Consider the following 57,671-nt stretch of genomic DNA (forward strand, 5'->3'; position numbering starts at 1 on the left):
CACGCCCGCCCGCTCGGCGCGGTCCACGGCGCCGACACCGACCGGCGGTCGTGGGCGGAGAAGCGGGAAGACGAAGAGGCCGAACTCGGTCGCGCCGCGCAGCCCTACGTGCTGGTGATCGGCGGCGGACAGGGCGGCATCGCCCTCGGCGCGCGACTGCGCCAGCTCGGCGTGCCGTCCATCGTCGTCGACCGCCACGACCGCCCAGGCGACCAGTGGCGCAAGCGCTACAAGTCGCTGTGCCTGCACGACCCGGTCTGGTACGACCACCTGCCTTACCTCCCGTTCCCGGAGAACTGGCCGGTGTTCGCACCGAAGGACAAGATCGGCGATTGGCTGGAGTTCTACACGCGCGTGATGGAGGTGCCGTACTGGTCCAAGACCACTTGCACCAGCGCCAGCTACGACGAACAGGCCCAGCGCTGGACCGTCGAGGTCGACCGGGACGGCGAGAAGCTCACCCTGCACCCGCGCCAGCTCGTGCTCGCGACCGGGATGTCGGGTAAGAAGAACGTCCCGACCTTCCCCGGGCAGAACATCTTCACCGGCGAGCAGCACCACTCCAGCGAGCACCCCGGCCCCGACGGCTATGCCGGCAAGAAGGTCGTCGTGATCGGCGCCAACAACTCCGCACACGACATCTGCAAGGCCCTGGTCGAGAACGGCGTCGACACCACGATGGTGCAGCGCTCGTCGACCCACATCGTGAAATCCGATTCCCTGATGGAGATCGGCCTGGGCGCGCTCTACAGCCAGGAAGCCGTCGATTCGGGGATGACGACGAAGAAGGCGGACCTGATCTTCGCCTCCATGCCGTACCGGATCATGCACCAGTGGCAGATCCCGATCTACGACGAGATCCGCGAACGCGACAAGGAGTTCTACCAGCGTTTGGCGGCCGTCGGCTTCGACCTCGATTTCGGCGACGACGACTCCGGCCTCTTCATGAAGTACCTGCGACGCGGCTCGGGCTACTACATCAACGTCGGTGCCAGCGAACTCGTCGCCGACGGCACCATCAAGCTCGCCAAGGGCGAGGTCGACCATCTCACCGAGAACTCGGTGGTGCTCGCCGACGGTACCGAGCTGCCGGCCGACGTCGTGGTCTACGCCACCGGGTACGGATCGATGAACGGCTGGGCCGCCGACCTCATGGGCCAAGAGGTCGCCGACAAGGTAGGCAAGGTGTGGGGACTCGGTTCGGACACCACCAAGGACCCCGGCCCATGGGAAGGCGAGCAGCGCAACATGTGGAAGCCCACCCAGCAGCCCGGACTGTGGTTCCACGGCGGCAACCTGCACCAGTCGCGGCACTACTCCTTGTACCTGGCCCTACAGCTCAAGGCTCGCTTCGAGGGGATGGACACTCCCGTCTACGGACTGCAGGAAGTGCATCATCTGAGCTGACTGTGACCCCGACGCCCGCGGACCAGCCTTGCCCTCACTCAGGCCGGATAAGCACGTCCAGAAACTCATCGTTGACGAACAAGAGTTCCCGCCCGGCCTTGATATCGCTCAGCAGTCCGGCTTTGACAAGTGCGTGCAGCCAGGACGACGCGGTCTGACGGGACACCTCGCAACGGTCGACAACAGTATTGATGCGACAGTAGGGCTGCTCGAAAAGGACGGCCAAGAACTGGACATCGCGACCCCCGGGCGTGGCTGCGCGGGCCCGCTCCGCGATCTCCTCTTGGCACGTTCTGATCGATCCGATTTTCCGCGTCGCCGACGTTGCCGACTCGCGAACCACGTCGAGCATGTAGAGAATCCACTCGATCCATGCGCCTTCCGCTGTCACCGCTCGCAACAGTCGGTAGTAGTCGTTCTTTCTGGCGATGATCGCGCGCGACAAGTACAGGACGGGGTCGCGCAGGAGGCCGGCTTCGATCAACATCAGGATGTTGATCACACGGCCCGTGCGGCCGTTACCGTCATGGAACGGGTGAATGGCCTCGAACTGATAGTGGGCAACTGCCATGCGCACCAACGGGTCGAGATCATCTTTCGCGTGGATGAACCGCTCCCAGTCCGCGAGCTTCTCGTGTATGACGTCGACACCTTCGGGCGGGGCGTAGACAACCTGCCGCGTGGCAGGATTCGCGATCCGCGTCCCCGGAGTAGCCCGCACCGTCATCTCCCGACCTTGCAGTTGGGAGCAGATATCGACGGCGGTCGACGCCGTCAGCGGCCGCTTCCTGATGGCTTCGACCCCCGCGAACAGCGCAGTGCGGTAGCGCAACGCCTCCTTGGTGGCATGGTCACCGCCGCCCGAGTCCGCGTGTTTGAACAATTCGTCCGCCGTGGTCACGATGTTCTCGATCTCGGAACTCGCCTGCGCTTCCAGGAGCGGCACAGCGTGGATCAAAATGTTGGGGTTGGGCAGCAGTTGACCGGCCTGGGCAAGGGTGGCCAGCGCGGTCCGTGCTTCGATCGTTGCTTTGAGCACCTGCTTGGGCTCCAGGTCGAGACCGGCCGGAGGCAACGGTGGCAGGTCGTCGAAAGGAACCTCGGCACTCCAGCTCACGTGTCAGCTCCTTCACCACATCCAGCTCATTATGTTAAAATCTATCGACAAATTTAACATATGCCGGTAGAAGGCTATCCGTATCTGAGCTAGCCACGGCCGCGCCGGTTGCCGTTGCGCTCCCGGAGCCGATAGTCGGCGCGTTGCTGCTTGGTGATCGCCTTCCACTCGTCGCGGCGCCGGCACTCCTCACGCGCGTCGCCCCGACTGGCCGCCCATCGGCTCTCCCGCAACAGTCGCTCGTAGCGGGCGAGCCGATCAGCGCCGAGTTCACCGTCGTCGATCGCGGCTCGCACCGCACAACCCGGCTCGGAGCGGTGACCGCAATCGGCGAAGCGGCACGAGGCGGCAAGCTCGTCGATGTCGGCGTAGACCTTCTCGATGCCGTCGTCGGCGTCCTGCAGCCCGATGCCTCGCAGCCCGGGCGTATCGATGAGGACACCGCCGCCGGGGATGGGGATCAGCTCGCGGGTGACGGTGGTGTGCCTGCCCTTGTCGTCGGCGGTCCGCACGTCGCCGGTGTCCATCCGCTCGTCGCCGACGAGGACGTTGACCAGCGTCGACTTCCCCACCCCGGAGGCCCCGAGCACAACGGTGGTCCCGCGCAACCGACTGCGGATCCCGTCGAGTCCGGCGCCGGTGAGCGAACTGATCACGATCACCTCGGCGCCGGGCATGGATCCGGCCAACTCGTCGGCGGCCGCCCGCGGATCGCCGTCGAACAGGTCCGATTTGGTGAGCACGACCAGGGGTGTCGCTCCGGCGTCCCACGCGAGGGCCATCAGCCTCTCGACCTTCGACGGCCGCAATCGGCCGGTCAACGCCGCTGCGACGACGACGGTATCGACGTTGGCGACGAGGGGCTGTCGACGGGAGGTCCGGTCGGCCGACGCCCGGTAGATCGCGCCGCGGCGCGGGAGCACGGACTCCACCTCGGCGGTGCCGTCGAGGCGCAGCGCAACCCAATCGCCCGTGACGACGGCGGTCTCGGCATCGGCTCGCGGCAGTGCGGTGGTCGCCGCGCGCAGCGGTCCGATCGGGGTGAGGACGGAACACCGCCCGCGGTCGACGCGTGAGACTCGGCCGGGTATCAGACCGCGCGCGGCGTCATCGGTGAACTCGGCTGCGCGCTGTGCGTCCCAGCCGATGGAAGGCAGATCGAAAGAATCCGGTGAGAGTGACAAGAGAAGTCCTTGGAAGTGGGGAGGGAACTGGTCGGAGTGCTGCGGACAGCACGAACATCGACGGCCATCGACCCACCTCCCTTCTCGGACTCACTCGTTCACGGATCTTCGACGATATTCGGCCAGCCCCCGGCCGGCCATCGATTTATTCGCGACCGTCGAGGTAGGTCGCGAGCAATGTGTCGAGAGCGGCATGCGCCTGACGCCGGGCGGCCGCGGTGTCCTCGTGCTGCGCGATCCACAGCGCGGCCTCGTTCATCGCGGCGGAGAGCTGCGCGGTGGTCGCGTCGAGGAGATCCTGCGCGACCCCTACCTCGCGCAGGGCGTCGCGCAGGTGCGGTGCGGAGTTCTCGGCGTCGAGCCGTCGCCACTCCTGCCAACCGATCACGGCGGGCGCGTCGATCAACAGGATCCGCACGGCCGGGCCGTCGGTGATCGCGTCGAGGAAGGCATGCGATCCCGCTCGGAGCTGCGCGCCCGGACGTTCGCCCGCTTCGGTCGCCGCGGCGACGACGGCATCCGCGACCCGCGCCTGCAGCCGGTCGGCCACCGCACTGAACAGGCCGGCCTTGTTTCGGTAGTGGTGGTAGACCGCCCCCCGGGTGACGGCCGCCGCCTGGGCGACGTCATCGAGCGAGACGTCGGCGAAGCCGCGGGACGCGAACAGGTCGGTCGCCGAATCGAGGACTCGCTGGGCGGTGAGCGCGGCGTCGGCCGCGGAGGCGCGGGGCATTTGCCACTTCCTTTACGTACACAGAGTATGTATTCTCATTCTTGTTGCATACGCAGTGTACGTAAAGGAGGGAACAATGTCCGTAACCAGCCTCTATCCGGTACTCATGTCGCAGAACGTCGAAGCGGCAACGGCCTTCTACCGGGACCACCTCGGTTTCTCGACGACCTACGAGTCCGATTGGTACGTGAGCCTGCGCCTGGACGCCTTCGAGCTGGCGATCCTGGCCCACGACCACCCCACGATTCCCGACGGCCACACCGCACTGCCGCGTGGCGTGATCGTGAACCTCGAGGTGGACGATGTCGATGCGGTCCACGATCGCCTGAGCGCAGTCGACGGCGTGGACACCGTGCTGCCCATTCGCGACGAGGACTTCGGGCAGCGCCACTTCATCGTGGTCGGACCCGACGGCGTCCTTCTCGACGTCATCCAGCCCATCCCGCCGACCGCGGAGTACGCGCAGGCCTACGTCGAGGCGTGAGCACCACCCGAAGCATCCGTCCGACGCCGGTAGGCTCGGCGCCATGTCATCACCCTCGGTCCGGCCCTACACCCCAGACGATCGCACCGAGTTGCTGACACTCGCCGAGCGTGCCGGCGAGGGCTCGCCGACCGAATCGCTGTGGGGCCATACCCCGTCGGAACTCGACATCTACCTCAATCCCTACCTCGACGACGAGCCCGAGTCGGTCTTCGTCGCCGAACTCGACGGGGCGCTCGTCGGCTACCTCGTCGGCAGCCTGGGGACCGGCCGGGTCGCGAGCGAAGACGAGCGGATGACCGCCGCCATCAAGCGGCATCGACTCTTCACCAAGTCCGGTCCGCGGCGGTTCTTCCTGCGAGCCTCGCTGGACGCGGCCGCCAACGCCGTGCGCCGCAAGCCATCCGCCGGTGACCTGGACGACTCGCGCTGGCCCGCGCACCTGCACATCAACGTCGAACGACGGGCACGCGGTACCGGCGCCGCAGGCGAACTGATCGAGGCCTTCGCACAGCATGCGCGTGAAGCGCGATGCCCGGGCATCTACCTGCAGACCCTCGTCGAGAACGAGCGCGCCGCCCGCTTCTTCGCCCGCCACGGATTCGAACCGTACGGCGAGACCCCGAAGGTTCCCGGATTGCGCTATCAGGGCAAGCCGGTTCACCAGCTCACGATGGTCCGGACACTCTGACGTCGGCTACTCGACGCCGGCCAACTCGTCGGCCTCATTCCAACAGCGCTGACGGGACCAGCGACACTTCGAACGGCTCGGTGAGTACCAGTTCCCCTTCGCCGGTCACCCGACCCGCGGTGTAGTACTCCCCGTCCCGCAACTCCCACGCGGTGAACGAAGGCTCGTCGGGATCGAGAACCCAGTAGTGCGCACATTCCGCACGACGAAGCCGATCCTTCTTCAGCAGCAGATCGACCCCTTTGGTCGAAGGCGACAGCACTTCGATCGCCACGAGAGGCGCCGATGGCAAATCCCTTTCGGTGAAGGCGTCCCGTGGAGCAACGAGAAGGTCCGGCTGCACCACTGTGTCCTCCGCCAGCACGACATCCAGCGGCGCGAAGAGCACGTCCAGTTCGGCCGGGCACGCCACATGGAGGAGACGATAGAGATTCGCGACAACGCGCTGGTGCTTGACGGCCGGTGCCGGACTCACGACCAGGATCCCGTCCAGCAGTTCGTACCGATGCCCGTCATCGGGCATCGAGTCCAGGTCCCCGCGAGTCAAGGATCGACCTCTCGGGAGTCCCAGTAGCTCGGTCGTCATAGCTGTCATCGTATGCCCCCTCATCCCCCATGGTCACGAATCTATGCTGCTGACCTGGCATGACCCTCGCAGAGCACTGCGGCCACAAGGAGACCTGTGGACGGCTCGGATCTGCGGATAACTCTCGTCAAGACCCCGGACACAACCGCGCGCTACACGTCGCGAGCGTCCACCTTCAGGCTGTGCGCTTCTTTGTCCTCGGTGAGACCGAAGCTGATCACGCGCTCCGGATGGATCCGGATGATGGCGCCCGATTCCCCGGTGCCGGGCACGGCCTCTCCGCGACCGCGGATCTCCACACAGCGGACCCGCCACGGTTTCACCGAGGCAAGATCGTCGACGACGAGTGCCACCCGACCGTTCTCGGCGACGTTGCGGTACTTGCGGCTGTCGCTCATGTTGTAGCCGACGATGTCGATCGTCCCGTCGGCGTTGACCTTGAAACCGACCGGACTGTTCTGCAACGTCCCGTTCGGCTTCTGGGTCGCCAGGCGACCGAGTCGTTGAGTCCCCAGGTAGGCGAGCTCGGCGTCGGTGAATGTCATGATGGGCCTCTTCTCCGTTGGACTACTTCCGGCAACACCACGGGCCGGGCGACTGTTCCGGCGGCGAGCGCAACCTCGACTCCGCGTCGCCGAGAGAGTAGAACAGCGCTGTGCTCCCCATCCTCGACTTGCGCGAAGCCGATACCGATCCGGTGCGGTTCCGGACCGCGCTGCGCGAAGCCGCCCACGCCGAGGGTTTCTTCTACCTGATCGGCCACGGCATCCCCGACGAGCAGATCTCCGGCGTCCTCGCGCTCGCCCGTGAATTCTTCACCCTCCCGACCGTAGAGAAGAACGAGATCAGCCAGTTGGAGAGCCCGCAGTTCCGCGGCTATTCGCGCGTCGGCGGGGAACTGACCAACGGGCTCGTCGACTGGCGTGAACAGATCGATATCGGCCCGGAGCGACCGGTCGTCGACGGCGCCGAAGGCTACTGGCATCTGCAGGGCCCCAACCGTTGGCCTCGGCGGCCCGCCGGGTTCCGGGAGGCGTTCGAGGAGTGGGAGGCGACACTGTCGACGGTCGGGCTGCGTCTGCTGCGGCACTGGTCGGCGTCGCTCGGTGCGCCGACCGACTTCTTCGACGCGGCCTTCGCCGACGCACCGGCAACCCTCATCAAGGTGGTCCGCTACCCGGGCGACGACGATCGCACCCAGGGGGTCGGCGCGCACAAGGACTCCGGGGTGCTGACGCTGCTGCTCGTCGAGCCGGACTCGACCGGCCTCCAGGTGGAGGCCGCACCGGACGAGTGGGTCGACGCGCCGCCCGTCGATGGCGCGTTCATCGTCAACATCGGTGAACTGCTGGAGGTCGCGACCGGCGGCTATCTGCGCGCGACCCGCCATCGCGTGCGCGCCCCGCGGCCCGGGACGGACCGCGTCTCCATCCCGTTCTTCCTGAACCCGGCACTCGACGCGACGATCCCGCTCATCGAGCTGCCGCCGGATCTCGCCGCGAGATCACGCGGTGTGGAGGCCGATCCGGACAACCCGATCTTCCGCACCTACGGGGAGAACGCCTGGAAGTCGCGCACCCGCGCCCATCCCGATGTCGCGCTGCGCCACCACGGCATCACCCCAGCCGGACCCGCGTCGGCGTACTGACCGCCCCGACCGCCCGCCCTACCCGGGAAAGCGCGTTGCCAGCCACGAGCCGATCTCCACGGCCGCAAGGCTGGCGCCGGTCGGTTCGCCGGGCCGCAGCGGACCGCCGAAATGGGTGCCGGGAACGCGGCGATGCTCAACATGGTCGCTGCCGAGTGCGGTGACCATCGCTTCGGCGTCGCGCGGGAAGCAGGCCGCATCACCGGTGAGTTCGACGAACAGCGTCGGCGCACGAACACCCGGAGCACAGCGGAGGAAGTCGGCATTGGTCGTGTTCGCCGACCACGTCGACATCCACGCTTCCGGGGTGACCAACCGCGCGAATCCGACGAGGCCGTAGTCGGTGAGGTCCGGGCGTCGGCCGAACAACGACCCGTAGGGCCGATCGTTCGGGTCGATCGAGAGATCCATGAACCGCAGATCCGCATCGGTCCGGTAGACGGTCAGCACGCGCGGTGCCAACGACGCGCGCCGATCGGCCGGATCCCCCGACGTCTTGAACCGCCGACGCGCGTCGTCGGCCTCCGCGACCCGCGCCTTCGCCTCGACATCGATCCGTGCGATCCGGTCGCGCTGGGCGGCGCGGTAGCGTTCCACGAACGCGGGGTCGTAGGCCGACGGTTCGGGCGCGGGAACGAAACCATTGGCCTCGGCGAACGGATCCAGTTCGGGAACCACCGAGAGCGGGTCGTGCTCGTCGGCCACGGACGGGTCGATCAGCCGCTCCAGCAATGCGCCCTGGCCGGGATGCGGAGCCATGAACACCGCTCCGTCCGGGACGGGCATCTCGGCGCCGGGAAGATCGACCGGCCGTCCCGCCGGCGTGGCGGACAACCGCTCGCCGGCCGGCTTGCCCGCCTGCTCGTGATAGAACGCGAACAGCGTTCCCCCGCCGGAGTGACCGAGGGTGACCCGCGCGCCGAATCCCTTGTCCCGCAAGAACACCTGGCCGGCGGCGACATCCAGGAGCGCCTGCTCGTGGATCAGGTTCAGGTCGTTGTTGGTCGACCGCGTGCCCTGGGTCCACACGGCGAATCCGCGGGCGACCAATTCGGGTACCAGCACGTGGTGGGTGAGGTCCTGGCGCGGGTGCATCAGGCTCACGACCGTGTCGGCGCCGGGCAGCGTGCGCAGCACGCCGGAGACCTTGGCACCGTCGTGCGTGTCGAGTTCGTGCACGGTCGTGACCGTGCCCTCGGGGATCGCCGCGGCGTCGATGTAGCGGCCGGCGCCCAAGCGCGCCGCCGACGCCTCCGATGCCATCGCTACCGCTCCTCCAGCCGCATCGCGTTCTTGTCCCACTGGGTGATCTTCGCGGAGAGCAGACCGGCGACACTCGAATACCAGACGGCGTGCCGGCAGCCCGTGGAACGGCGATCGATCACGATCGGTCCGGGTGCGCTCACCTTGAAGTACGGGCCGACGCGCTCGACCGTCACGGTGTCCGCCTCGGCCGCGACGGCCACGATCGGCCGGTTCTCGGGCACGTCGAGCATCAACACGCTGGTCATGGGGCCGACACCTCCTCGTCGGCCTCCTGCCCCTCCTGCCACGCCGCGGCGCGTTCGACGATGAGTTCCGCCTTGCGAACCAGGAGCGCATCCATCGACGGCGCCGGTCCGTTGACCACGTCGACGAGCGCGTCGATCGTGATGTTCGCGTCGAGATCCTCCTGCGGCGTCACGGGCCGCAGCGCCCTGGTGATCTCGATCATGTAGCCGTTGGGGTCGTGGGTGTAGATCGACTCGATGGTCTCGTGCTGGATCTGCATTTCGACCGGCCATTCGCTCGCGTCGAGGCGGCGCCGGTATTCCAGCAGGTGCTCTTCGCTGTCGACGTGGAAGGCGACGTGGCGCGACCGGATGAACCAATCCGGCACGTGCTCGTCGAACCGTGAGTACGAGTCGCCCAGCGGTCCGCCGTCGTACGGCTTCAGGTCGAAGTAGTAGAAGAACGCGAGCCGATCCCCCTTGCCGATGTCGAAGAAGAAGTGGATGAAATCGGGGTGCTGATCCGGTCCCCATCCCGCCGCGCAGATGGAGTGGACCACCGGGAAGCCCAACGTGTCACGGTAGAAGCGCACGGTTCCCGCTGGGTCGAAAGTCGGGTAGGCGACGTGGTCGACGCCTTGCAGCAGGTGCGTTTTCTCGGACATGTTTGCTCCTTGTCTCCGAGGGTCAGGCCGGGGTGACGTTGACGTCGGCGCGCAGCAGGCTGCCGGCGTCGGGGATCGATGCTTGGAGACCAAGCGCGCGCAGAATGCTATAGGCGCCGGCGGTCGCCGCGGACAACACGGGGATGCCGAACTCGCGCTCGGCCGGCTCCACCAGATCGAGGGACGGCATCTGCACGCAGCAGCTGATCACCAGCGCATCGACATCGGTCAGGTCCAGTTCGCGTGCGGCCTTCATGACCTTGTCCCCGGGGATGCAGCCCACTTCGGCGTTGTCCGCGACCTCCAGCGCGCGCCAGTCGGCCACGATGAAGCCCTCGGACTCGAGGTACTCGACGACCTGCTCGGCCAGCGGCTTCATGTAGGGGGTGACGATGGCGATCCGCTTCGCGTCGAGTGCGCGCAAGCCCTCGACGAGGGCACCCGCGCTCGATCGGATCTTCGCCTCGGACCCTCCGGTGGCGAGTTGCTCGGCCACCGCCGACTCGACGCGCTGATGCTCCCCGGGCCCGCCCACCATGATCGCGACCAGGCAGGCGTAGAGGATGACGGCGGGATCGGCGTCGGCGATCTCCATGACGCAGCGCTCACGCTGGGCGTTCATGGCCACGAGCTGCTCGGGCGACACCGTCTTCATCCGCATCCGGGTCGAGTGAAAAGAGAAGCGGGACACCGGATGACGTCCGAGAATGGCCGGCATCTCGGTTTCCACGGTGACGTTGGTGCTGGGCACGACCAGCCCAATTCGGTGCGGGACGGTCATGGGTGGGCCTCTCGACGATTACTCTGCGGTTACGACGAGTATTCATCGTTTATGACGATTTTGTCAACGGTTGGGCACAACCACCGACGCCCAGGAACGGTCACGCATCTCTTAACAAGGCCCCATTTCCTGCTCTTCACCTGTGAACTATGCGCCCGATCGAATCCGATTTCCGGCAACGGCTTGACATATTTGCATTCACGTCGAATACTCGTCGTCAGTGTCGGCACGCTTGTGACCCGTGTCACCATGGAAGCCCGAAGAGAGTAGGAACAATGGCATACGTAATCGGCGCCGACGTCGGCGGCACGTTCACCGACGCGGTCCTCGACGACAGCAAGGGGACCGTCATCGCGGCCAAATCCCCGTCCACCCCGCCCGACTACTCCGTCGGCGTGATCAACGCGCTCGAACTGCTGGCCGAGCAACTCGGCGTCAGTCTCGACGAGATGCTCGCCGACACCCACCACATCGCCCACGGAACGACCTCGTCGCTCAACGCCCTGGTGATGGGCAATGTCCCCGATGTCGGGTTCCTCACCACCGCGGGCCACCGCGACTCGATCTACATCATGAACGTGGAGGGTCGCTACCTCGGGCGCTCCGCCGATCAGCTGCAGAACGTCCAGGGCCAGGAGAAGACGCACGCACTGCTGCCCAAGAGTCACGCTCTGGAAGTGATCGAGCGCATCGACCGCGACGGCAACGTGGTCGTCGCACTCGACGAAGACGCGGCCCGCGACTCGATCCGCCAGCTCGTCGACCAGGGCGTCGAAGCCATCGCCGTCTCCCTGCTGTGGTCCTTCCGCAATCCCGTCCACGAGCAGCGCATCCGCGAACTGGTCCACGAGATCGCGCCGAACATGTTCGTCGCCCTCTCCAGCGAGGTCAGCCCGCGCATCCGGGAGTTCGCCCGTAGCGCGACGACCATCATGAGCGCCCAGATCGGTCCCGGACTCCGGGATTACCTCGGCGAGCTCGAAGGCACCCTGCGCAAGCACAAGCTCGCCGGCCCGCTTCTGGTCATGCAGAGCAACGGCGGCGCGGTCGCGGCACCGGAGGCGCCCAAGACGGCGATCAGCACCGTCGGCTCGGTCCTCACCGGCGGTGTGATCGGCTCGCTGTCACTGAGCAAGCAGCTCGGTCACCGCAACGTCATCGCGACCGACGTCGGCGGCACGACCTTCCTCGCCGGGCTGATCGTCGACGGCGAGCCCGTACGGTCCACCACGACGATCATCAACCACCATCCGATCAACGTCCCCACGCTGGAGGTCCATGCGATCGGCTCGGGCGGCGGCGCGATCGCCTGGATCGACAACGGCGGCAACCTGCAGATCGGCCCGCACAGCGCGCAGGCCGTCCCCGGTCCCGCGTGCTACGGCCAGGGCGGATCGGAGCCGACCAACGCCGACTCGAACCTCGTGCTCGGCATCCTTCCCGAGAGCGGCCTGCTCGGCGGGAAGAAGAAGCTGAACAAAGAACTCGCGCGCGAAGCGATCCGGACCCGGATCGCCGAGCCACTCGGACTGTCGGTCGAAGAGGCCGCCGCGGCGATCTATGCGGTACAGAATTCCCAGACCGGCGATCTGCTCCGCAAGACCGTCGTGGAGGCCGGCCACGACCCGCGCGATTTCATCGTCTACGCCTTCGGCGGTTCCGGCCCGGCGCACTGCGCGCGCTACGCGGCCGAGGTCGGCGTCCACACCGTGGTGGTGCCGCTGGGCCAGGTCGCCTCGGCGTTCTCGGCCTACGGCCTCGCCTCGTCGGATGTCGTCCTGGCCACCGAACTCTCGGACCCGTCGGCCGTGCCGCTGGATCCCAAGCAGGCCGAGCGCAACTTCATGCAGCTCGAGGAACAGGCGCTGGAGGCCATCGGACGCCAGGGGCTGACCTTCGCCGAGGTGAAGATCGAGCGGGAGATCGATATGCGCTTCACCGCCCAGCTCGCCGAGATCGCCGTCCCGGTCCCCAATGGACACCTCGACGACAACATCCTCGCCGACGCGGCCGACTGGTTCGACCGCCGCTACGCCGAACTCTACGGCGAAGGGACCGGCTTCCGCGGTGCCGGCATCCAGGCGATCACCTACCGCGTCCGGGTCACCGGCGTGCTGCCGTTCTCCCCCGAACTGCCGCCGCTCGCCACCGCCGACGGGCCGGATGCCTCCGAGGCCAAGACCGGTACCCGCCCGGTGTGTCTCGACGGCCAGCGCGGGTACGTCGACACCGATATCTACGACTACCGAAAGCTCGCCGCCGGCCACGTGATCCCCGGTCCGGCGATCATCGAGGTTCCCACCACGACCGTCGTGGTTCCCCACGACACCACCGGCAGCATCGACCACCTCGGCAATCTCACGATCGTCCCGAACTAGGAGCACCGCAGAAATGGCTATGTACATCCCAGGATCGGAAGCCTTCGTCAGCCGCCCGATCGACCCCGAGACCTTCCCGTCCGAACTGCCCGAGTCGCTGGAGCTGCACACCGTCGACGATGCTCAGATCGACGGCCTCGATCCGCTCACCTACGAGGTGATCCGCCACCGGCTGTGGTCGGTCACCGACGAGATGGGCGAAACGCTCAAGCGCATGTCCGGCTCGCCCATCGTGACCGACGCGAACGACTTCGACTTCGCCATCGGCGACGAACTCGGCCAGGAAGTCCAGGTCGGCCTCTACAACACGATGCTCGCCGGCGCCGTCGACCTGGCCATCTACTGGACCCTCAAGAACCTCGAGGTCAAAGAGGGCGACATGTTCCTCTGCAACGACCCGTGGGTCGGCGGCGGTCTGCACCAGAACGACGTCATCGTCTTCCAGCCGATCTTCGTCGACGGAAAGCTGTTCGCCTGGACCAGTGCGGTCTGCCATGAGCCGGATCTCGGCGGCGTGGGCCTGGGGTCGTTCTCCCCGGCGGCCGAGGACATCTTCTCCGAGTCGGTGCCGACGCCGCCCATCCGCGTGGTGCGCGATTTCGAACTGCAGGAGGACGTCGCCAACGTGTGGGTCCGCCGCTCGCGTGTTCCGTTGCTGGTCGGCCTCGACCTGCGCGCCAAGGTCGGCGCGAACACGATCGGCCGCAACCGCATGCAGGCCGTCGTCGACCAGTACGGCGCCGACACCGTCAAGGCGGTGATGAAGCGCATGATGAACGACGCCGAGTCGCGCGTGCGCGACAAGCTCCGCAAGGCACCCGACGGGACGTGGAGCGCCACCGGCTATCAGGACCAGTCGCACGAAGGTGACCGCGGCGTCCACAAGATCACGCTCAAGATGACGAAGACCGACGGCCACCTGACCTTTGATTTCACCGGCACCGATCCTCAGGCCGGTGTCATCAACTGCACCTACGCGGGGATGCGCGGCGGCGCGATGCTCGCGATGCTGCCCATCCTGGCCAAGGACATCCCCTGGTCGGCGGGCGGCATCATGCGGTGCTTCGACATCATCTCCGAGGAGGGCACGCTCAACAACGCGACCTTCCCGGCGGCTGTCGGCCGCGGCCCGATCGGGCCCGCGTGGCTCACCGGCTCGCTGATCGGCGAGTGCCTCTCACAGATGCTCGACCGCACCGTCGAATTGGGCGATTCCGTGCAAGCCTCGTCGTGCGGCACGCACGACACCGCCGTCCTGGCCGGCCTCGACGAGCGCGGCGGCGCGCAGAACCCGTTCATCAACATCGTCATGGACGTGATGGCGGCGGGCTACGGCGCCCGGCCCAACAACGACGGCATGGATACCGGCGGCCTGAACTGCATCCCGATGGGCCGGATCCCCGACATCGAGATGACCGAGTACCTCTACCCGCTGATGACCCTGTGGCGACGCGAGGAACCCGACACCGGCGGCCCCGGTCGCCACCGCGGCGGCGTCAGTGGCTCCAGCGCCATGATCCCGTACGGCACCGCGACGCCGATGGGCCTCGTCATCGCCTCGTCGGGCAAGGGCGTCGCGCAGAACAACGGTCTGTCCGGCGGCTACCCCGGCAACACGGCGCTGAGCGTCGTCGCGCGCAACACGTCGGTCAACGCGGACTTCGCGGCCGGACGGATCCCCAGTCGCCTCGACGATCTCGGCGGCGATTCGGAGATCCGTGCCTGCTACGAGTCCTCGTACCTCGGCCCGAACGACGTCTTCTACATGAACTGGCAGGGCGGAGGCGGCTACGGCGACCCGTTGCTCCGGCCGCCGTCGGAGGTACTCGCCGACTTCCACGCGGGCAAGGTGACGGTCGAGGCCGCCGCCGGGCAGTACGGGGTCGTCATCGCGGGCGACACCGTCGACGAAGGGGCCACGTCGTCGACGAGGGAGAAGATCCGCAAGGCGCGCCACGCGGCCGCGGGCGACGTGCCCGAGACAGGTCCGACACTCGATCTGGCCAAGGCGTCCCGGCTCGACGACAACCTGGTGGAAGTCATCGGCGCCGACGGTGCCGCGGTGGGCTGCGCCCACTGTGGTCGGCGACTCGGCGATCGCAACGATGAGACCCTCGCCCTCGCCCGGATCGACCAGCCGGCGGCGGCCGCCGGACCGCAGGTCACCGCCGCGCCGGACAACTACCTCGACGAGGAAGTCGTGTTCCGTCAGATGTTCTGCCCCGGATGCTGGACGGCGGTGTACTCCGGCCTGGTCCCGGCCAGCCACCCCGACCACGCGCTGGACATCGGCCGCCTGCTGCCCGCCAGCGGCGCACACCGTTGATGCCCGACGAGACGCACGAAGGAAAACAGTTGTGACACAGGATGTCTGGGGCGACCGGCTCGTCCTACCGCCCGTGGAGTCGCGTGCCCGCTATCGCGACGCCGGCGAGTGGAGCGACGACCCGCTCCCCCGCCGGTTCCACGCGAGTGCCGATCGGTTCGCCGACCGGCTGGCGGTGATCACGACGCGGGCGGAGTACTCCTACGGGGAACTGGACCGGCGCACCGACCAGATCGCCGCCGGTCTGCACGACCTCGGACTCCGCCCGCACGACCCCGTCATCTTCCAGGTCACGAACAGAGCCGAGACCGTGCTGGCGTGGTACGGATGCCTGAAGGCCGGGCTGATTCCGGTGGCGACGCTCGCGGCACATCGCATGCACGAGATCGGGCACGTCGCCGAGGCCGTCGGCGCCCGTGCCCATCTTGTCGAGGCCGGCACGAAGTTCGACCTCGTCGCCTTCGCCGACGACGTGCGCACCGCCCGCCCGACGATGGAGTTCGTCCTCACGATCGGCGAGGACGACGTCGCGGCCGGCCGGCGGCGCATCGAAGACCTCGGCAACGACATCGCCCCGGCGCGGGCGCGGCGGCTGGTCGAGGAGATCGAGGAATCCCTCGACCCGCTCGACGTGGCCGTCTTCCAGCTGTCCGGTGGGACGACCGGCGTGCCGAAGGTGATTCCCCGGCTCCACGCGGAGTACTGGGACAACGGCCGGCTCTACGCGCAGTGTCTGGGCTGGACCGAGGAGACACGGGTCGCACACCTGATTCCGCTCACCCACAACGCGGGCGTCTCGTGTGCGCTGCACGCCGCGCACTCGGTGGGCGCCGCTCTGGTGCTCGCCGACCCCGATCCCGTCCCGGCCTTCGAACTCATGGCCCGCAGCCGGGCGACGGATGCGCTCTTCGGCCACGGCCACTTCCAGGCGCTGCTGCTCGACGAGTTCGCGCCGGCTCGTGAGACGCTGCGGCGTTCGGTGCTTTCCGGCAGCAAGGTGCCGCCGGAGATCTTCGACGCCGTCGACGACGACGTGCGTTGGGCCGGTCAGATGTTCGGCATGGGTGAAGGCCTGTTCCTCGTCTCGCCGCTCGATTCACCCCGGGAGTCGCGCCTGACCACCGTCGGGCAGCCGATCGCGACGACCGACGAATACCGCATCGTCGAACCGGGCACCGAGACCGACCTGCCCGACGGGAAGGTCGGCGAACTCGTCTGTCGCGGCCCCTACACGATCAGCGGCTACTACAACGCCCCCGAGCACAACGGCCGCGCCTTCACCTCGGACGGCTACTACCGCACCGGGGACCTGGCTTCGGTGCGCGTCATCGAGGGACGGCGGTACGTGTCGATCGAAGGGCGGATGAAGGACCTCATCAACCGCGGCGGCGAGAAGATCAACGCCGAAGAACTCGAAAAGTTGCTTCTCAGCCATCCCGATATCGCCGAAGCCGCTGTCGTCGCCATGCCGGACCCGCGGCTCGGCGAACGCACCTGCGCCTACCTCGTCGCCACCGACGACCGTGGGGAATTGACCCTGGCCCAGGTTCAAGAGCATCTCGACGGCCTCGGCGTAGCCAAGTTCAAGTGGCCCGAGCGCCTCGAATGGGTACCCGCGCTGCCCCGCACGAATGTCGGCAAGATCAACAAGGTCTCGCTGCGGGCCGACATCGCCGATCGACTCACACAGACAGGAAATCGCCCATGAAGCTCAATTCGATCGCGGTCCTCGGCGGCGGACCGGGCGGGCTCTACGCCGCGCGCCTACTCAAGCTGAGCCACCCGGACGCGCGGGTGACGGTCTACGAGCAGGGGATGCCGGACAAGACTTTCGGATTCGGCGTCGGACTGGCCTCGCGCACCCAGCGCAACCTTCGCCTCGCCGACGAATCGTCGCTCGACGCGATCGTGGCGGCCTCGCACCCGCACGAGATGGCGATGCGGGTGGGCGACGCCGAAGTCCGCCTGGCCCACGGCGAACTGCTCGCGATCGGGCGGGCCACCCTGCTGTCGGTCCTGCAGGATTGCGCGCGGGAGGTGGGCGTCGAACTTCGTTTCGGTGAGCGCCGCGAGGCCGCCGACCTGGACGCCGATCTGATCGTGGCAGCCGACGGGATCAACAGCGCGACGCGCGAGGCGCGACCCGACGAATTCGGTCCGACCATCACGTGGGGCGAAGGCCTGTACCTGTGGTGCGGCACGGACTTCGCGCTGCCGAGTGCGGTGTTCGCCCCCGTCACCACCGAGCACGGCACGTTCGTCGCGCACGCCTACCCGTACTCGGAGGACCGCAGCACCTTCCTCGTCGAGACCGACGAACAGACGTGGAAGCGGGCCGGGTTCGACGTGTCGACCGACGAGACGCCGCCGAACGACTCCGACCGGGTGTCGTTGGACTATCTGGCCGAGGCCTTCGCCCAGACCCTGCAGGGTCACAAGTTGATCGGCAATCGCACCAGGTGGATGCGGTTCCGGACGGTGCGGTGCGCCGCCTGGCACGCGGGGAACACGGTTCTCCTCGGCGACGCCGCCCACACGGCGCACTACTCCATCGGTTCGGGCACCAAGCTGGCCATGGAGGACGCGATCGCGCTGGACCGAGCGCTGCTCGCGCACGACGACCTGGCGTCCGCGTTCACGGCCTACGAGGAGGACCGGCGACCGGCGGTCGCCCATCTCCAAGCCATCGCCGAACGGTCGATGGCGTGGTGGGACCGTTTCCCCGAACGGACCGACATGCCCGTCGAGCAGCTCATGCTCGCCTACATGACGCGCGCGGGCAAAGTGTCGCTGAGCAAGTTCGCCGAGTCCGCACCGGCCGTCGCCAAGTCGGGACTGGCCGCATTCGCCGGCTGCGACCTCGGCGACATCCCCGGGTCCGAGGCGATCACCGACTGGGTCCTGTCCCTTCCCGGCGACGGGGCCGCCGACCGCATCGCACCGGCGGAGCTGCGAGATGCGGCGACCACGACCGCCGTCGAGATCGCCGACCGGCCGTGGAGCGATGCGACCGACCGTCTCCTCGCGGAGCTTCCCGACGCCGCGGTGTACTGGCTCACCGGGCCGGCCGATCGCGAGTCGACCCTCGACCGGCTCGACGTCGCCGAACGGATCCGGCGATCCGGCGGCGCCCGCGTCGTCGTCGAAATGCCGGGCCGGTACCGCGACGACGCGGCTGCCGCCGTCGCCAGTGAGCGCGTCGACCTTGTCTCTCTCGTCGACTGACCGGGTCTACGCTGACTGCTATGACCGCCGACGACTCCGCTCAGGTCCCCCCGGGCGTCGCCGAGGACGCGACCTCGGCGACGGACCAGCGCGCCGCCCCGGCACGCCGGGGACGCCCCAGTGTCCGGCGTGACCTCGTCGAAAGGGAGATCAAGGCCAACGCGGCTCGACTGTTCGCCGAGCGCGGCGTCGCGGGCACGACGCTGCAGGACATCGCCGACGCGACCGGTCTCACCCGCCAGGCGGTCTACCACTACGTCGAGAACAAGGACGTCTTGTTCGCCGAGCTCGTCAGCGAGGTCGCCGAGGAGCCCGCGCAACTGCTGACCGCGATCAACGCGGCCTCGGAGTCGGGCCCCGCCGACCGGCTGCGCCAGATGGCGAGGTCGCTGGCGGTGCATCAGATGGCGAACCCGGACCGGTTCCGTCTGCTGATCCGCTCGGAGGCCGACCTGCCCGCCGCGCTCGCCGACACCTACAACACCAGCCGCCGCCGCGTCCTCAAAGAACTCATCTCGGTCATCGACGAGGGGATCCACCACGGCGCCTTCCGATCGACGAACACTCGCACCGCCGCGCTCGGGATCGTCGGAATGATCAACTGGATCGCCTGGTGGTACAAGCCGGGCGACGACGCGGATGCGATCGCCGGCGACATCTCCGAGATGGCGCTGCGATCGGTCGTGTCCGACTCGGAATCGTCGGGCGCGCCCAGCGTGCCGCGCCTGATCGGCAGCATGCGCGGCGAACTCGACCAGCTCGAGCGGATCCTCGGCTCGGGGAGCTGAAGTCGGCGATTCCGCCGCGGGCTAGGCCGCCCGGCCCGCCTCGGTGGCGGTCGGCACCTCCACCAGCCTGCCCGTCTTCACGTCGTAGATGTATCCGTGGACGGGAATGCCGGCCGGCACCAACGGGTGCGACTTGATGCGGCGGACGTCCTCGGTGACCGACACGGCCTGGTCGGCGATCGTCAGCCAGTCGATGTAGTCGCCCTCCCGCGAACCGGGTCCCGTGCCGACGTCGTGAAAGCCGTCCTCGCCGAGCGCGGCGGTTTCCAGGCTGTTGGCGAGCAACCCGCGGATGACCTCGTCGGTGAAGAACTCCATACCGCAGTCACTGTGGTGGATGACGAACCACTCCTTGGTTCCGAGGAGCTTGTAGGAGATCACCAGCGAGCGGATGGCGTCGTCGCTGGCCCGCCCGCCCGCGTTGCGGATGACGTGGGCGTCACCCTCGGCGAGCCCGGCGTACTTGGCCGGGTCCAGACGGGCGTCCATACAGGTCAGGATGGCGAAGCCACGAGCCGGCGGGAGCGCGAGTTCACTCTTCTCCCCGAAGGATTCGGCATAGGCGTCGTTGGCGGCGAGGACTTCGGGAAGGACGGACATGGCGGGGCTCCGATGCGGGACGGGAAGGATGCGAGCGAGAACATATGGTTTCGCGAGCATATGAGCGGGTGGAGCCGCCGTGAACCGTTCGATTCACGCTGAGGCTTATCCCGCCGACCGTGCCCAGATTCCCGCCGACCGTGCCCAGTTTCCCGCCGACCGTGCCCAGATTCCCGCCGACCGTGCCCAGATTCCCGCCGGCTACTGGCCCATGACGTACTCCATCGAGGGGCACGCGGTCCATCCGCCGTCGACAGCGATCTCGGCGCCCGTGGTGTAGCTGGCCGCATCGGAAAGCAGGTACAGCACTACACCGACGAGTTCTTCTGGCCGTCCGACGCGCCGGAACGGGTTGTTGGGGAACGCGCCCTCGGCGTCGGAGATGCCGGTCGGCGCGGTCATCGGGGTGAGCACCATGCCCGGGTGCACGGAGTTCACGCGGATCTTCTCGCGGCCGAGTTCGACGGCCGCCACCTTGGTTAGGCCGCGGACGCCCCATTTGGCAGCACCGTAGCCGCTGGTGAGCGCGAGGCTGATGAGACCGGCGGCAGACGAAATGTTGACGATCGAGCCACCACCCGCGCGGCGCATCGCCGGAATCGCGAAGTGCATGCCAGTGTGCACGCTGACGAGGTTGATCTGGATGATCCGCTGAAAGTTCTCCAGCGGCTCGTCGGCGACCGGCTGGCCCGATGCGGTGACCCCGGCATTGTTGACCAGCCCGTCGAGGCGACCGAAGCGCTCCTCGGTCTCGGCGATCGCACTCTCCCAGTTCGCGGGGTCGGTGACGTCGAGGTGCACGTAGTGGGCCGCGTCGCCGAGTTCGGCGGCCACCGCGGCGCCTTCGTCGTCGGGGAGGTCGCCGATGACGACCTTGCCGCCGGCGTCGACGATGCCACGGGCGAAGGCAGCGCCCATTCCGCGGGCTCCACCGGTCACGAGGACGACCTTGTCGTTGAGTTCCATGTTGATTCCCTTCACGGAGTATCGCGCCTGAGTTGGCGTGAGATTGGTTGTCGCGCAATGGATTCCGAGACGATTCGCGTGGCCTGCGCTGCCGACTCACCCGTCTGCACCATGCGTTTGACGGTCGTGACGGCGAGCAGCGTTGCCTGATCGGCGGCGACGAGCGCGTCGATGTGGTCGTCGGGGACGCCGAGGACGCGAGCGAGGGAAGGGGCCAGCAACCGGGCCGTCTGGTCGTTGGTCTCGAGCCAGATCCGCCGCAGCGGCGGATCGGCCAGGATCGTGACCAGCAACGCGCGGTCGAAGGGCAAGCGCCCCTCGTCGTAGGCCGCGACGAAGGCATCGACGACGAGAGTCAGGAGGTTGCCCGCGCGAACTCCGTCGGTGCCCGCGCAGCGCCGCGCCACCTCCGCGGCGAACATCCGGTCACCGTGATCGAGCAGTGGACGGATGCACTCCCCTTTCGTCGGGAAGTAACGGAAGTACGTGCGCTCGGAGAATCCCGATGCCTCGACCAGCTCCTTGGTGTGCGCCGCCGACCCCTTCTCGGCGATCACCGCGGCGCATCGCCTCGATACGTCGAGCAGCGCCTGCGGTGAGAGCGGGGTCCGGGCCATATCCCGAGGTTGGCTTTAATGACAGTTACTGTCAGTTAAATCTCAGAACTCGGCCCGTTGAGCCTGGTGCGCGGTCGTACCGTGGAGGGATACCTCGACTAGGGAGTTCGCATGACCAACGCAGCACGCAAGGCCTACGAGACCTTGGAGCCGTTGCACGTCCTCGCCTATTTCAACCCCGGCCTCAAAGCCGCACAGGCGGATACTGGCCTCGACCCACACGCCTTCTACGTGGGCGCGCGCGGCGCACCGCTGGGCCCGTGCGACAGCTCCGTCGTCACCGCCGCCTTCTACAACTTCTCGCCGGCGCTGATCGACACGGCCTGGTCGAAGGCACGCTCGGTGGGCCTCGACGTCGTGGCCGCGCGGCGCAACGAGATGCTCGACGAGCAGTTCCACACGATCCTCGGCGAGCTGGTCACCGCGCCCGTCATCACCGAACTCGCCGACCGCTACGGCGACCTCGCCTCGTCGCTCCCCCTGAGCGGTCGCGCCCTGTCCGCGGGCTGGGCCAGCGCCGAGATCCCCGACGTGCCGATCCTGCGGCTCTGGCACAACATCGCCGTTCTGCGCGAGTGGCGCGGCGACAACCACATCGCCGCACTGGTCGTCAACGGGCTGGACGGTATCGATGCCTGCGTCTTCCACGAGGCCCGCTTGCTCGACCCGTCGATCCGGCGCCGCGCCATGGGCCGCCGGATGAATCAACTGACGCGGGGTTGGTCCGACGACGATTGGGAGGGTTCGGTCGACCGTCTGGCGGCACGCGGACTCGTCGAGCGGATCGAGCCCGAGGATTCCGACGTTGCGCATCGCCTCACCGCCCGGGGAGCGGCGCTGTACAACACGCTGGAAGCCACCACCGACGACCTCGGCGAGAGTGTCTGGGCGACACCCGGCGTCGACGCGCTGCTGGACGGCACCCGTCCGATCGTCAAGGGGATCATCGACGCCGGCGTCCTGCCTGGGACACGCAAGAAGTAGCCGCTTGACCTTCCCCTTGCGGCAAGCCGGAGACTCGCCGAGACCGGTGAAAGTCACCGGACAGGATGGGGACATGGACCACATGAGTATCGGCGAGTTCGCCCGTGCGAGCGGACTGACCGCCAAGGCGCTGCGCCACTACGACGAGCTGGACCTGCTCCGGCCCGCCGACATCGATGCATTCACCGGCTACCGCCGCTACACGCACGACCAGATGAAGCCCGCACGGCTCGTCGCGCAACTGCGTCTCATCGGCATGCCGCTCGCACGAATCCGCCTCGTGCTCGACCTGGCGGCCCCGATGGCGGCAATCGACGTAGCGGCGTACTGGCGACAAGTGCTGGCCGAAACCGCCGCGCGGGGCGAGTTGGTCCAGCGTCTCCTCACCGAACTCCGACAGGAGGAGATCACCATGAGCACACAGCACGACTTCGTCCTCGCCGCCGCGGTCCGCAGCGGACGGGGCGCGCGGGAATCCGACCAGGACGCGGCCTACGCCGGCCGTTCGGTCTTCGCCGTCGCCGACGGGTTCGGCAGCGACGTCGCCGCGACCCGGGTCGTCGACGCGATGGCAAGCCTCGAGGACTCCGCTACGGACGATCCCGATTCCGCATTGCGCGATGCCGTCGACGCGGCCGCTCATTCCACCGCCGCCGATGACGGCGGAAGCACGCTCACCGCGATGTGGCTGCACGACGGCCGCATCCGCGTCGCGCACGTCGGCGATAGTCGACTCTGGCGAATCCGGGCAAGCACCGTTCATCAGCTGACCCGCGATCACACCCTGGTCGCCTCGCTGATCGAGGACGGCCGACTCACTCTCGACGAGGCGCGAGCACATCCGCATCGCGCTCTGCTCGGACGTGCGCTCACACGAGGGACCGGCGACGCCGATATCGCCGAGACCGAGGCCCTCCCGGTGACCGCTTCGTGTTGACCAGCGACGGTGTGCACGGAGTGGTCGATCCCGAGCAGTTGCTCACCATCTTGGCCAGGAAGCGCGAGGCGGATCGTCTCGCCGACGATGTCGCCGCGGCAGTGGAGGCGGCGGGATCTCCCGATAACTTCACCGTGGTGGTCGTCGACGTTTCCGGCGAATCATCCGCGCGCTAGTTGGCCGCCGAGCCGCCTGAGGTCAGGCGGTCAACTCCACCGGTCTCAGCGAGAGATCGAACGGTTCGCTGAGACGGAGTTCGTCCTCGCCGACGGCTCGCCCCGCGACGCGGTAGATGTCGTCGCGCAACACCCACGCGGTGATCGAGGGCTCGTCCGGGTCGACGACCCAGTAGTGGGCGCACCCGGCGCGGCGCAGCCGGTCCTTCTTCAACAGGAGGTCGACTCCTCGCGTCGACGGCGACAACACCTCGACCGCCACCAACGGCGCGCCAGGCAAGTCTTGCTCGGTGAACGCATCCCGCGCCGCGACGAGCAGATCGGGTTGAACCACGGTGTCGTCGGCCAGCACGACGTCAAGGGGTGCGAACAGAACTCTCAGGTCCGCGGGACACAGCTCATGCAAGCGGATATGCAGATTCGAGACGACGCACTGATGCTTGATCTTCGGCGCGGGACTCACGATGAGAATTCCGTCGATGAGTTCGTACCGATGCCCGTCATCGGGCATCTTCTCGAGATCGTCGCGGGTCAACGCGCGCCCGCGCGGAAGCCCCAACACCTCGGTCGTCATAGCTGTCATCGTAAGCCCCCTCATCCCCCATGACCATGGAATCTAATCCGCCCACCCGGGTGAACCCGTACCGCAGCTCGACCTCGGCCGCACTCCTGTGGATGAGATCGAACTGTGGATTCCTAGTCCCGTACGAACACCGCCCGCACCGCGTCCCGGTCGCCCTCGACATTGACCAGTCCGTCATCGACGCCGATCATCCCCACCGCCATGCCGAGGATGGCATGCGCCTCGCCACGGACCACCGCGTCGACGTCGCGCCCGTCGGCCTTCGCCACGTCGATGCCGTTGCGCGTCGCGGTGACGACGATCGTCTCGTCGCCGACTGCCAGTCCCACCGTGGCCTTTCGACGCGGCGCCGGGCGTCCCGCGAACAGTGCGGGCAGCGCGACGATCAGCCAGTCGGGCTGGAATTCGTCGTCACCCGGTCCGGGAATCATGAGCGGAGTCGACCAGCGGACGAGCCCTTCGACCGGTTCCCGCAGGGCGGCGCCCCACGGCGTGAGCGCGTATTCGGTGCCGCCGGTTCCGACCTGCCGTTCGACCACGCCGGCGGCCTCGAGGTCGCGGAGGCGGCTGGCCAGCAGATTGGTGGCTATGCCGGGCAGTCCGGCGATCAGTTGCCCGTAGCGCGCCGGCCCGATCAGCAACTGCCGCACGATCAACAGGCTCCACCGGTCGCCGACGACATCCAGCGCCCGCGCCAACCCGCAGTACTGGCCGTAGTCCTTCGCCATCGCCACTCCTACTTGACTTTTTCCAGTGACCTTGATTATATCAAGCCACCAGACGACGGGAGCCGACATGACCGCCACCTTGCGTCCCGAATGGGTCGACGACGAGCTCTACCCCTTCACGAGCCGCTTCGTCGACGTTGGCGGCCACACGCTCCATTACCTCGACGAAGGGACCGGGCCGACCCTCCTGTTCGTCCACGGCAACCCCACCTGGTCATTCCTCTACCGCGACGTCATCGCCGACCTGCGGTCTGACTTCCGTTGCGTCGCAGTGGATCTGCCCAGCTTCGGGCTGTCGTCCGCGGCACCCGGGTTCAGCTACCTTCCCGACGAGCACGCCGCCGCACTCGCGGCCTTCGTCGAGGAACTCGACCTGCGTGAGATCACCCTCGTCTGCCACGACTGGGGCGGGCCGATCGGACTCACGGTCGCCGCTGGACAACCGGACAGGTTCACCCGCTTCGTCATCGCCAATACGGCCGGCTGGCCGGCGGACGACCTGAGCACATGGCTCGTGTCGCACGCGATGGGCGGCCCGATCGGGCGTTTGCTGATCCAGCGGTTCAACCTCTTCGTCAACGCGATGATCCCGGCCGGGCACCGTCTGCGGAAACCGTCCGACGACGAGATGGCGCACTACCGCAACGCCCTCGACACCCGTGAGCGGCGAACCGCGTCGGCCGTCTTCCCCCGCGCGATCACCGGCAGCAGCGACTTCCTGGCGGCCGTCGAGGCTTCCCTGCCCGGACTGTCCGACCGGCCAGCCCTCATCGTCTGGGGCGACGCCGACATCGCCTTCGGCGACAAGGCACTCCGTCGCTGGGAACAAGTCTTCGACGACCACAGCACGACGATCGTCGCCGGCGGCGGCCATTTCGTTCAGTCGGACGCCCCGGAGCAGTTCAGCCGGGCCATCCGCGACTGGGCTCGCGCTTGACCGCGGAGCCGACTCAGCCCCCGGCCTGCGCCCCGGCGAAGTAGGCGACGCGCACTTCGACCTTCGTCGGCGGCCCGAAATCCGGCGCACCGGTTCCGAGCTTGCCGAGCTGGACCGTCCACATCCCCGTCGAACGGTCGATAGCGGTCGTCGCGTTCTCGCCCTGCAACACGACCTCGCTCTGATCGCCGGTGCACGAGTACGCCCCGACCATTCCGTCCGATCGCCCGCCCCACGCGCCGCCGACGCGTGCGCGGCAGCGGCGTCCGTCGGCCAGCTCCAGGCCCCACGGTTCCGGATTCGCCGACGGCTCGGCCCCGAGCGGCAGCTGGCCCGACGTGATCTCCCACTCGATGAGTACGCGGTCCCAGGGTGCGGTGCCACACAGCAGCTTCTTACCCTCGCCCGGCCAGCACACGTCGGCCGACTGTGCCGACGCGCCGCACCCGCCGAAGACGCCGGTCGTCGTCGCCGATCGGCTGATCTGGGCGCCGCTGCAGTCGATGGAGTTCTCGGCCGACATCGGCGCGACCTGGAACCCCTTCGTCGGCTGGCCGCCCGCGACGGCGACGACGGTCTCGATCTTCGTCGACTTTTCCGGGCCCGGACCGGGGCGGACATCGCAGCCGGCCAGTCCGGACGCGAGGATTCCCGCACCGATGATCACGATCAGTTTGCGCATGCGTCCACCATGCCGAACCCGGTGGACACGCGGCCACAAGTTCGCCGAAACGCTCAGCCGCCCAGCAGTTCGCGGATATCGCCCTCGGTGATCCCGCCGCCGAAGACGTCACCGTCGTCGATGACCGCCGAGAACAGCTCGCGCTTGCGATCCTGCAGTGCGACCACCTTCTCCTCGATGGTCCCCGCCGATACCAGACGGTAGACGGTCACGGGACGTGTCTGCCCGATGCGGTGCGCGCGGTCGACGGCCTGGGCCTCCGCGGCCGGGTTCCACCACGGGTCGCACACGAAGCAGTAGTCGGCCTCGGTGAGATTGAGGCCGAAACCACCGGCCTTCAGGCTGATGAGGAACACCTGGACATCGCCGTTGCTGAACCGGGCGATCTCCGCGGCGCGCGCTTTCGCCGTCATCGTCCCGTCCAGGTACGCGTACTCGATCCCGATGTCGTCGAGCTTGGCGCGCACGAGTGCGAGAAATCCGGTGAACTGGCTGAACACCAGCGCCGAGTGTCCCTCGGCGATCAGCTCGGGCAGTTGCTCGGCCAGGTGATCGATCTTCGCCGACGCAACGGCGGCGTCCGCCTCGTCGACCAATCCGGCGTGCAGGCTGAGCTGGCGCAGCATCGTCAACGACCGGAAGATCTCGAAGCGGTTGCGCTCCCAATCGCCGAGCAGCCCGAGCACCTTCTGCCGTTCCCTGTTCAACCGGGTCTGATAGATCTTGTCGTGCTTGGGGTGCAGATCCAGCGCGAGCACCTGCTCCTGCTTGGGCGGAAGGTCGGAGACCACCTGGTCCTTGGTGCGTCGCAACATCACCGGTCTGATGCGGCGGCGCAGCAGCGCGAGCCGGTCCGGCTCGGCGCCGGATTCGATCGGCTTGCGGAAGAAATCGGCGAACGACTTCGGCGACGGGAACAATCCCGGCGCACTGACCGACAGCAACGCCCACAGCTCCATCAGACTGTTCTCCATGGGAGTACCGGTGACCGCGACCTTCATCCCGGCGGAGATCCGGCGGGCGCACTGATGCGTCTTTCCGTTGTGATTCTTGATGAACTGGGCTTCGTCGAAGAACACGGCGGCCCAATCGAAGTCGTTGAACACCTCGAACTGCAGGCGGAAGAGCGTGTAGGAGGTGACGACGATCCGCGCATCCCCGATCTGGTCGGCGATCGGACCGTCGGTGCGCACGGACGCCACCGACACCGCCGACGCGTACGGCAAGAACTTCTCGGCCTCACGCACCCAGTTCCCGACCACGCTCGTCGGCGCGATCACGAGGAAGCGGTTCCGCGGCTCCTCTTCGAGCGCCGCGGCGATCAGCGACAGTGCTTGGACGGTCTTGCCCAGGCCCATGTCATCGGCGAGAATTCCACCGATCTGGTTGTCCCACAAGAATTTCAACCAGTTGTATCCGTCGAGCTGATAGTCGCGCAGGTCGGCCTGCAACGTCGCGGGCGGTTCGCTCCGCTGCGGGGGTTGCGCCGATGCCATGCGGCGCATGCGCTCCTGCCATTGCACAAGATCGCCGTCGACGACGCCGAGGGACATCAGCTCGTCCCACAGCGTCACGTTGTATGAGTGGCGACGCACCCGCGACCCCTCGATCTCACCGAGTTCGCGCGCCTCGTCGAGCAATTCGGCCAGTCGCTCCAGTGCCGGATGGTCGAGCGGGAAGTAGGTTCCGTCATCGAGAAGCATGTGCGTCGCACTGCTGTTCAGTTCGACGATGAGCCGGTCGATCGGAACCACAACGCCGTCGACCTCCACGCGCACGTGCAGGTTGAACCAGTCGTTGTCGTCGGCGCCGGCAACGGAGAACTCGATATCCGGATCGCCCTCGGCTGCGCGGAACCGGTCGGCATCGCCGTTCACCTCGACCAGCACGCCGCGGTCTCTCAGCACCGGCAACACCTCGTGGCACAACACCGCGGCATCGATCGGGGAGTACGTGTAGCGCCTGCGCAGCAGGTCGACGTCGCCGAGCCGTGCAGCGGCCGGAATCGTCGGCGCGGCAGCAAGTTCGTCGATGCGCCGCAGCACCCCGCGATGCGTTCCCACGGCGCCTCGCCGCACGTCCTGTTGCAGGTAGTGGATCGCCTGGTTCCGCCAGCGCGCGCACACGGCCGCGACCGTCTGCATCGCGTCGAGCGCGCCGTCGAGCGCGGCCCGTTCGGCATCGCGGTCCCGATACGCGAGTGCCGCCGAACCTTCGTCGACCGGCTTGAGCCGACCGTTCACGTCATAGGCCGCGCGCCACACGACGCGCGCACCTTGGTCGTTCAGGTCGACGGTGAGCAGCGCGAACGGGCCGTCGATGGTCGGCTTGACGATCGTGTCGTCGTCGATGAGGACGGGCAGGGAAGCCGGCAGGCTGGGCACGACCTCGGTGGCGAAGTCGGCGACTTCGTCCTCGGGGATGAACATGGCCGGTGCCGACAGCAGTCGCGTCAAACCGCGATCGTCGCCCGGGGACTCGAAGCGGCCGATGAGCATCACGTCGTCACCGATCGAGAACATCCCGTGCGGGCGCGGCACTCCGATCAGGCCGACCGAACCGCCTTCGTAGGCCTCGTGGTTGACGTGGATGAACGTCTTGACGGCGACCCCGCCCTGAGTGCGCGACACTTCGAGCCCGACGCCGGAGGTCTTGACCAGTTCGACGGTCTCGACACCGAGCGCCGGTGCCGCGATCAACGCGATCCCCGTGTCGCGGGCGTCGGCGAGCAGGTCCCAGATATCCGGAGGCGCGACGCCAAGCGCGATCGCTCCCGCGCTTTGCGCCTGATAGTTCGACGCGAAGGCGCGTGCGATCGCCCGTGCGGCGCGCAACTGCCGTTCGTCGAATAGCTCCGGCTCGAATTGGGCGCCAGCAGCCGGGCGATAGCCGTACCCGGGTCCGGCGACGCTCATAGTCGCGTTCCAGCTGATCCCCGTCTTCACCCATTTCCCCGACTTCCCCGGAGTCACCAAGGTGATCGTCGGCGCGGGATGCTGTGAATACCGGGAGCTCGGCGGCATGGTGAACTGGATGGCGAGGGGTTGCGCCGCGCCGGGAAGAACGAGTTCGTGCGACGGGGGCTCGGCCGTCAAGCCGCCGAGCATGGAGCGCCAGGGGGGCGGGGCAGGCACACCGTCGTAGCCGACGGACGGTTCCGCCGATTCGACGAGCAGCAGCGCGACGGCGTGTTTGCAGTAGTAGCCGACCGGGCAGGTGCAGTAGGCGCCGACGAGCGTTCGGCCGCCGCGTTCGTCCGGCTCGAAGCGAACCTCCACGTCGTAGATCTCGCCCGAACCGACGCATTTCGCCCGCAGCAACAGGCCGTCGTCGGACCAGGTGCGGTTCATGATGCGGCGCTTGCTCGCGTAGTCGCGTCCCCGTTGGATGCTCCCGGCGTCGAAGTCGGCACGCAGATTGGTCATGTTCATTACCAGCGGCCGGTATGTCGACATGGTGACCAGCGTAGGCGCCGGCGACGACACGATCCGACTACGCGGCACCGAGCTGTGGACGCGGACAAGATGTGGACAACCCGGTGATTCGCAAGGACCCGAATGTGTCGGGGGGCGGGCGTAGCGTCGAGCCCACCGCGAACGAACCCCTACGACAGGACGCATCATGGCCTACTACACCGAAGTCGAGCTCCCCGTCGAGGTGGACGGGGAGAAACGTGAACTCCTCGCCCTCCTGCGCGACCAGCGCAATCTGTTCCTGGTCGCGCTGCGCAACCTGACTGACGAGCAGGCCCGTCAGCGGACCACCGTCAGCGAGTTGACGCTGGGTGGTTTTGCCAAGCACCTGGCGTGGGGCGAGCAGAAGTCGGCCGAGGAGATCGTCGATCCCGACCCCGAGGCGGAACTCGACATGTCCGCGCTCGGAGACGCCTACACCCTGCTTCCCGACGAGACGCTCGACAGCTACCTCCAGCAGTTCGTCGAGGGCGCAGCGGCATTCGACCGTGCCGTCGCCGCATCCGACCTCGACACGAAGATCCCGATGCCGACCGCACCGTGGGCACCCGAGCGCGAGTGGTTGTCGGTGCGCGAACTCGTCGCCCACAAGCTACGGGAGACCGCACATCACTGCGGTCACGCCGACATCATTCGCGAGGCGCTCGACAGCCAGACGACGATGGCGGCCATCTCCGAGGGACAGGAGTGGGCCGACGAGTGGACGTAGGCGGTGAAGCCGTCAGGTCGCGCGGATCGCAGCGTTTTCGAGTCGTGCCCGTAGCGTTATCGGACTCCCAGCGACTGCCCAGTTTCTGCGCAGTGATTGTGGAGATCCGGGGGTTACGTTTCTGGTGGTTGAAAAGTTCGACCTCTTGAGAAAGGACAGTCCGATGCCTCGTCGCCACCGCCCGCCGTACGGCCACCGCCCGCCGCACCACCGTCACCCGCACCACCGTCGGTGGCACCGTCGTCGCTACCGTCGCCGCTACTGGGACCGTCGTTACCGCCGCTGGATGTGGGGCTGGTTCTACTGAGCCGACCCACGGTTTAAATTCGCAGAAGGACCCGACTGCTACGGCAGCCGGGTCCTTGCGTTTCACCGCTTGAACCGCTGAAATCTCCCGCGCACCGCGGGTAGGTTGGCTTCGTCGGAAAGGGGTGGTCATGCCTACTGATGAAGACGATAGGCGCCGACGCAGGCGGCGACGCCGACGCCGGGAACGGCGACGCAACTGGATAGGCCCCCGACGCTACTGGGACCATCGGCGACGCCGTTGGTTGTGGGCCTGGTACTGAGCACCACAGTCGGCCAATCCCACGCGTGAGGCCCCGACCAGACGGTCGGGGCCTCACTTCTACATTTCAGCCGGCGCGCTCCGCCTAGCCCAACGGTCCCGTCGGCAGCTCGCGGCGCACCAGCTTGCCCGTCGGGTTGCGCGGCAACTGGTCGACGAACACGACGTCGCGCGGCACCTTGTAGCGCGCGAGGTGTTCGCGAACGTGGCTCTTGATCTCGTCAGCGGTCGGGTTCGCACCTTCCTCCGCGACGATGAACGCCCGCAGCCGGGTGCCGAACTCCTCGTCGTCGACACCGATCACCGCGATGTCGGCGACGCCGTCGTGCGCGGCCAAGAGGTTCTCGACCTCCTGCGGGTAGACGTTCTCCCCTCCGGACACGATCATGTCGTCGTCGCGACCCGCGATGTGCCAGAGGCCGTCATCGTCGACGAACGCCATGTCACCGGTCGACATGAAGCCGTCGATGATCTGCTTGTTGCGACCGTCGGTGTATCCCTCGAAGGGCGCACCGTTGCGGACGAAGAGGCGTCCAGGGGTATTCGTCGCCTTGATCTGCTTCTCATTGTCGTCGTAGAGGCGCAGGTAGCTCGATACCGGCGGCTTGCCGATCGCACCGGGCGACTTGCGCAGGTCTTGCGGCTGCGCGACCGCCGCGATGGCGACCTCCGTCGAGCCGTACAGGTTGTACAGCGTCTCGCCGAAGGTGTCCTGCCATCGCTCGCACAGCGCAGGCGGAAGTGCCGAACCCGCGACGACGACCGTCTTGAGCGAACTGGTGTCGTACTTCTTGATGACGTCGTCCCCGAGCGCCAGGATCCGGTAGAGCATCGTCGGGACCGCGACGAGCATCTCGGCCTTGTTGTCGGCGATGGCCTTCAGCGTCTTCTCCGGATCGAAGCGGCGCAGCAGCACCGCGGTGTCGCCGAGTGCGGTCGACACGCTCCACAACGCCCAGCCGGTGGCGTGGAAGATCGGCGAGACGATCACCACCGCCTTGCGCTGCGGGACCGGGATGCGGTCGAAGATCAGGGCGCTCGCGAACGGCGAGATCTTGGACCGCTTGGCGCCCTTGGGCAGACCCGTCGTACCGCTGGTGAGGATGATGAAGCCGGCGAACTCCTTGGGCCGCGGCGGCAGCGACGTGTCGCCGCTGGTCACGATCTCCTCGAGGACCTGCACCCCCTTCGGCGGCTTCTTCTTCGAGTCTTGCCAGGTGAGATAGCGCTTGTCGGCGGGGAAGCTGTCGACGATGTCGGTGAACTCTTCGTCGTGGAAGATCGCTTTGAGGCCCTCGCGCTTGGCGACCTCGTCGAACTGGGGCTTGCCGAAGCCCGTGTTCATCATGGCCAGGCGGACACCGGCGCGGCCGGTGCCGGCGATGAGAGTCAGCAGGCCGCGGTGGTCGCGGGCGAGGATACCGACGACGTCGCCCTGCTTGATCCCGTCGGCGTGCAACTTGTTGGCGATCGCGTTCGCACGGGCGTCGAGTTCGGCGTAGGTCAGCGACCCGGCCTCGTCGACGAGGGCGGGCTGATTCGGAAACTCGGCCGCGTTCTGCCCGATCACGGTCGACACCGGACCGATCTGCTTGCCGAGCTTCACCGTCTCGACGACGTGCTTGGGCTTCTTCAAGTCGATCGCGCCGGCGTTCGTGAGAACCTTCACGGCTCCGAACACATCCGAAACCTGCTCCATCGTGGTGCGCAGCGAGGGCATGGGGACCTTTCTTTCTGACTACGTGCGTTGTCTGACTTCAGATTATCAGCATGTGATGGATGCCACGCTACCCGGCCGATGTCCGATTTGGTACGGATGCGCCGAGCAGTTTCGCCGAGGCGGCGGTAGCCTTGCCGTATGGCCGCCACCCCCATCCTGTTCCTCGCCCTGATGGCCGTCTTGGCGCTGGTCGCGCTGGTCGTCGTGGCAATCGTCGTGATCGTCGCCAACTCGAAGTCCAAGACGCCGCAGCAGCAGTGGCCGCAACAGCAGCCTCCCGGCTACGGCTACCCGCCCGCGGGGCCCCAAGCGCCGGCGCCCGAGCCGACCACGCCTCCGACGACCGACTGAGCGGCGGCCCTCACCGCGGACGCGATTCCGCGGCCTCCGCCACCAGCACCATCACCAGGTTCGTCGCGGCGATCTCGCGCAAGCCCGGCACCCGCAGCACCCACCACGCCCACCTCGGCAGGTAGCGAGGAAAGGCGCCGACCAGCCGCGCGCCGCGCGCGCCACGGGCCCAGGCCAGACCCTGCGCCGCGGTCACTTTGAACAGCGATTCGCCGTACAGGTTCTTCGGCGGGTGCCCGTGCCGTCGCGTGTACCGAGCCGCCGCGCGATGACCGCCGAGATAGTGCGTCAGGCCCATCTCATGCCCGCCGAACGGACCCCACCACAGCGTGTAGCTGATGATCACCGTTCCACCCGGCCGCGTCACGCGAATCATCTCGTCGGCCATCTCCCACGGTCGCGGAGTGTGCTCGACGACATTCGACGACAGGCAGACGTCCACGGAGTCGTCAGCGAAGGGAAGCGCCTCACCGGCCGCGCGCACGGTCGTGCGGCGCGCCAGACCGGCGGCGCGCAACTCACCGGCATCGGGGTCGACGGCCAAATAGTGCGCACCGCGCTGCGCGAAGGCATCGGCGAAGTATCCGGGACCACCGCCGACGTCGAGCACCACCGCACCGTCGATCCCGGCCGTCGCGTCGACCATCGCCGCGGTGTCGCGGGCGAGCGCGCCGTAGAACCGCGCCGGATCGGACTGCTCGTAGCGGAAGTCGCTCAGCAGTCCCGCCGCGCGGCGCACGGTGGCCAGGCGCCGCATCCGGTCCAGCACGCGGGTCATCGCGCACCCACTCGCGCGAGTACGCCCGCGATCACCAGTTCCAGCGTGTACTCGAACTCCACGTCGAGTTCGCGCGGATAGTCCGCCACCCGGCTCAGCGCCGGGAAGTGCTCGGGATCGAGTGCCGCGTACGACGCGCGCAGTTCCTCGACATCGGCCTTGTCCTCGTCGGTGCCCTGGACCGCCGAGCCGACGACGAGCCGTCCCAGCGTGACGTAGGTGTCAGCCGCGTCGGAGGGACTCAAGCCGTCGCGGATCATCTGCCTGATCCCCAGCTCCTGCCGGAACAGCGCGACCGGTCCGGCGGGCCGGCGCAAGAGGAAGAGCCGCGCGGCCGCGGGGTGGCGCTTGAGGACGGCATAGCTGGTGTGGGCCCCGATCCGGATGCGTTCGGCCAGATGCCGGGCACCCGGTTCCGCCGACGACCCGCGCAGCTCGTCGGCCAGCTCGACCATCATCTCCCCCATCAGCCGGTCGACGATCAGCGCCTCCAGCTCCTCCTTGCCGTCGGGGAGCTGCCGGTACAGCGTCGCGGTCGACGACCCGAGCATCTTGGCCAGCGACCTCATCGACAACGCGTCGGCACCGCCCTCGTCGAGCAGTCGCAGCGCCGCGTCGCAGATCTCCTCCAGCGGGCGCGGCGGACGCCCGCGCCCGCTCGCCGACCGTGCCGCCGACGCCTCGCGCTGCGCCCACCAGCGCGGCGAGCCGGGTAGCGCGGGAGCGTCGTCGGTCACGACGAGAACAGTAGTCGGACGGCACTTGCGTATCCTGGTCGGCGTTATGCCACAAGCCCGCACCCCCGCCGTCGCACTGCTGTGCTGGCGCGACCTCGACCACCCCCAGGGTGGTGGCAGCGAACGTTACGTGCAGCGGGTCGGGGCCGAGCTGGCGCGGCGCGGGATGCGCGTGACGCTGTTGAGCGCCGCGTACCCGGGTTGCGACGACGAGGCCGTCGTCGACGGAGTCCGCATCATCCGCCGCGGTGGGCGACTGTCGGTGTATCCGCGGGCGCTGGCCCTGCTGCTGGGCGCGAAACTGGGCGTCGGGCCGCTGCGCGGGTCCCGTCCCGACGTCGTCGTCGACACCCAGAACGGTGTGCCCTTCTTCGCATCCTTGCTCTTCCGCCGGACCGTCGTCCTCGTCCACCATTGCCACCGCGAGCAGTGGCCGGTCGCCGGCCCCGTCCTCGCGCGGCTCGGCTGGTGGATCGAGTCCCGTCTCGCGCCGTGGGCGCATCGTCGGCGCCGGTACGTGACCGTGTCGGAACCGTCGCGGGCCGAGTTGGCCGCGCTCGGCGTCGACCCGGACCGGATCGCGGTCGTGCGCGCGGGCATCGACCCGGCGCTCGCCGTCGACGGGCGGTCGCCGGGTGCTCGGGTGGTGGTGCTGTCGCGTCTGGTGCCGCACAAGCAGATCGAGCATGCCCTCGACGCCGTCGCGGCGTTGCGGTCGGAGATCGACGGCCTGGCGATGGATGTCGTGGGCGGCGGCTGGTGGGAGGACGAACTGCGAGCCCATGCCCGCGAGGCCGGGGTGGCCGATCGGGTCGTGTTCCACGGCCACGTCTCCGAACAGCGCAAGCACGAGTTGCTCGCCGGCGCGCGTGTCCACCTCATGCCGTCGCGCAAGGAGGGCTGGGGGATCGCCGTCGTGGAGGCCGCCCAGCACGGTGTCCCGACGATCGGCTATCGCGCCTCGGCGGGACTCGTGGACTCCATCGACGACGGCGCCACCGGGCTCTTGGTGGACAGCCGCGAGGAGTTGATCGCCGCGACCCGCAAACTCGTCGAGAACCTGGACTTCGCCCGCCAGTTGGGACGCGCCGCGCGCGAGAAGGCCGCCGAGTATTCCTGGTCGGCGACGGCCGACGGGTTCGAGGCCGTGTTCGCGCAGGTGAGTCCGGTCTGGCCCAGTTCGCGCGCGTGACTGGGCACCCCACCCACGCCGAGTGGGCACCCCACCCACGCCGAGTGGGCACCTCACCCACGCCCAGTGGGCACCTCACCCACGCCCAGTGGGCACCCCACCCACGCCGACTGGGCACCTCAGTACATCAATTCCTGGTCGACCGAGATCCGACGACGAGAGAGGCCAGCGCGGCCGCCAGCGCCACTACCCACGCCAGGTGCGCGACGCTGACGATCGCGCGCTGGGCGGCCGACGCTCCGGGCGAGATGACAGGGTTGTCAACCCGGTACAGCCGGAGATGTTCGCCGGTGAAGACCGGAGTTTGCGCGGCGAATCCGGCGGGTGTCTCGTTGCGATCGGGCTCTTCCACGAGAACCCAGCCGACTCCGTGCGACGCGAGGTCCTTCGGTCCGGCACCTTCCTCCAGCGCCAATTCGACCTGCGAAGCCCTGCTGGACGGGTCGAGGTCGACGGCATGACCGTCGATCTCGAGCTTGCCGGACTCCAACACCGGCGCGCGCAGTAGCCGTCGCGCGGGATCGAGGCTCTGCGTCGGCGTGAAGGAGTAGTCGCGCGTAATGCCGGTCGGCCACAACGCGACCGCCCCTTCGTTCGCCGGAATCATCCGCGCGACCGTCTGCCAGTCCGACGGGAGGTCGACCGGCTGCAAGCGCAGTGCGGCGTCGGGCAGCGGCGCGACGATCAGGGTGCCGACCGCGGCGAAAGCGAATCCCGCGGGAACGAGCTTGCTCAGCGCCCGCGTACTCCCCGCGACGCCGATCGCGACGGCGGGCATCAGCAGGGCGAGGAACTTCTGGGTGTCGCGGGCGAGCCCGGCGCCCGGGACATGTTCGATGAGGAAGCTCATCGCCGCGACGCCGGGTGCGGTCGAGGCGAGCACGACGAGAGCGACCGTGGCTAGGGCCAGGGCGGCGGAGATCGCGAGAAGTCGTTTGGCATCCCGGCTCGCCGGGTCTCGATACACCCGACTCGCAAGCTCGTCGGGCACTCGACCACCGATATTGGGACCCGGCCCGTCATCAGACAGACCACCGATCTTGGGACTCGCCCCGGCATCGGGGACTCGACCACCCATATTGGGAGTCGCCCCGCCATCTGGCACTCGACCACCCGACGGCTTGGCATCCCGGCTCGCGTGGTCTCGATACACCCGACTCGCAAGCTCGTCGGGCACTCGACCACACGTGTCACTAATCACCCCACCGTCGGGAGCGGGTGTATCGAGACCTCGCACGACGGAAAGCCAACCCAGCCCTACGAGCACCAGGAACATGATCGTCGCGACGGCGGCCCACGACGTCGTGCGGCTGGCCGGCACGGCGTCGGCGTTCCAGATGCCGGCCATCCCCAAGGCGGTGAGAACCCGCCCCAGACCCGGCTCGGCGCGCAGCGAAAAGGCTTGGGCTCCACCGGGATCACCGGTCAGCGCCGACGAACTCACCACGGTGGCGACCAGCCACGGCAGGGCACCGACGACGAGTACCGCGACCGCGGCACATCCGCGGCGCAGTTCCTTCGCCCAGACCAGCGGACCGATCACCGCGACGGCCACGACGATCACCGCCAACACCGACCCCGTCGGCGTCAAACCGGCCGCGACGACCGCCACCCACAACATCGGCCAGCCGCCGCGACGACGACGCCAAATCCGTTCGGCGGCAACCAGAATCCACGGAATCGCCGCGTAGCCGGTAAGCAGACTCCAGTGACCCTGCATCATCCGTTCGGCGACCCACGGGTTCCAGATCGCGGCCAGCGCGCCACCGCACTGCGCCGCCCAAGAATCGGCGACCACCCGCGAGGCCAGGAGCCCGGCCCCGACGCCGCTGAGCGCCAACGCGATCCACGTGACGGCGACGACGAGAACAGTGCCCGGCACCACCGCGCTGCCCAGTGCCAGCAAGCCATCCTGAGGAACGGCACGGGCCGGCGCATCGCCCAGCCCCAGTGCCGCGTCGGTCAGAAACGAGCGCGGCGTCGACACCGCGTCGCGCATCAGCAGCGGCCCGCCGCGCAAGCCGGCGCCGATGACGAGCGCACTGCCGACCACGCTGACCGCGAGCAGTGCGCGTGCCATCGGACTTCTCAGTAGTGGTAGGTATCCGACGGCGCGGTCGAGTGCCCGGCCTCGTCGGTGGAGTAGCTGCTGGAGGTGATCCCGTAGGCGCGGGCGAGATCGAGGATCTTCGTCGCGCGGGCGATGCGCGGCAGGTCGGATCCGTTGCGGATCTCGCCGCCGTCGCGGTCGAACTCGGCGAAGAACTCGCGGGCCCAGCTGATGTCGTCCTGCGACGGCGACAGCCCCTCGTTGACCGGTGCGCACTGCTCCGGTGTCAGGCAGATCTTGCCGGTCATCCCGAACTCGACGCTGACCGACGTCGCCTCCGACAGCTTGAGCGCACTCGACCCGACCGTCGGGCCGTCGATGGCGCTCGGGAGGTGCGCCGCCTTCGCCGCGATGGTGAACCGCGACCGCGCGTACGCCAGCGTCAGCGGGTTCTCGCCGAAGCCGGTGTCACGACGGAAGTCGCCGATGCCGAAGGCGAGCCGGAACGTGCCCTTGGCCGTCGCGATCTCACTGATGCGCTCCAGCCCCCTGGCCGTCTCGACGAGCGCGACGATCGGCACGTTCGGCAGCCGGTTCGCGGTCTCGGTGACGTGGTCCATCGACTCGACCATCGCCAGCATGACGCCACCGATCGACGTCTTGGACAGCGCGGCGAGGTCGTCGGCCCACCACGGCGTGCCGAACCCGTTGATGCGGACCCAGTCGTCGTGGCCCTCGTCCATCCAGCGCACCGCGTTGTCGCGGGCGGTGACCTTGTCCTTCGGCGCTACCGCGTCCTCGATGTCGAGGACGACGATGTCGGCGCGCGACCGCGAGGCCGGCTCGAACCGCTCGTACTGCGCCCCGTTGACGAGCAGCCAGCTGCGCGCCAGCACCGGGTCGATGCGCGATCCGACATCCTCGGAGTCGGGATTGGTCACGAATTCTTGGTCGTACACGCCCTCTATCGTCGCCTATCGATCCTGGCGATGCCAAAGCGGCTGACGGTTCCAGGCAGACTGAACGGCGTGAAGGCAGTGGGCGGCGGGAGCGCGGCGAGTCGGCGCGGTGCGGCGCTGCGCTCGGTCGGCGCGGTGACCGTCGGGGCGATGGTCGCGAATGTCGCGGCCTATCTCGTCGCGATTCCCGCCAGCCGAGCACTCGGCGCCGCTGACTACGGGGTGTTCGGCGTCATCATGGCCGCGATGGTCGTCGTGGCCGCACCGTCGATGGCGGTGCAGGCCGTCATCGCGCGGGAGGTGGTACGCGGCCGGTCGGGGTTGGCTCGGTTGGGCTGGCAGACCGCGCTGCTGGTGGCGGTGACCGCGGCGGTGGCGGGTGCCGTGCTCGTTCCGCTCACCCGCGTGCCGGTGACCGCGGCGATCGCCGGACTCGTGATGGCCCCGCTGATCACCCTGACCGCAGCCGCCCAGGGCTTTCTGCAGGGCCGGCACGAGTTCCGGCGCCTCGGTTGGCTGTTGGGCATGGTCGGGCTGCTGCGGTCGGTGCCGATGATCGTCGCGCTGCTATTGGGCGATTCCGCGACGGGCGCCTTGTGGGTCGGGGCGGGCGGAACCCTGGTCGCGGCGCTTCTCGCCTGGCGCTCGGCGGCTCCGCGATCGCCGACCGTCGATCTGGCGACCATCGAGCAAGGACAGCCGTCAACCGTCGGCGGCGGATCCGGGGTGTGGAGCGTCCTCGCCGCTTCCCAGGTCCAGTTGGCCCTGCTCGTCGCCGTCTCGCTCGACCTGCTTCTGGCCCGCGTCGTGCTCTCCGACGCGGACGCGGGCGTCTATGCCCTCGGTGCCGTCGCGACGAAGGCGGCCTTCTGGCTGCCGCAGGCGATCGGGACCGTTGTCTACCCGCGACTCGCCGCACCCGCATCGGGGAATCGGTCCGGCGCGACTCGCTCGCTGCGGATCGCGCTCGCGGTGGTGACGGGGATCGGTGCGGTGGTGGTCACCGGCACGTGGCTCGTGTCCCCGCTGGTGCCACACATCGTCGGCGACGACTACCGGCCCCTCACCGGGTTCCTCTGGATGTTCTCCGCCACGGGGGCGATCCTCGCGATATTGGCGCTGCTACTCCTCGCGGTGATCGCCGTCCGTCGCACGGTCATCGGCGTGGCCGTATGGGTTTCAGTGGCGATCGAAGCGACGGTGATGCTGGTCTGGGCCGATTCGGTGACGACGCTGATCGCGATCGCCGCGGCATCGGCGGCGGTGATGGCGCTGCTGTGTCTGGCACTGGTCGCCGCACAGGGCGCTTCGACGAGCGGCAGGGAAGCCCTCGCCGGGGACAGCTAACGCAGAAAGTAGTCGTCGAGGGTGACCATCTGCAATCGCCGACGACGGATGATGCGCGTGAACGCGTCGAAGACATGGGTGACCGGGTCGTGGTTGGCGTGACCGATGACGATCGCCTGCGGCCGGAAGTACTTGCGCGCGGCGCCGATCAAGAACTTCTGGGTGACCAGACCGGAGTCCGAGAGCGACCCGTCCCAGAGCGTCGGCATCGTGTAGCCGAGGTCGGCCGCGATCTTGTCGACCTGGGCGTTGCGGTAGCCGAACGGCGGCCGGTAGTACGGCGTGCCGTCGACGCCGTAGGTGTCGCGCAGGAAGCGCTTCGTCCGGCGAAGCTCGTCGGCCACGCCGCGGGAGGTCAACGACGTCAGATCCGGATGGCTCCAACTGTGGTTGCCGAGTTGCACCTGCCCCGATTCGACGAGGGGCACCAGCGCTTCACGGTTGTCGCGCCACGCGTCGAACTGCCCGGTGACGAAGAAGGTGAACCGCGCGCCGGTTCGATGGGCGAACTCCGCGTAGGCGCCGACGACCTCCGAACTCGCACCGTCGTCGACGGTCAGCGCCAGCGCCCGGCCCTGGCCGGGCAGTGCGGTGATGGGTTGACTCGGGAGTGCCGCGCGCGTCGACGGCAACGGGCCGTCGAGGGGCAAGCGCGACGGCTCGGGGCTCCTCGGAGGCGGGCTCGGCGACGGCCCGTAGCCGGCGGCAAGCAAATCCGCCTCGTCTTCCGGCGTCGTCGCACAACCGACCAGGGCACCGGCCGTACCGGCGGCCAGGGTGGCGAGGAATGTGCGCCTGTCCATCCAGTGCACACTAGCGGACAAATCGGCGCAAACAGACTTTCGGGTCTGAACGCCCGAAACCCCGCACGTCAGAGACGATGCGGGGTTCCGGGGTTTCCCTTGGTAGCAGGGTCGTAACGCGCCGTGGTCGGGCCACGGCGCGTGGTCCTAGTCGTCCGCTGCGGCAGTATCGGCACCGCCGACGGCCAGGACGACCTTGGCGCCGTACGGCACCTCCTGGACCAGGCGCAGCTGCGCCAGGGCCGGGTGCGCGTCGAGCAGACGACCGGCGTTCGCCAGGCTGCGCAGCGCGGCCGTCTCGGCCCGCGCCGCTTCCAGCTTCGCCTGGCCACGCGCCTTCGCCGTGATGAGATCCATTGCCGCCGAACGAATCTCGTGCGGAAGGATCACGTCGCGGATCGTCACGGCACGCACCGCCAGACCGACGGACTCGCCGGCGGCGACGGCGGCAGCCGTCAGCGCGTCGGCATCGAAGGCGTCGGTTCGACCGACCAGTTCCTCGGCCTGCACGCCCGCACACGCGGTGCGCAGGGCGACCTGTGCCGCCAGGTAGACCACAGCGGTCGGATCGTCGGACTGCTCCGCGTAGCGGACGGCGTCGACGACGGCGAGCTGGATCGCCAGCGATACTCGCACCGGAACACCGTCGGCCGTCAGCACTTCCTGCGGCGCGACGTGCACGATCCGGTCGCGGGTGTCGACGCGGACGTAGACGCTGCGCCGGCTGGTGCGGTGCGCACCCGGGGTGAGGACGCGCGCCAAGGTGCCGTCGCGGTACTCCAGTGCGACCTCACCGGGGTTCACGACCCAACGGTTGAAGATGGACATTGCGCTCCTCCTTTCCTGTAGTGCGCATGCTTGTCGTCGGCTGCTATGAGATGGCAGCTCGACCGATTCAGTTGTGGGGCACCGCCCGCGGGCGAGACCCACGGTGGGGTGGCGCCGGCGAACCGGCACACCGCAGGACCGTCGGCCCCGGGTTCCCGGGGGCGGTGCCGTGTAGAGGAGTCGAACCTCAGGCTTAAGAGGCCTTTGCCAGGTGGTGTAGCACGCGCAACTTGCGGAACCCGGTTTCGGTACCCCGTCCGGGCCGCCTCCGCGTGGCTGCTCCGGACGAGAACCCTGCCACCGCCGATGACACCGCGCAATCGAATATCGGTCGGTTGCCCGACGCGTCGTCGAGGCAGATAGCGGACAATCCGGACACCTTCCGGGCAAGTTCATCGAAAATCGATACTTGAGCCGTCAATTAGGTTCACAATCCACCGCAGGCGAGCGCGCTGCGCTCTCCCATCGGGCGCCAGTTCACTCGCTGATCGCCCGCCGACGCTGGGTGCGCTCCGCGGAACGCACGATCTGACTCAGATCACGATGGAGTTGAGTCCGGATTCCGGACCTAAACGCAAAGGGATCGGCCCGCGATGCGTGGGCCGCGGCGGAAGTGAGTGAACCATGGGAGTGAGACGTTTAGTCGCCGGGGTGGCGACCGCGTTGGCGCTGGTGACCGGTGGCGCGTTGGTGGCAGCGCCGCAGGCGCAGGCGGCGCCCGGGCAGTGGTACGGCCCTGTACAGGAACGTTCCGGACAGGCCGAGTTCTGGCTGCTGGGCACCACGCCCAACAGCGGCTGGTATTACACGACCCGATACGGCGGGATCTATCGAGTCGTCCTGCAGCAGAAGGACGAGAACCGCTACGGTGCCGACAGGCTCAAGAGCTGGAAGACGATCGCGGCATTCGGCGAGAAGGAACGCTTCGGCAGTCGGCGAAACGTCTGGAGTATGGGCTGGGGAGCCCGCTTCGCGGACTTCCGCCTCTGCCGTCAGAAGCCCAAGTGGATGAACACCCGCCAAGAGAACTTCGACTGCTCGCGCACAGTGCGCATGTTCGGCCCGGACGCTCCCAGACGACCCCGTGGCGGCGGGGGCGGTAACGGAGGCGGCGAAGGAGGCGGCCGCATGGAGTGGGGCGCCTAGCCAGCACCGCAAACCCAACTAAACGGGACAAACCCAGCACCGAAAAGGTGCTGGGTTTGTCCCGTACTGCTGGGGTTTGCGCGACCTACTAGGCGTTGACCTTCGTCAGCGTCTCGTTGGTCAGCTTCTCGCCGCGAGAAGCCTTGTCAACCAGCGAGGCCGGGGGCTCGAAGTGCGAGCCGTACTTCGACGCGAGGTCGCGTGCACGGTCGACGAAGCCCTGCAGGCCGCCCTCGTACTGGTTGACGTACTGGATCACGCCACCGGTCCACGGCGGGAACCCGATGCCGAAGATGGATCCGATGTTGGCGTCCTCCACCGAGGTCAGCACACCCTCGTCGAAGCACTTCACCGTCTCCAGCGCCTCGGCGAAGAGCATGCGCTCCTTCATGTCCTCCAGCGGGATCTCCTTGCTGCCCGACTTGAAGTGCTCGCGGATCTCCGGCCAGATGAGGCCGCGCTTGCCCTCGGCGTAGTCGTAGAAGCCCTTGCCGTCCTTCTTGCCGGTACGACCCTGCTCGACCATCCAGTCGATGACGTCGTAGGAGCCGTGATGCGGGAAGTCCACACCGGCCGCCTTCGCCGCCGCCTCGGTCTCCTTGCGGATCTTCTGCGGCAGGGTCAGGGTCAGCTCGTCCATCAGCTGCAGCGGCGGCGCCGGGTACCCGGCCTGCGAACCGGCCTGCTCGATGAACGCCGGCTCGATGCCCTCACCGACGGCCGCGACGGCCTCGTTGATGAAGGTGCCGATCACGCGGCTGGTGAAGAACCCGCGGCTGTCGTTGACGACGATCGGGGTCTTGCGGATCTGCAGCGTGTAGTCGATGACCTTGGCCAGCACCGCGTCGGAGGTCTTCTCACCCTTGATGATCTCCACCAGCGGCATCTTGTCGACGGGGCTGAAGAAGTGGATGCCGATGAAGTCCTCAGACCGCTTCACGCCCTCGGCGAGGATGGTGATCGGCAGCGTCGAGGTGTTCGACCCGAGCACCGCGTCGGGCTCGACGATATCCTCGATCTCCTGGAAGACCTTGTTCTTGACCTCGACCGACTCGAAGGCCGCCTCGATGACGAAGTCGACACCCTTGAAGTCGGCGGCGTCCACGGTCGGGTGGATCCGGTCGAGCAGCGCCTTGCTCTTCTCCTCGGTGGTCTTGCCGCGCGAGAGCGCCTTCTCCTCCAGCTTGACCGAGTAGTCCTTGCCGCGGTTGGCCGCGTCGATGTCGATGTCCTTCAGGACGACCTCGATGCCAGCCTTCGCGCTGACGTACGCGATGGCCGCGCCCATCATGCCCGCGCCGATGACGCCGACCTTCTTGGCGGTGTACTTGTCGTAGCCCTCCGGCCGCGACCCGCCGCCGTTGATGTGCTGCAGGTCGAAGAAGAACGCCTTGATCATGTTCTGCGCGACCTGGCCGGTGACCAGCGAGACGAAGTAGCGCGTCTCGACGAGGTCGGCGGTGTCGACATCGACGTAGGCACCCTCGATGGCCGCGGCGAGGATCGCACGCGGAGCCGGCATGTTGGTGCCCTTGATCTGCTTGCGCAGCAGCGCCGGGAAGGCCGGCAGGTTGGCGGCGACCGCCGGGTTGGTGGGAGCACCGCCCGGAATCTTGTAGCCCTTCACGTCGAACGGCTGCTGGGCCTCCGGGTTCTCCTTGATCCACGCCTTGGCGGCCGGGATCAGTTCCTCGACGGAACCGACGACCTCGTTGACCAGTCCGGTCTCCTTGGCCTTCGCCGGGTTGAACTGCGTGCCCTGCAGCAGCACGCCCATCAGCGCGTTCTGCATGCCGAGCAGGCGCACGGTGCGGACCACGCCGCCGCCGCCGGGGAGCAGGCCGAGGGTGACCTCGGGCAGACCGATCTTGGAGCCCTTCACATCCGCGGCGACGCGGTAGTGGCAGTGCAGCGCGATCTCCAGGCCACCGCCGAGAGCGGCGCCGTTGATGGCCGCGACGACGGGCTTGCCCAGCGTCTCCAGCCGGCGCAGGACGGCCTTCATGCCGTTGGCGCGCTCGGTGATCGCGGTGGCGATCTCCGCCTTGGTGACGTCCTTGGGACGGTCGGCGGTCATGTCCTTGAGGTCGCCGCCGGCGAAGAAGGTCTTCTTCGCCGAGGTGAGAACGACACCCGTGATGTCGTCCTTCTCCGCTTCAAGGCGGTCGACGGTGGCCGCGATGGAATCGATGAACAGCTGGTTCATCGTGTTGGCGCCCTGGTTGGGGTCGTCCATGGTCAGGATGACGACGCCGTCGGCGTCCTTCTCCCAATTGATCATGTTGTCGCTCATTGTCTTCTTCCCAATGTCTTTCTGTGCTTAGAGGCGCTCGATGACGGTCGCGACGCCCATGCCGCCGCCGATACAGAGGGTGACCAGGCCGTAACGCCCGCCGGTGCGCTCGAGCTCGTCGAGGCAGGTGCCCAGGATCATGGCGCCGGTCGCGCCGAGCGGGTGGCCCATCGCGATCGCGCCACCGTTGACGTTGACCTTGTCGTGCGGGATGTTCAGGTCCTTCATCCACTTCATGACGACCGACGCGAAGGCCTCGTTGAGCTCGTAGACGTCGATGTCCTCGACGGTGAGGCCGGCCTTCTTCAGCGCCAGCTCGGTGGCCGGGGTGGGGCCGGTGAGCATGATCGACGGCTCGGAGCCGATCTCGGCGAACGAGACGATGCGGCCGCGCGGGGTCAGGCCGTTGCGCTTGCCCGCCTCTTCCGAACCGACCAGCACCAGGCCGGAGCCGTCGACGATGCCGGAGCTGTTACCGCCGGTGTGGACGTGGTTGACCTTCTCGACGCTCGGGTACTTCTGCATCACCACATCGTCGAAGCCGGCCATGTCGGCCAGGCCCTGGAAAGCGGGCTTCAGCTTGCCGAGCGACTCGACGGTCGTGCCGGGGCGCATGTGCTCGTCCTGCTCCAGCAGCGTGACGCCGTTGAGGTCCTTCACCGGGATGACCGACTTGGCGAAGTAGCCCGACTCCCACGCCTTGGCGGCACGCGCCTGCGACTCGGCGGCGAACGCGTCGACGTCCTCGCGGGAGAAGCCCTCGATGGTGGCGATCAGGTCGGCCCCGATGCCCTGCGGGGCGATGTAGTTGTCGTAGGCGGTGGCGGGGTCCATGAAGAGGGCGCCGCCGTCGCTGCCCATCGGCACGCGCGACATCGACTCGACACCGCCGGCGAGAACGAGGTCGTCGAAGCCCGAGGCGACCTTCGCCGCGGCGAGGTTCACGGCTTCGAGGCCGGAGGCGCAGAAGCGGTTGATCTGGGTGCCGGGCACGGTCTCACCCAGGCCCGAGACCAGTGCAGCCGTGCGGGCGATGACCGCACCCTGCTCGCCGACCGGCGAGACGACGCCGAGGACGACGTCGTTGACCTGGGCGGGGTCGAGACCGCCGTGGCGGCCGAGAAGATCTTTGATCAGACCGGAAACGAGGTCGATCGGCTTGACGCTGTGCAGCGCGCCGCCGCGCTGCTTGCCACGAGGCGTGCGGACGGCCTCGTAGATGAATGCTTGCTCAGGCACGGATGTTCCTTTCACACGAAACCAGAGGTTGGTTACCCGGCTAGACTAACGCTGAATAACTTATTTGGCTATACCCAATGGTCAATTGGTTCACCGAACCGTCATCGTGGGCTATGGTCAGTTCACCATGACCGTGCACTCCGCCCGCGCGAGCCGACCCGCCGACCGTCGCCGCCAACTCATCGCGCGTGCTGCCGACCTCTTCGTGCAGCGCGGGTACCCGCACGTGTCCATGGCCGATATCGCCCGCGCCGCCGGCGTCACCGCGCCCTCCCTGTACCGGCATTTCGACGACAAGCAGGACCTCCTCGGCGCTGCCGTGCTCGCCGGCGTCGACGACCTGGAGACCTGCACCGATCGCGCCCTCGCCGCGCCCGCGTCGACGACGTCGGACACGGTGCGCGCCCTCGTCGAAGCGATCTGCAAGCGCCCCGATTCCGCGTCGCTGTGGCGTTGGACCGGCGCCTACCTGAGCGACGAGCAGAACCGCGAGGTCGCCCTGCGCACCCGGGCCGTGCTGCGCCGGTGGGCCGACGCGATCCTCGGCCCCGAGCGGGGGCTGGCCGACTGGGAGCGCTCCCAGCTGACGTGGGCGCTGCTGAGCGTCGCCGGATCGAGCGCCGTGCACAAGACGCGTCTTTCGCCGGCACGAGAGGTCGACGAGCTGGTCGCCCGCGCGGAACGCCTCCTGCTGCTGCGCCCGTCGCTGGCGCCCGCACGATCGGCCGGGGTGCCGCCGACCCCGTCGACGACGCGGCGCGACGAGATCCTCGACGCGGCGTCGACCCTCTTCGCCGAGCGCGGGTATGCCGACGTCGGCGTCGACGAGATCGGTGCCGCGGTCGGAATCAGCGGGCCGAGCGTCTACAACCACTTCCCGTCGAAGGCGGCGATCCTCGTCGGCATCGGACAACGCAGCGCGGCGCGACTGGAAGCCGGGGTGATGGCGGCGTACGCGTCGCGTGACGATCCGGCCGAAATCCTTGCGGCGCTGGTGGATTCGTACGTCACGGTGATCACCGCGACGCCGGACCTGTCGGTGTCGTTCAACAATTCGCCCGCGCTGGCCGGCGACCCGTCGGCCGTCGACCTCCTCGACACCCAGCGGCGATACGTCGCCAGGTGGATCGATCTGCTCCAGCAGGCCGATCCCACCGTCGCCGGTCCGGCCGAGGCCGCCGTCGGCGCCCACGCGGCGCTGTCGATCGTCAACGACGCGGTCCGGCTGCGACGCGGCACCTCACGACCCGAGTTCACCGCGCAGATGGCATACCTCATGAAAGGCGTGTTGACTACCGTTGAGTCCCATGACGGAGTCACCGGGTGAACCGCGCTATAGCCGCGACGAACTGACGGCCGCGCTCGGCGCCTCGCCCGAGCGGGTCGAGCGGCTGTGGAACGCTTTCGGGTTCGCGCGCCGCCACACCGACGCCAAGATCTTCTCCCAGCGCGACCTCGACGCGCTGCGCCTGCTCGCCGACTCGTCGCAGGTCGTCCCGGAGACCGAACAGGTGGCGACCGCGCGTGCCGTCGGACAGACCATGGCGCGGCTCGCCGACTGGCAGGCCGACATGCTGCTGAACCTCGCCGACGACGACGCCATCTCGTGGACCGTCGACGACATGGCCCGCGCGATGGGCGCGATCCAGCAGATGGTGTGGCGCCGCCATCTGGAGGCGGCGCTGGAGCGCGACGAGGAGGATGTCGACGCCGCGTCCGCCGAGTCGCAGCGGATCGCCGGTGTCCGCACCACCGAGGCCGTCGGGTTCGCCGACATCGTCGGCTTCACCAGCCTGTCCCGCCGGATCGACATGGCCGAACTCGAGGTGCTGCTGGAGGCATTCGAGGATCGTGTTCACGCCGTCATCACCGCGCACGGCGGACAGGTCATCAAGACCCTGGGCGACGCGGTGCTGTTCGTCAACACCGACGTCGGCGAAGCGGCGCTGACCGCCCTGGAGATCCAGGAGGACGTCGCCGACGTCGAGCCGGTTCCGCCGCTGCGGGTCGGCCTGGCCTACGGCGAGATCCTCAACCGGCACGGCGACGTGTTCGGAGAGCCGGTCAACATCGCGTCGCGGCTGTGCGGCTCGGCGCGGCCGGGCACGATCCTCGTCGACGCGGAGCTGGCCGAGGCCGTCGGCGACGACGAACGATTCCGCCTACGTTCCATCTCGTCGCTGTCGGTGCGCGGCTATCGACGGCTGCGCGCATCGACGCTGGGACGTCCGCGGGACCGCTCCCGTTAGCCTCGCGGCGGCCCTGCCGAAATGTGATAGCCGAATGTCGGACCACTCGCCTACCATCGGCGACCATGACCGAAACCCTCTCAGACATCGCGATCGAGGCCGTAGACCTCGTCAAACGGTTCGGTGACTTCACCGCCGTCGACGGCATCAGTTTCCAGGTGCCGCGCGGCACCGTGCTGGGCCTGCTCGGCCCCAACGGCGCGGGCAAGACCACCACGGTCCGGATGATGACGACATTGTCGGAGCCGACGAGCGGCACGGCGCGCGTCGCCGGAGACGACGTGGTGACCCACCCCGACGAGGTGCGGCGGAGCATGGGCCTCACCGGTCAGGCGGCGACGGTCGACGAGATCCTGACCGGCCGGGAGAACATCCAGATGATCGGCGGCCTGTACGGCATCGGCCGCAAGGTGCTGGCGGCGCGCGGCGACGAACTGCTCGAACAGTTCTCGTTGACCGATGCGGCCGACAAGCCGGTGAAGGACTACTCCGGCGGCATGCGCCGCAGGCTCGACCTCGCGGTGAGTCTGCTCGCCGCGCCGCCGGTGCTGTTCCTCGACGAGCCGACGACCGGCCTCGACCCGCGCAGCCGTACCGAGCTGTGGGACGTGCTGCGCGATCTGGTCAACAATGGCACGACGCTGTTGCTGACCACGCAGTACCTGGAAGAGGCGGACCAGCTCGCCGACGACATCGTCGTCGTCGACCACGGCCGCATCATCGAGCACGGCACCGCACTGCAGCTCAAGGAACGCGCGGGAGCCGCCAGCCTCGTCCTCACCGTGTCCCACGCCGACGACCTCACAGCCGCGGCCGACGTGCTGCGGCGTTCGGGCAAGGAGGTATTCGTCGAACCCAACGCCCGACGCGTGACCACCGCAGCCGACGGACTCGGCGACCTGACCACCGCGGCCGGCTGGCTCGATGAATCCGGAATCGCCATCGACGACCTCGGCCTGGCGCGGCCGAGCCTCGACGACGTGTTCCTGTCGTTGACCGGCCACCGCACCGAATCCGAAGAGAACGAGCAGGAGACCGCAGTATGACCACCGCCATCAGCCCAGACCTGGCGATCACGCCCACCAGCCTGTGGCGCCAGTCGTGGATCATGGTCAAGCGCAACCTGATCCACACCAAGCGCATGCCTGAGATGCTGGCCGACGTGACGTTCCAGCCGATCATGTTCGTGCTGTTGTTCGCGTTCGTTTTCGGCTCGGCGATCGCGGTGCCCGGCAGCGGCAACTACAAGGAGTTCCTGCTGCCCGGGATCATGGGGCAGACCATCGCCTTCACCGCGTTCATCGTCGCCAACGGTGTGACCGCCGACCTGGAGAAGGGCATCATCGACCGCTTCCGGTCGCTGCCGATCCATCAGTCGTCGGTGATCGTCGGCCGTGCGATCGCGGCGGTGCTTCACTCGTCGATCGGCATCGTCGTCATGGCGATCACCGGTCTGTTGATCGGCTGGCGCATCCGCACGTCGATCCCCGAAGCCGTGCTGGGTTTTGGACTGGTGCTGCTGTTCGGCTTCGCGACCATCTGGTTCGGCCTGCTCGCCGGGTCATGGCTGAAGACCACCGAGGCCGTGAACGGTTTCATGTTCACCACGTTGTTCCCGATCACGTTCCTCTCGAACGCCTTCGTGCCGACCGGCAACATGCCGACCTGGCTGCGCACGATCGCCGAGTGGAATCCGATCTCGGCCCTCGTGCAGGCCATGCGCGTGTTGTGGGGCAACGGTCCGGCCGCACCGGAGACCGCGCCGTGGCCGTTGCAGAACCCGGCGCTCGCGACGGTCATCTGGTCGGTGGTGCTGACCGCCGTCCTGGCGCCGATCGCACTTCGCGCCTACTACCGCCGCACGACGGACTGAGACTGGTGGGCGGGGGTCTCGATACACCGCCCTCGCAAGCTCGGACGGCACTCGACCACCCGTCGATCGGACGAGCATCAATGGGTGGTCGAGTGCCGGCGAGGCGCTAGCCGAACCAGTGTGTGTCTCGATGGTGGTCGAGTGCCGGCGAGGCGCTAGCCGAACCAGTGTGTGTATCGATGGTGGTCGAGTGCCGGCGAGGCGCTAGCCGAGCCGGTGTATCGAGACCCCGCAAGACGACCTAATCGGTGATCGCGATCGCGCCCAGCGGGTCGGTGTAGAGCGCGTCGAGCGAGATCGCGCCGGCGGCCTGCTGCTGCACGGTGACGCCGGCCCGGGAGACGCGCACATCGCGCTTGGCGGTGACGCTGGTGTCACGGATGGTGCGCGCGACGACCGGGAGGGTCTGCGGAGCATCGGTGAACGCCTGCCCGCCGAGGACGACATGGTCGGGGTTGAAGATGTCGGAGATCAGCGCGACCGCGCGACCGAGGACCTCGGCGCGCTCGGTCAGGATGTCGCGAGCGATCTCGTTCCCGTCGCGCGCGGCCTCGTGAAGATCGGCGATCTCGGTGAGTTCGAGGCCTGCCGCCCGCGCGGCGGCCACGATGCCGGTGTCGCTGGTAGCTGCTTCAAGTTGCCCGGTGCGATGGGGGTCGAGGAGCCGCGTCGGTCCGATCGGGAAGTGCCCGATCACCGGCGGCCCGGCGCTCGGCGTGTGGACCGAACCGTCGACGCTGAACGCGACGCCGACCATTTCACGCGCGTAGAAGTACAGGAAGCTCGCGCGCTGCTCCGGGTTGGCGACCAGCTCGGCGGCGGCCATGGCCTCTACGTGCGAGGCGACCGACACCGGATAGCCCAGGGTCTGGGCGAAGATCCGACCGACCTCCGCCTGCGACCAGCCCAGTCGGGGATGGTCGACGACACCGCCGTCGTGGACGCGGCCGCCGACCGCGACGCCGACCCACCGGATCTCCCGGTTGCGCCAGCGCGCGAGGAAACCGGAAACGCTGTGCGCGAGTGCGGTGAGCGCGTTCTCCGCGCCCGCGTCGGCCGGGGTGGGCACCGAGATGGCGCCGACGACGCGGTGCAGCAGGTCGTGCGCGGTGATCGAGGTGACCTTGTAGCCGATGTGCACGCCGATCGTCAGATGCTCGGCGACCGAGATCTCCACCGGCAGGCGCGGGCGGCCGACGGCGCCGGAGGGCGCGAGGTCGCTGCGCTCACGGATGAGCCCGGCCTTCAGCAGGGCCCCAACCTGCCGGTTGACCGTCGAGATGGACAACCCGGTGGATTCGGCGATCTCGTCGCGGAAGACCGGCGCGGCCAGGCGCACCGCGCGGAGCACCTGAGCCGCCGGCTTGTCCGACAACGCGAGATCCGGAGTCGTGACGTGCAGGTCGGCGGGCCGCCGAGGTGCCCGGGCGGGGACGGGGGCGCCGACGGGTCGCGGCGATCGTGCGTGCGGCACGCGGCGCGGCGGCGCGATTCGAGTGGTGGTGACGGGACGGTCGAGAATGCTGGTCATGGTGTTCCCTTGGATTGGGCACCGACGCGTACGGACGTCGTCGGCGGGGGTGAATGCAGGAGGCCCGAAAGACGGGCGCGGATGAGATCGATCAGTGCATTCGGCAACAACACAGCATTCGCGCAAGCGGCAGACGGCAGCCCAAAGCGGTGGTCACGTAGGTGACCTCCGGAGCGCGGTTCGCTTGCGACGACATGTCGGCAAAGCTAGCAGCGGGAAGGGCCTGAGGCAATACGGAAGGCCGGGAACCGGCGCGAATAGTGGCGTGATTCACGCATTACGCTGGGGTGATGGGCACCCTCTACCTTGTGCGGCACGGACAGGCGCAAGCGTCGGCATACGGTGTCGTCGATGCCGTCGACGACGGTCCCGAGGCGGGATCGTTGACCGCCACCGGACAGATGCAGGCGAAGGTCACCGGCACGGTGCTGTCCGGACTGCTGGCCCGGTTCACCACGGCGGTGAGCGGCGGCCTCGTTCGCCAGCGGCAGACGCTCTCCGGTGTTCTCGAAGCCTTCGACGACCGGCCGGAGCCGATCGTCGACGACGCCTGGGACGAATACGACCTGGCCGGACTGATGGGCGAGCCGACGAGCGCCCAACTCGCCGACGGGCGCGGTTTCCAACGGTCGCTCGACGCGGTGCTGGCCTCCTGGGTCGGCGGTGAACTAGCGGCGTCCGAGCCCTTCGCGGCCTACGCGCGACGGGTCGCCGAGGCGGGGCAGCGGGCAGTCGATCTCGCCGGCTCCGGCAAGTCGGTGCTGGTCGTGTCGTCGGCCGGGTCGATCACACTGTGGCTGGCCCAGCACCTGGGCATCGATGCCGAGCACTGGCCGAAACTGTCGGCGTCGATGGTCAACGCGTCCATCACCAAGGCGATCGTCGGCCGGCAGGGCGTGACGGTGCTGTCGATCAACGAACATCTACACCTGTCCGATCACGACGGCGGCATCGCCACCTTCCGCTGACCTACCGCGCTCCGATTCCGAGCACACCTGGACGCCGGGTTGATTCGCCCGTGTAGAATTTTCCTACACTAGTGTAGTAATGGACCTGGAGGAACGATGTCGTTGTTCAACCCCCACCAGCCGGACTTCGGCGAGTTCGACGCGGAGACGCGCCGTCTGTTCGAAGCGACGATCGACTTCTTCGAAGGCAAAGGAAAGGGCTGGCTGCTCCAGCAGCATCGCGACTGCGTCTGGTACGACGAGTTCCTCGAATTCGTGAAGAAGGAGAAGGTCTTCGCCACCCTGCTCACACCGGCCGCACAGGCCGGCGGCGATCCGAACAAGCGGTGGGACGAGGCACGCATCACCAAGTACAGCCAGATCCTGGGCTTCTACGGAATGTCCTACTGGTACGTCTGGCAGGTCTCGATCCTCGGGCTCGGGCCGATCTGGCAAAGCTCCAACGAGGCGGTCAAGCGCAAGACGGCCGCGCTCCTCGACGACGGTGCGATCTTCGCCTTCGGGCTCTCGGAGAAGGAGCACGGCGCGGACGTCTACACCTCGGACATGGTGCTGACACCGGACCGGTCCGGCGGCTACCGCGCCAACGGCGGCAAGTACTACATCGGCAACGGGAACAAGGCCGGCCTGGTCTCGGTGTTCGGCCGCGTCGAAGGACTGCCCACCGGCCCCAAGACGCAAGACGGCTACGTCTTCTTCGTCGTCGACAGCCAGCACCCCGCCTACAATCTGCGCAAGAACGTCGTCGACTCGCAGATGTTCGTCGCCGCCTTCGACCTCGAGGACTACCCGGTCGCCGAAGAGGACATCATCCACCGCGGATCCGAGGCCTTCGACGCGGCGATCAACACCGTGAACGTCGGAAAGTTCAACATCGGCTTCGGCGCCATCGGTGCGGTGGAGCACGCGTGGCACGAGAGCATCTCGCACGCGGAGAACCGCATCCTGTTCGACAGCCGGGTCACCGATTTTCCCCAGGTCCGCGCGTTGTTCACCGAGAGCTGGATCCGTCTGGCCGCGATGGACATGTACTCCGAGCGCGCGGTGGACTACATGCGGTCCGCGTCAGCCGACGACGCCGCTACCTGCTCTTCGACGCGATCGAGAAGATGTCCGTCAGCCGGCAGGGCGCGAAGGTCTACGAACTGCTCTCCGACTGCATCGCCGCCCGCGGGTTCGAGAACGACATGTACTTCCCGCTCGGCGCCGTCGCGATGATGGGTTTGCCCCGCCTGGAGGGCACCGTGCACGTCAACATGGCCCTGGCGCTGAAGTTCCTGCAGGGTTACCTCTTCAACCCCTCGGACCCGAGCCTGGCGCTTCTCGCCGCTCGTAAACAAGTCGCCGCCAGCCCGATCCCCGACAGCGTGTTCAGTCAGGCGTTCAAAGCATCGCGCGCCGTAATCCGCGCGGCGTCACCCCTCGTCGGCGCCGCACTTCCCGCCGCGCCGGCACCGGCGCTGCCGCCCCGCCGTCGCGACGCCGTCGACGACACGTTCCTGTTCCAGCAGGGTCCCGCACAGGGGCTCGGCGCCGTCGCGTTCCACGACTGGCGGGCGGTCTACGCCGGGTTCGCACATCTGCCCAACGTGAAGGTGCTGCTCGACCAGATCGACGCGTTCCAGGTCTTCCTCGGGACCTCGCCGCTCGACAAGACGCAGATGCGCGACCTCGACCTGCTCCTCGTCGTCGGCGACCTGTTCACCACGATCGCATACGGGGACCTGATCCTTCAGCAGGCATCGATCGCGCGGACCGACGACGACCTCGTCGACAGCATCTTCGAAGTCCTCGTCGGCGACGTCGCCACCCACGCGCTCACCTTGGCGAACAAGCCGTCGCTGAGCACCGCGCAGACCAGGGCCGCGGGTGCGATCATCGCGCGCCCCGTGTTCGACACCGAACGCAGCGACCGAGTCTGGAGTCAGGCGCGCGCGACGGCCGGGGTCTACGAGATGAAGCCGTGACGAGACGGCACCGGACCACCGAGGGACACTAGGAGACCCGGTTCAACCCGGCCGAGATGAAGGCCGCGGTCGCCTCGGCGGCCTTCTCGGCACCGGCGGCACCGGATGATCCGCCCAACAGGGCGCGGTGGGTGATGCCCTCGGCGATCACGCCGAGTTTCAGGTTCGCCAGGCCCAGGTAGAAGTCCCAGTCGCCCAGGTCCATCCCGGTGGCCGTCGCGTACGCCTGCGCCATCTCGTCGGCGCTCGGATAGCGGTCGCTCGTCCACGCCGCCCGGAAGCCGAGGACGGTCGCGAAGACCGGCTGGCGGTACACGCACATCAGCGCGGCATCGGTCAGCGGATCGCCCAGCGCCGACATTTCCCAGTCGACGACGGCGAGCACGTCGGTCGGGTCGTCGCGGTCGATGATCGTGTTGTCGATGCGGAAGTCGCCGTGCACGATCGTGCTGCGCGCGTCGGTGGGGACGCGTTCGGAGAGTTTCTCGACGAGGGCGTCGACGTCGGGCAGGTCCCGGGTCTTGACCAGTCCCCACTGGCGCGCCCACAGCTTGACCTGTCGGCCGGCGAAACCGGCGGGCCGGCCGAAGTCGCCGAGGCCGACCGCTTCGTAGTCGACCGCGTGCAGCTTCGCCAGCGTGTCGACGAGGGCGTCGAAGTTGGCGGTGACCTGATCGTCGGTCCAGATCTCCAGGTCCTCGGCGGAGCGGATGACGAGGCCGTCGACGAAGTCGACGACGGTGCACGGTGCACCGATGAACTCCCCGTCGCGATCGATGGCGACGGTGGGCGCCACCGGCACCGCGGTGTCCTTCAAGGCTGAGGTGACCGCCCACTCGCGCTCCATGTCGTGCGCGGACGGGGTCAGTCCGCCCATCGGGGGCCGGCGCGCGACCCAGCGGTGCACGTCGTCGGAGACATCGAAGGTGAGGTTGGACCGACCGCCGCTGATGAGGTCGATCTTGAGGTCACCGACGACGTCGACGCCGTTGGCGGTCAACAACTTTCGTAGCGCGTCGGCGGTGAGTCCGGGGTGGTCAGCCATGTGCTTCCTTCCGTTGCGCCGCTTTGCGGGCTCGTCCGACGGCGCGCTTGGCGATCGCCCAGCGGTGGACCTCGGATGGCCCGTCGTAGATGCGGAACGGCCGCAGCTCATCGGCGAGACGGGCCAGAGGTAGGTCGGCCGAGACTCCCAGCCCACCACACATCTGAATCGATCGGTCGACGATCCGGGAGAAAGCCTCGGCTCCATAGGTTTTCGCGATCGACGTCGAATCGCTCGCGTGCTCGCCGAGATCCAGTTCGTAGTTGGCCCGGGCCAGGAGAGCGCGGGTCGCGGCGAGATCGATCTCGTTGTCGGCGATCATCTGCTGGATCATGCCGAGGTCGGCGAGTTTCCCGCCGAATCCGTCACGGTCTTTGACGTAGTCGACGGCGATCTGATGTGCGCGCTCGGCCGAGCCGAGCCAGCGCATGACGTGGGTCATTCGCGCGGGGCCAAGCCGGACCTGCGCGTAGCGATACCCCTCGTCGACTTCGCCGAGTACGTCCTCGTCGGGCACGAACACACCGTCGAAGGTCATCTCGCAATGCCCACCGATCATCGCCTTGTCGATGGTGTGGACGTGCCGGTCGACGCTGATGCCGTCTGTGTCCGCCGGGGCGAGAAACATCGTCGCGCCGCCGCGGTCCCCAACGCTGCCCGCCGTCCTGGCCATGACGATGTAGAAAGCTGCGCCGTCGGCGCCGGTGATGAACCGCTTGCGGCCGTCGATCTTCCAGCCACCGTCGACTTTGGTGGCCATCGTGGAGAGTTGATTCGGGTCGGAACCGGCGCCGTCGGGGGCGGGCTCGGTCATCGCGAAGGCGCTGCGCACCTCGCCGGTGGCGAGCGGACCGAGGTACTTGTCGCGTTGGGCGTCGCTGGCGATGTGGTGGAGCATGTGGATGTTGCCCTCATCGGGGGCGCCGATGTGCAGGGCGGCCGGTCCGAAGACCGAGTGCCCGGCAGCTGTGAAAATCGGCGAACGGTTGGACATGTCGAGCCCGTGTCCGCCGTACTCGATCGGGATCTGCGGCCCGAAGACGCCGGCATCCTTCGCCTTGGCGATCAGTTCCAGACGGAGGTCATCGCCGCCGGCGGCGGTGATGTCACCGGCGAATTCCATCTCAATGGG

51 protein-coding genes and 1 pseudogene (1 of these 52 running past the window's edge) are annotated in these 57,671 nt (G+C 67.9%); 24 read left to right on the forward strand and 28 right to left on the reverse strand.

The window, feature by feature from the left end:
* Positions 1-1,407 (forward strand): flavin-containing monooxygenase (locus tag GOARA_RS16815; RefSeq protein ID WP_007323627.1); only part of this gene is annotated, 1,407 nt, incomplete at its 5' end.
* Between the two features lie 34 nt (positions 1,408-1,441).
* Here GOARA_RS16815 and GOARA_RS16820 read toward each other — a convergent pair.
* The 3 genes from GOARA_RS16820 to GOARA_RS16830 form a co-directional block, all read right to left on the reverse strand.
* Positions 1,442-2,524: a Fic family protein gene (locus tag GOARA_RS16820; RefSeq protein ID WP_007323628.1), complete on the reverse strand. Its 1,083-nt coding sequence runs from the start codon at positions 2,522-2,524 to the stop codon at positions 1,442-1,444.
* A gap of 89 nt (positions 2,525-2,613) precedes the next feature.
* Positions 2,614-3,708: a ribosome small subunit-dependent GTPase A gene (gene rsgA / locus GOARA_RS16825; protein ID WP_007323629.1), complete on the reverse strand. Its 1,095-nt coding sequence runs from the start codon at positions 3,706-3,708 to the stop codon at positions 2,614-2,616.
* A 145-nt stretch (positions 3,709-3,853) separates the two neighbouring features.
* Positions 3,854-4,441 carry a TetR/AcrR family transcriptional regulator gene (locus tag GOARA_RS16830; protein ID WP_007323630.1) on the reverse strand — a complete coding sequence of 196 codons (588 nt, stop codon included), beginning with the start codon at positions 4,439-4,441 and terminating at the stop codon, positions 3,854-3,856.
* Between the two features lie 76 nt (positions 4,442-4,517).
* On the opposite strand from GOARA_RS16830, the gene GOARA_RS16835 reads away from it, so the two are divergent.
* The gene (locus tag GOARA_RS16835) at positions 4,518-4,925 is read left to right on the forward strand and encodes a VOC family protein (RefSeq protein WP_007323631.1); all 408 of its coding nucleotides are present in this window, start codon (positions 4,518-4,520) and stop codon (positions 4,923-4,925) included.
* A gap of 43 nt (positions 4,926-4,968) precedes the next feature.
* The gene (locus tag GOARA_RS16840; protein ID WP_007323632.1) at positions 4,969-5,616 is read left to right on the forward strand and encodes a GNAT family N-acetyltransferase; all 648 of its coding nucleotides are present in this window, start codon (positions 4,969-4,971) and stop codon (positions 5,614-5,616) included.
* 34 nt (positions 5,617-5,650) lie between these two features.
* Here the strand turns inward: GOARA_RS16840 and GOARA_RS16845 are convergent, their stop codons facing one another.
* Both GOARA_RS16845 and GOARA_RS16850 read right to left on the reverse strand, forming a co-directional pair.
* A complete protein-coding gene (locus GOARA_RS16845) occupies positions 5,651-6,211 on the reverse strand; it encodes a Uma2 family endonuclease (RefSeq protein ID WP_040523854.1) in 561 nt (186 codons plus the stop codon).
* A 143-nt stretch (positions 6,212-6,354) separates the two neighbouring features.
* The gene (locus tag GOARA_RS16850; protein ID WP_007323634.1) at positions 6,355-6,747 is read right to left on the reverse strand and encodes a PPOX class F420-dependent oxidoreductase; all 393 of its coding nucleotides are present in this window, start codon (positions 6,745-6,747) and stop codon (positions 6,355-6,357) included.
* 110 nt (positions 6,748-6,857) lie between these two features.
* Between GOARA_RS16850 and GOARA_RS16855 the strand changes: the two genes are divergently transcribed.
* Positions 6,858-7,850, forward strand: coding sequence for an isopenicillin N synthase family dioxygenase (locus GOARA_RS16855; protein WP_007323635.1), 993 nt, complete (start codon positions 6,858-6,860; stop codon positions 7,848-7,850).
* An 18-nt stretch (positions 7,851-7,868) separates the two neighbouring features.
* On the opposite strand, the gene GOARA_RS16860 is transcribed toward GOARA_RS16855, so the two are convergent.
* From GOARA_RS16860 to GOARA_RS16875, 4 genes are read right to left on the reverse strand one after another with little or no spacing between them, the layout of a single operon-like run.
* A complete protein-coding gene (locus tag GOARA_RS16860; protein ID WP_040523855.1) occupies positions 7,869-9,113 on the reverse strand; it encodes a hypothetical protein in 1,245 nt (414 codons plus the stop codon).
* Between the two features lie 2 nt (positions 9,114-9,115).
* The gene (locus GOARA_RS16865) at positions 9,116-9,361 is read right to left on the reverse strand and encodes a hypothetical protein (RefSeq protein WP_007323637.1); all 246 of its coding nucleotides are present in this window, start codon (positions 9,359-9,361) and stop codon (positions 9,116-9,118) included.
* Positions 9,358-10,005, reverse strand: a complete 648-nt coding sequence (locus GOARA_RS16870; protein ID WP_007323638.1) for a VOC family protein — start codon at positions 10,003-10,005, stop codon at positions 9,358-9,360. The genes GOARA_RS16865 and GOARA_RS16870 overlap by 4 nt, the downstream gene beginning before the upstream one ends.
* 22 nt (positions 10,006-10,027) lie before the next feature.
* Positions 10,028-10,786 (reverse strand): maleate cis-trans isomerase family protein, encoded by a 759-nt coding sequence (locus GOARA_RS16875; RefSeq protein WP_007323639.1) that lies wholly within the window; start codon positions 10,784-10,786, stop codon positions 10,028-10,030.
* Positions 10,787-11,061: 275 nt separating this feature from the next.
* Here GOARA_RS16875 and GOARA_RS16880 point away from each other — a divergent pair, with 275 nt between their 5' ends.
* From GOARA_RS16880 to GOARA_RS16900, 5 genes are read left to right on the forward strand one after another with little or no spacing between them, the layout of a single operon-like run.
* A complete protein-coding gene (locus GOARA_RS16880) occupies positions 11,062-13,164 on the forward strand; it encodes a hydantoinase/oxoprolinase family protein (protein ID WP_007323640.1) in 2,103 nt (700 codons plus the stop codon).
* Between the two features lie 13 nt (positions 13,165-13,177).
* On the forward strand, positions 13,178-15,490 hold the full coding sequence (locus tag GOARA_RS16885; protein ID WP_007323641.1) for a hydantoinase B/oxoprolinase family protein: 2,313 nt from the start codon (positions 13,178-13,180) through the stop codon (positions 15,488-15,490).
* A gap of 31 nt (positions 15,491-15,521) precedes the next feature.
* Positions 15,522-17,198, forward strand: a complete 1,677-nt coding sequence (locus GOARA_RS16890; RefSeq protein WP_007323642.1) for a (2,3-dihydroxybenzoyl)adenylate synthase — start codon at positions 15,522-15,524, stop codon at positions 17,196-17,198.
* Positions 17,195-18,715, forward strand: a complete 1,521-nt coding sequence (locus GOARA_RS16895) for an FAD-dependent monooxygenase (RefSeq protein WP_007323643.1) — start codon at positions 17,195-17,197, stop codon at positions 18,713-18,715. Before GOARA_RS16890 ends, GOARA_RS16895 begins: the two co-directional genes overlap by 4 nt.
* Positions 18,716-18,735: 20 nt before the next feature.
* Positions 18,736-19,503 (forward strand): TetR-type transcription factor C-terminal domain-containing protein, encoded by a 768-nt coding sequence (locus GOARA_RS16900; RefSeq protein WP_007323644.1) that lies wholly within the window; start codon positions 18,736-18,738, stop codon positions 19,501-19,503.
* A 21-nt stretch (positions 19,504-19,524) separates the two neighbouring features.
* Here GOARA_RS16900 and GOARA_RS16905 read toward each other — a convergent pair whose 3' ends face one another.
* The 3 genes from GOARA_RS16905 to GOARA_RS16915 all read right to left on the reverse strand — a co-directional run bounded on the left by GOARA_RS16905 (position 19,525) and on the right by GOARA_RS16915 (position 21,686).
* Positions 19,525-20,103, reverse strand: coding sequence for a beta-class carbonic anhydrase (locus GOARA_RS16905; protein WP_007323645.1), 579 nt, complete (start codon positions 20,101-20,103; stop codon positions 19,525-19,527).
* Positions 20,104-20,304: 201 nt separating this feature from the next.
* A complete protein-coding gene (locus GOARA_RS16910; protein WP_007323647.1) occupies positions 20,305-21,069 on the reverse strand; it encodes a glucose 1-dehydrogenase in 765 nt (254 codons plus the stop codon).
* Between the two features lie 11 nt (positions 21,070-21,080).
* Positions 21,081-21,686, reverse strand: coding sequence for a TetR/AcrR family transcriptional regulator (locus GOARA_RS16915; protein WP_007323648.1), 606 nt, complete (start codon positions 21,684-21,686; stop codon positions 21,081-21,083).
* A 111-nt stretch (positions 21,687-21,797) separates the two neighbouring features.
* Here GOARA_RS16915 and GOARA_RS16920 point away from each other — a divergent pair, with 111 nt between their 5' ends.
* The 3 genes from GOARA_RS16920 (at position 21,798) to GOARA_RS19100 (ending at position 23,783) form a co-directional block, all read left to right on the forward strand.
* Entirely contained in the window at positions 21,798-22,670 is an 873-nt protein-coding gene (locus GOARA_RS16920; RefSeq protein ID WP_007323649.1) for an SCO6745 family protein, read from the forward strand.
* A 73-nt stretch (positions 22,671-22,743) separates the two neighbouring features.
* Entirely contained in the window at positions 22,744-23,607 is an 864-nt protein-coding gene (locus GOARA_RS16925) for a MerR family transcriptional regulator (protein WP_007323650.1), read from the forward strand.
* Entirely contained in the window at positions 23,601-23,783 is a 183-nt protein-coding gene (locus GOARA_RS19100) for a hypothetical protein (RefSeq protein WP_007323651.1), read from the forward strand. Before GOARA_RS16925 ends, GOARA_RS19100 begins: the two co-directional genes overlap by 7 nt.
* A gap of 22 nt (positions 23,784-23,805) precedes the next feature.
* Here the strand turns inward: GOARA_RS19100 and GOARA_RS16930 are convergent, their stop codons facing one another.
* Positions 23,806-24,366, reverse strand: coding sequence for a Uma2 family endonuclease (locus tag GOARA_RS16930; RefSeq protein ID WP_040523857.1), 561 nt, complete (start codon positions 24,364-24,366; stop codon positions 23,806-23,808).
* A 113-nt stretch (positions 24,367-24,479) separates the two neighbouring features.
* Entirely contained in the window at positions 24,480-25,094 is a 615-nt protein-coding gene (locus GOARA_RS16935) for a winged helix-turn-helix transcriptional regulator (RefSeq protein WP_007323653.1), read from the reverse strand.
* Between the two features lie 67 nt (positions 25,095-25,161).
* On the opposite strand from GOARA_RS16935, the gene GOARA_RS16940 reads away from it, so the two are divergent.
* A complete protein-coding gene (locus GOARA_RS16940) occupies positions 25,162-26,031 on the forward strand; it encodes an alpha/beta fold hydrolase (protein WP_007323654.1) in 870 nt (289 codons plus the stop codon).
* 13 nt (positions 26,032-26,044) lie between these two features.
* Here GOARA_RS16940 and GOARA_RS16945 read toward each other — a convergent pair whose 3' ends face one another.
* The gene (locus GOARA_RS16945; protein ID WP_007323655.1) at positions 26,045-26,713 is read right to left on the reverse strand and encodes a hypothetical protein; all 669 of its coding nucleotides are present in this window, start codon (positions 26,711-26,713) and stop codon (positions 26,045-26,047) included.
* Positions 26,714-26,766: 53 nt separating this feature from the next.
* A complete protein-coding gene (locus tag GOARA_RS16950) occupies positions 26,767-30,168 on the reverse strand; it encodes a DEAD/DEAH box helicase (protein WP_040523858.1) in 3,402 nt (1,133 codons plus the stop codon).
* A gap of 166 nt (positions 30,169-30,334) precedes the next feature.
* On the opposite strand from GOARA_RS16950, the gene GOARA_RS16955 reads away from it, so the two are divergent.
* On the forward strand, positions 30,335-30,895 hold the full coding sequence (locus GOARA_RS16955) for a mycothiol transferase (RefSeq protein ID WP_007323657.1): 561 nt from the start codon (positions 30,335-30,337) through the stop codon (positions 30,893-30,895).
* A 653-nt stretch (positions 30,896-31,548) separates the two neighbouring features.
* On the opposite strand, the gene GOARA_RS16960 is transcribed toward GOARA_RS16955, so the two are convergent.
* Complete coding sequence (locus GOARA_RS16960) at positions 31,549-33,183, reverse strand: acyl-CoA synthetase (RefSeq protein ID WP_007323658.1); 1,635 nt, start codon at positions 33,181-33,183, stop codon at positions 31,549-31,551.
* Between the two features lie 138 nt (positions 33,184-33,321).
* Here GOARA_RS16960 and GOARA_RS16965 point away from each other — a divergent pair, with 138 nt between their 5' ends.
* Positions 33,322-33,534 (forward strand): hypothetical protein, encoded by a 213-nt coding sequence (locus tag GOARA_RS16965; protein WP_007323659.1) that lies wholly within the window; start codon positions 33,322-33,324, stop codon positions 33,532-33,534.
* Positions 33,535-33,544: 10 nt separating this feature from the next.
* On the opposite strand, the gene GOARA_RS16970 is transcribed toward GOARA_RS16965, so the two are convergent.
* Positions 33,545-34,312, reverse strand: coding sequence for a class I SAM-dependent methyltransferase (locus GOARA_RS16970; RefSeq protein WP_007323660.1), 768 nt, complete (start codon positions 34,310-34,312; stop codon positions 33,545-33,547).
* Positions 34,309-35,049, reverse strand: a complete 741-nt coding sequence (locus GOARA_RS16975) for a TetR/AcrR family transcriptional regulator (protein ID WP_007323661.1) — start codon at positions 35,047-35,049, stop codon at positions 34,309-34,311. The genes GOARA_RS16970 and GOARA_RS16975 overlap by 4 nt, the downstream gene beginning before the upstream one ends.
* Positions 35,050-35,095: 46 nt before the next feature.
* On the opposite strand from GOARA_RS16975, the gene GOARA_RS16980 reads away from it, so the two are divergent.
* The gene (locus tag GOARA_RS16980) at positions 35,096-36,241 is read left to right on the forward strand and encodes a glycosyltransferase family 4 protein (protein ID WP_040523859.1); all 1,146 of its coding nucleotides are present in this window, start codon (positions 35,096-35,098) and stop codon (positions 36,239-36,241) included.
* Positions 36,242-36,368: 127 nt separating this feature from the next.
* Here the strand turns inward: GOARA_RS16980 and GOARA_RS16985 are convergent, their stop codons facing one another.
* Both GOARA_RS16985 and GOARA_RS16990 read right to left on the reverse strand, forming a co-directional pair.
* Entirely contained in the window at positions 36,369-38,321 is a 1,953-nt protein-coding gene (locus GOARA_RS16985) for an MmpA family trehalose lipid delivery protein (RefSeq protein ID WP_007323663.1), read from the reverse strand.
* A gap of 8 nt (positions 38,322-38,329) precedes the next feature.
* Complete coding sequence (locus GOARA_RS16990; RefSeq protein ID WP_007323664.1) at positions 38,330-39,250, reverse strand: HpcH/HpaI aldolase/citrate lyase family protein; 921 nt, start codon at positions 39,248-39,250, stop codon at positions 38,330-38,332.
* 69 nt (positions 39,251-39,319) lie between these two features.
* Here GOARA_RS16990 and GOARA_RS16995 point away from each other — a divergent pair, with 69 nt between their 5' ends.
* A complete protein-coding gene (locus tag GOARA_RS16995; protein ID WP_138947756.1) occupies positions 39,320-40,597 on the forward strand; it encodes a lipopolysaccharide biosynthesis protein in 1,278 nt (425 codons plus the stop codon).
* On the opposite strand, the gene GOARA_RS17000 is transcribed toward GOARA_RS16995, so the two are convergent.
* Both GOARA_RS17000 and GOARA_RS17005 read right to left on the reverse strand, forming a co-directional pair.
* Positions 40,594-41,400 carry a polysaccharide deacetylase family protein gene (locus GOARA_RS17000; RefSeq protein WP_007323666.1) on the reverse strand — a complete coding sequence of 269 codons (807 nt, stop codon included), beginning with the start codon at positions 41,398-41,400 and terminating at the stop codon, positions 40,594-40,596. The genes GOARA_RS16995 and GOARA_RS17000 overlap by 4 nt on opposite strands.
* Before the next feature lie 147 nt (positions 41,401-41,547).
* On the reverse strand, positions 41,548-42,228 hold the full coding sequence (locus GOARA_RS17005; RefSeq protein WP_007323667.1) for a slipin family protein: 681 nt from the start codon (positions 42,226-42,228) through the stop codon (positions 41,548-41,550).
* A 651-nt stretch (positions 42,229-42,879) separates the two neighbouring features.
* Here GOARA_RS17005 and GOARA_RS17010 point away from each other — a divergent pair.
* Positions 42,880-43,374, forward strand: a complete 495-nt coding sequence (locus tag GOARA_RS17010; RefSeq protein WP_040523860.1) for a hypothetical protein — start codon at positions 42,880-42,882, stop codon at positions 43,372-43,374.
* Between the two features lie 88 nt (positions 43,375-43,462).
* On the opposite strand, the gene GOARA_RS17015 is transcribed toward GOARA_RS17010, so the two are convergent.
* Entirely contained in the window at positions 43,463-45,667 is a 2,205-nt protein-coding gene (locus GOARA_RS17015) for a 3-hydroxyacyl-CoA dehydrogenase NAD-binding domain-containing protein (RefSeq protein WP_007323669.1), read from the reverse strand.
* A 27-nt stretch (positions 45,668-45,694) separates the two neighbouring features.
* Positions 45,695-46,906 (reverse strand): acetyl-CoA C-acetyltransferase, encoded by a 1,212-nt coding sequence (locus GOARA_RS17020; protein WP_007323670.1) that lies wholly within the window; start codon positions 46,904-46,906, stop codon positions 45,695-45,697.
* A 127-nt stretch (positions 46,907-47,033) separates the two neighbouring features.
* Between GOARA_RS17020 and GOARA_RS17025 the strand changes: the two genes are divergently transcribed.
* The 4 genes from GOARA_RS17025 (at position 47,034) to GOARA_RS17040 (ending at position 51,028) form a co-directional block, all read left to right on the forward strand.
* Positions 47,034-48,233 (forward strand): TetR/AcrR family transcriptional regulator, encoded by a 1,200-nt coding sequence (locus tag GOARA_RS17025; RefSeq protein ID WP_007323671.1) that lies wholly within the window; start codon positions 47,034-47,036, stop codon positions 48,231-48,233.
* Positions 48,214-49,155, forward strand: a complete 942-nt coding sequence (locus GOARA_RS17030) for an adenylate/guanylate cyclase domain-containing protein (RefSeq protein ID WP_007323672.1) — start codon at positions 48,214-48,216, stop codon at positions 49,153-49,155. The genes GOARA_RS17025 and GOARA_RS17030 overlap by 20 nt, the downstream gene beginning before the upstream one ends.
* A 65-nt stretch (positions 49,156-49,220) precedes the next feature.
* On the forward strand, positions 49,221-50,201 hold the full coding sequence (locus GOARA_RS17035; protein ID WP_007323673.1) for an ATP-binding cassette domain-containing protein: 981 nt from the start codon (positions 49,221-49,223) through the stop codon (positions 50,199-50,201).
* Complete coding sequence (locus GOARA_RS17040; RefSeq protein WP_007323674.1) at positions 50,198-51,028, forward strand: ABC transporter permease; 831 nt, start codon at positions 50,198-50,200, stop codon at positions 51,026-51,028. Before GOARA_RS17035 ends, GOARA_RS17040 begins: the two co-directional genes overlap by 4 nt.
* A 241-nt stretch (positions 51,029-51,269) precedes the next feature.
* Here the strand turns inward: GOARA_RS17040 and GOARA_RS17045 are convergent, their stop codons facing one another.
* Complete coding sequence (locus GOARA_RS17045; protein ID WP_007323675.1) at positions 51,270-52,559, reverse strand: ROK family transcriptional regulator; 1,290 nt, start codon at positions 52,557-52,559, stop codon at positions 51,270-51,272.
* Between the two features lie 290 nt (positions 52,560-52,849).
* Here GOARA_RS17045 and GOARA_RS17050 point away from each other — a divergent pair, with 290 nt between their 5' ends.
* A complete protein-coding gene (locus GOARA_RS17050; protein ID WP_007323676.1) occupies positions 52,850-53,527 on the forward strand; it encodes a histidine phosphatase family protein in 678 nt (225 codons plus the stop codon).
* A gap of 96 nt (positions 53,528-53,623) precedes the next feature.
* A pseudogene (locus tag GOARA_RS20875) lies at positions 53,624-55,494 on the forward strand (acyl-CoA dehydrogenase family protein).
* Between the two features lie 28 nt (positions 55,495-55,522).
* Here the strand turns inward: GOARA_RS20875 and GOARA_RS17060 are convergent.
* Both GOARA_RS17060 and GOARA_RS17065 read right to left on the reverse strand, forming a co-directional pair.
* Positions 55,523-56,539: a phosphotransferase family protein gene (locus GOARA_RS17060; RefSeq protein WP_007323679.1), complete on the reverse strand. Its 1,017-nt coding sequence runs from the start codon at positions 56,537-56,539 to the stop codon at positions 55,523-55,525.
* Positions 56,532-57,671: the 3' portion of an acyl-CoA dehydrogenase family protein gene (locus tag GOARA_RS17065; protein WP_007323680.1), read on the reverse strand. 81 nt of this gene lie beyond the right edge of the window; 1,140 of the gene's 1,221 nt are visible here — the last part of the coding sequence; its start codon lies beyond the right edge, outside the window; its stop codon occupies positions 56,532-56,534. Before GOARA_RS17065 ends, GOARA_RS17060 begins: the two co-directional genes overlap by 8 nt.

It is taken from the genome of Gordonia araii NBRC 100433 (assembly GCF_000241265.1).
Classification (GTDB): Bacteria; Actinomycetota; Actinomycetes; order Mycobacteriales; family Mycobacteriaceae; genus Gordonia; species Gordonia araii.

Coding starts and splice junctions, on each gene's coding strand:
- GOARA_RS16830 (WP_007323630.1), bottom strand. CDS start 4,441: ATGCCCCGCGCCTCCGCGGCCGACGCCGCGCTCACCGCCCAGCGAGTC.
- GOARA_RS16835 (WP_007323631.1), top strand. CDS start 4,518: ATGTCCGTAACCAGCCTCTATCCGGTACTCATGTCGCAGAACGTCGAA.
- GOARA_RS16840 (WP_007323632.1), top strand. CDS start 4,969: ATGTCATCACCCTCGGTCCGGCCCTACACCCCAGACGATCGCACCGAG.
- GOARA_RS16845 (WP_040523854.1), bottom strand. CDS start 6,211: ATGACAGCTATGACGACCGAGCTACTGGGACTCCCGAGAGGTCGATCC.
- GOARA_RS16850 (WP_007323634.1), bottom strand. CDS start 6,747: ATGACATTCACCGACGCCGAGCTCGCCTACCTGGGGACTCAACGACTC.
- GOARA_RS16860 (WP_040523855.1), bottom strand. CDS start 9,113: ATGGCATCGGAGGCGTCGGCGGCGCGCTTGGGCGCCGGCCGCTACATC.
- GOARA_RS16865 (WP_007323637.1), bottom strand. CDS start 9,361: ATGACCAGCGTGTTGATGCTCGACGTGCCCGAGAACCGGCCGATCGTG.
- GOARA_RS16870 (WP_007323638.1), bottom strand. CDS start 10,005: ATGTCCGAGAAAACGCACCTGCTGCAAGGCGTCGACCACGTCGCCTAC.
- GOARA_RS16875 (WP_007323639.1), bottom strand. CDS start 10,786: ATGACCGTCCCGCACCGAATTGGGCTGGTCGTGCCCAGCACCAACGTC.
- GOARA_RS16880 (WP_007323640.1), top strand. CDS start 11,062: ATGGCATACGTAATCGGCGCCGACGTCGGCGGCACGTTCACCGACGCG.
- GOARA_RS16885 (WP_007323641.1), top strand. CDS start 13,178: ATGGCTATGTACATCCCAGGATCGGAAGCCTTCGTCAGCCGCCCGATC.
- GOARA_RS16895 (WP_007323643.1), top strand. CDS start 17,195: ATGAAGCTCAATTCGATCGCGGTCCTCGGCGGCGGACCGGGCGGGCTC.
- GOARA_RS16900 (WP_007323644.1), top strand. CDS start 18,736: ATGACCGCCGACGACTCCGCTCAGGTCCCCCCGGGCGTCGCCGAGGAC.
- GOARA_RS16905 (WP_007323645.1), bottom strand. CDS start 20,103: ATGTCCGTCCTTCCCGAAGTCCTCGCCGCCAACGACGCCTATGCCGAA.
- GOARA_RS16910 (WP_007323647.1), bottom strand. CDS start 21,069: ATGGAACTCAACGACAAGGTCGTCCTCGTGACCGGTGGAGCCCGCGGA.
- GOARA_RS16915 (WP_007323648.1), bottom strand. CDS start 21,686: ATGGCCCGGACCCCGCTCTCACCGCAGGCGCTGCTCGACGTATCGAGG.
- GOARA_RS16920 (WP_007323649.1), top strand. CDS start 21,798: ATGACCAACGCAGCACGCAAGGCCTACGAGACCTTGGAGCCGTTGCAC.
- GOARA_RS16925 (WP_007323650.1), top strand. CDS start 22,744: ATGGACCACATGAGTATCGGCGAGTTCGCCCGTGCGAGCGGACTGACC.
- GOARA_RS16930 (WP_040523857.1), bottom strand. CDS start 24,366: ATGACAGCTATGACGACCGAGGTGTTGGGGCTTCCGCGCGGGCGCGCG.
- GOARA_RS16935 (WP_007323653.1), bottom strand. CDS start 25,094: ATGGCGAAGGACTACGGCCAGTACTGCGGGTTGGCGCGGGCGCTGGAT.
- GOARA_RS16940 (WP_007323654.1), top strand. CDS start 25,162: ATGACCGCCACCTTGCGTCCCGAATGGGTCGACGACGAGCTCTACCCC.
- GOARA_RS16945 (WP_007323655.1), bottom strand. CDS start 26,713: ATGCGCAAACTGATCGTGATCATCGGTGCGGGAATCCTCGCGTCCGGA.
- GOARA_RS16950 (WP_040523858.1), bottom strand. CDS start 30,168: ATGTCGACATACCGGCCGCTGGTAATGAACATGACCAATCTGCGTGCC.
- GOARA_RS16955 (WP_007323657.1), top strand. CDS start 30,335: ATGGCCTACTACACCGAAGTCGAGCTCCCCGTCGAGGTGGACGGGGAG.
- GOARA_RS16960 (WP_007323658.1), bottom strand. CDS start 33,183: ATGCCCTCGCTGCGCACCACGATGGAGCAGGTTTCGGATGTGTTCGGA.
- GOARA_RS16965 (WP_007323659.1), top strand. CDS start 33,322: ATGGCCGCCACCCCCATCCTGTTCCTCGCCCTGATGGCCGTCTTGGCG.
- GOARA_RS16970 (WP_007323660.1), bottom strand. CDS start 34,312: ATGACCCGCGTGCTGGACCGGATGCGGCGCCTGGCCACCGTGCGCCGC.
- GOARA_RS16980 (WP_040523859.1), top strand. CDS start 35,096: ATGCCACAAGCCCGCACCCCCGCCGTCGCACTGCTGTGCTGGCGCGAC.
- GOARA_RS16985 (WP_007323663.1), bottom strand. CDS start 38,321: ATGGCACGCGCACTGCTCGCGGTCAGCGTGGTCGGCAGTGCGCTCGTC.
- GOARA_RS17000 (WP_007323666.1), bottom strand. CDS start 41,400: ATGGACAGGCGCACATTCCTCGCCACCCTGGCCGCCGGTACGGCCGGT.
- GOARA_RS17005 (WP_007323667.1), bottom strand. CDS start 42,228: ATGTCCATCTTCAACCGTTGGGTCGTGAACCCCGGTGAGGTCGCACTG.
- GOARA_RS17015 (WP_007323669.1), bottom strand. CDS start 45,667: ATGAGCGACAACATGATCAATTGGGAGAAGGACGCCGACGGCGTCGTC.
- GOARA_RS17025 (WP_007323671.1), top strand. CDS start 47,034: ATGACCGTGCACTCCGCCCGCGCGAGCCGACCCGCCGACCGTCGCCGC.
- GOARA_RS17030 (WP_007323672.1), top strand. CDS start 48,214: ATGACGGAGTCACCGGGTGAACCGCGCTATAGCCGCGACGAACTGACG.
- GOARA_RS17035 (WP_007323673.1), top strand. CDS start 49,221: ATGACCGAAACCCTCTCAGACATCGCGATCGAGGCCGTAGACCTCGTC.
- GOARA_RS17040 (WP_007323674.1), top strand. CDS start 50,198: ATGACCACCGCCATCAGCCCAGACCTGGCGATCACGCCCACCAGCCTG.
- GOARA_RS17045 (WP_007323675.1), bottom strand. CDS start 52,559: ATGACCAGCATTCTCGACCGTCCCGTCACCACCACTCGAATCGCGCCG.
- GOARA_RS17050 (WP_007323676.1), top strand. CDS start 52,850: ATGGGCACCCTCTACCTTGTGCGGCACGGACAGGCGCAAGCGTCGGCA.
- GOARA_RS17060 (WP_007323679.1), bottom strand. CDS start 56,539: ATGGCTGACCACCCCGGACTCACCGCCGACGCGCTACGAAAGTTGTTG.